Below are 57,671 nucleotides of genomic sequence, written 5' to 3'. Positions count from 1 at the left end.
CCCAGCGGCTGCGCCGCCCCGAACAGGCGCCCCCAAAGCCCCCTGCGGTCCCCGCCGACCTAGTGCGCCCGGCCCCCACCGGCATCGGGAACACTCAGCAGGCTCTCGGCCGCGTCCTGCTGGATCTCACCCGGCGGGCGCCGGAGGCGGCCGCCCGGATCGTCACCGTCAGCCCGGACGTCAGCTCCACCACCAACCTCGGCGGCTGGCTCAACAAGGTCGGTGTGTGGTCGCCGACCGAGCGCACCGACTGGTTCGCCGATGACGCCGAGACCATCCTGCACTGGCGCGAGCAGCCAGCCGGTCAGCACGTGGAGCTGGGCATCGCGGAGACCAACCTGGTCGGTCTCCTCGGCGAGCTGGGCGCCACCTGGAGCCGGTGGGGCCAGCCGCTGCTGCCGATCGGCGTCGTCTACGACCCCTTCGTCAACCGGGCACTGGAGCCTTGGTCGTTCGGCATCTATGCCGGTGGCCAGTCGATCCTGGTCGGCACCCCCTCCGGTGTCACCCTCGCCCCGGAAGGCGGTGCACATCAGTCGATCACCACCCCCTCGCTGGGCATTGAACAGCCCGGCTGCGTCACCTATGAGCCGGCGTTTGCGATCGACACCGAATGGTGCCTGCTCGCCGCACTCGGCAACTTGGCCAGTCCAGGGGGCAGGTCGGCCTATCTGCGGCTGTCGACCCGACCCATCGACCAGTCGACAGCCGCCGTGCCCAGCGACCCGGCCGCTCGCGAACGCCGTCGCCGACATGTGACCGCCGGGGCCTACCGGCTGCGGCAGCACGAGAAGCCCGTGGTGACACTCGCCGCGATGGGCGCTTTGGTCCCGGAGGCCCTGGCCGCCGCCGACCGGCTCGCCGCCCTCGGGCATGGCGCCGACGTTGTGTGCGTGACCAGTCCGGACCTACTCTTCCGCGCGCTCCAGGCCCGTCGCGGCCTGTCGGACGACCCGGCCTGGATCCTCGACCAGGTCTTCCCCCTCGACCGGGCCACCCCGCTGGTCACCGTCCTGGACGGGCATCCCCACACCTTGGCTTTCCTGAGCAGGATCCAGAACGTTCCCGTCAGCACTCTCGGCGTGACCTGGTTCGGCCAGTCCGGGGCGATCGAGGACGTCTACCGCTACCACCGCATCGACACAGACAGCATCGTCACCACCGCCCTCGACCTCATCGATTGAGCGAGAACTCGGCAGCCTCTGCGTGCAGGGGCCGGTACAAAAGAGCAAACCGCACTCACCGTCCGCGACGGCCGCGTCCCACATCATCGACGTCGCCCCTCGACAACACCGTGCTGGGTCGCACCAGGAGTTGACCGCGGCAGCCACCATGCACAACCGGTCCGCCGCACCGTCCCCTCGCCGGGGATTCGCCTCTCATACCCCGTCCGGCGGCACGCCCCTGTCTTGCCGAAAAGACGTACCGCCGGACGGTCCCGGCGCAGCCGACCCGTACCACCACCCCATGGGGCAACAGCTCCCCACCCACTCCGTCCGGCGGCACGGCGCGGCACCCGCCCTGACAAGCCGCGCCGTGCCGCTGGACGGTCGCAACCAACCTGTCCGCCCTTCCCACGGCGAGCCGAGCAGACGCACCACCCAGACGATTGGACATGTGATGAAGGCTCTGAGCGGAATCGAACGAAAGTGGTCCGGGGCTCCGGCCGTTCCCCGACCAGCTGCACCGTCAGCCAGTCGTCCGTATCTGGCCGTGGGTGGCAGGATCGGCGAGGTCGTCTCCAAGCCGTCGACAAGCGCCTCCGCCGCCGATGAGCTCCAGCAGCGCAAGGACGAAGGGTTCCTCCGCTGATGCGCATCGTCCTCGTCGGGCCGCCGGGTGCTGGAAAGGGCACTCAGGCCACACGCCTGGCCGGGAAGCTGTCGATCCCGCACATCTCTACGGGCGATCTGTTCCGGGCCAACATCAGTCGGCAGACCGAGCTCGGGAAACTCGCGAAGGTCTCCATGGACGCCGGCAACCTCGTCCCCGACGAGCTCACCATCGCGATGGCGAAGGACCGCATGCAACAGCCGGATGCCGAGAACGGCTTCCTGCTCGACGGTTTCCCGCGCAACGTCTCGCAGGCCGAGGCGCTCGACGAGCTGCTGAAGACCGAGGCCATCAAGCTGGACGCGGTTCTTGACCTCGAAGTCCCCGAGGGAGAGGTCATCAAGCGCATCGCCGGCCGGCGCATCTGCCGCAGCCGGTCGGCACACGTGTTCCACGTGTCGTACAGCCCGCCGAAGAAGCAGGGCGTGTGCGACGTCTGCGGCGGTGAGCTCTACCAGCGCGACGACGACTCCGAGGAGACCGTCCGCAAGCGGCTCGAGGTCTACCACACGCAGACCGAGCCGATCATCGAGTACTACAAGACGCAGGGCCTTGCGGTCACGATCTCCTCCCTGGGCCCGGTGGACGAGGTCACGCGGCGGGCGCTGGAAGCCCTCGAGCGCGAGGACGACGGCAAGTAGCCGCCAGCACGTCTTCCATCCACCACCACAAATGGCGGCGGGCGTATGACCAGAGCGGAGTGCCCTTTGACGTCCGAGGAGACCTGACCGGCAAGAACGTCGCAAAGCATCCATCGAGGGATGGCTGGGCGCACCAGGCTCCGCCAACGGCATCTGGGCCTGAGACCTCGTACGTCGGGGAGCCCTTGATGCCGAGCTTCTTCTCCGGGGCGCCGAAGGAGACGCCCTCGTCGGACTTCTCTACACGACGAATGCGCTGATGTCCTTGGAGCGCTTGGTGGGGTCGGTGACGGCCATCACCGTGTAGTACTCGGAGACGCCCGCGTAGGTGATCCAGCGCTTGACGCCGTTGAGCACCCAGTGGTCGCCGTCGCGGACCGCCTTGGTTCAGGCCGGCCACGTCGGAGCCGGCGTCCACGATCACCGTGGCGAGCGAGGGCGTCCGCGCACGCCCCGCCGTACTCCTCGGGCACGTGCACCGCGTGCAGGTCATTCGCGACGAGGGCCTTGAGGGCCTCCTCGTCCACTGCGGCGGCGTCTGAGACCCGTCCACCGCACCTGGGGTGATACGGGGGAATCGCTCATCCTGGTCGGCAGAAGCAGCACGCCGATGTGGCAGATCGTCCAACGCATCGAAGATGCCTGGGTGGAAGCACCTACCGATGGTCTCTAGGAGGGAACTGAGTTCCCTGGTATCTGATAATCAGTACCCTCCCAGGACGTGCTTCCTTCGAGTGCCTCGCCATCACGGACTGTCCGCACGGGTGATGATGGCTCGCTAGTACTGCAACGGTGCTTGCTGTGACTGCTGGCCAGTTGGGGGGCTGTCCGCGTCGTTTGTAGTGACTGACTCGGGCCTGGTGCTGGCGTCGGCGGCGCCATGTCGACCAGTGCAAGATGTGGTCGACCGGGGTGGGGTGGCGGTTTGTGAGTCGGGCGATCAGGCGTCGGATCTCGGCGAGGCTGAGGTGGATGAGCTGGGAGGATCCGTTTCTGCTTTGTCGGCGTCGAGTTCGCGGGCGCGCAGGACGGTGAGGCAGGCGTGGGCGGCCATGGCCAGGGTCATGTGGCGGTGCCGGCCGGGGTAGCGGCGGATTTGGTAGTCGTCCAGGCCGCATTCCTGCTTCGCGGTCTGGAAGCATTCCTCCACGGCCCATCGACTGCCCGCGATGCGGATCAACTCGTCCAGGGTGGTCCCGGCCGGGCAGTAGGAGATGTAGTAGGAGATGTCCTCGGGCCTGCTGACGCTGCGGCGGGCGAGGACCCGGTGCCGGCGGTCATCGCGGTGCCAGGGCCGGACCTCGACGCGGGCCCAGTCATAGATCCGCGGGCCATGTGCCCCCTTGCCGCACGAGCGGCGTTTCCACTTCTGTCGTGGGAGACCGGGGAACAAGGTCGTGGACGGGGTGGTCGATGGCCCAGCGGGGGACGACGGTGTCGTGCCGGGTGGTGGCCATGACGTGGAAGACATCGGCCTGTTCCAGCTCGGAACGCCAGCCCTTGCTGAAGCCGTAGGCGGCGTCCGCCGTCACCCATCCGAACGGGATCTTGTCCCTGATCGCTCGCCTGATCATCGCCTTGGCCATGGTCACCTTCGTCTCGAAGACGACGCTGTCGTCGATGCCGGCCCTGAAGGGTGTCAATATTCCATTCAGGCTGCTGAACTGGGCCTTTCCTGTGGGTGGTGAGGCAGCCGGGGTGACGTGGTGTGGTACTCGTTGAGCAGTCCGCCAAGTACCTGGCGACGCCTGACCGCGGCAGCGGGCAAGGGGATGACGTTCGGGTCGTCGTCGGGGGCTCGTAGGCCAAGGCTGCGGTGGGCCCGTCCCGTGTTGTAGTGCTCTGCGTACTGGTTGAGGACCGTACGCAGGTGTCGTTCACCGCTGATCAGGAGTCGGTCGGTGCACTCCGCGCGGGCTGCACGTATCCATCGTTCGGCGAAAGCGTTGGACCGGGGACTTTGCGGCGGCGTCGGGATGACGATTGTGCCGTTGCCGGCGAAGACGGCATCGAACGCGGCGGTGAACCTGCTGTCCCGGTCACGGATGAGGAACCGGAAGCACCCAGCCCTGTCGCCGAGGTCCATGAGCAGATTGCGGGCGAGTTGAGTGACCCATGCGCCGGTCGGGGGCGGTGACGCCCAGGACGTGAGCCCGCATTGAGCACTCTTGCCTCAGCAGTATCAGACCCACTCACCACCCGAAGCTCCACCAAACAGCCTTTCCGGGATACGGGCTGACGGCCGGGCGCGACACCGGCCCCCTGCCGGTGCTGCCCGCGTTCGCTCTTTACACGATCGGGACGAACATCCTATTTCTCGCGGGTGCCTGGACCTTCGGAAACGCTGCGTGGGTACAGACCCGCCAGCGGATGGAGTTGGCCGAACGCAACCGCGAACTACAGGTCGAGCGCGACGAGAACGCGCGCAATGCGGTAATCACCGAGCGGCTCCGCATCGCCCGCGAACTCCATGACGTCGTCGCACACCATGTGAGTGTCATGGGCGTACAGGCGGGCGCCGCCCGGCTGATGCTCACCCGCGATCCCGCCGCCGCTGAAGGCGCGCTCATGTCGATCGAGCTGGCTGGCCGGAACGCGGTCGAAGAGATGCATCGTCTCCTTGGGGTTCTGCGTGACGGTGCGCAACCTGCGCAGGCGGTGCCGGTTGCGGGCGTCGAGCAACTCGACACGCTGGTGGCGGGACTTCGCGGAGCCCTCCGCACCACCTACACGGTGGACGGCGAACCACGCGAGCTGGCCCAGTCGCTGTCCATCTCGCTGTACAGGATCACGCAAGAGGCTTTGACCAACACGGTGCGGCAGGCAGGCGCGTCGAGGGTCGACGTCACGTTGTCCTACCGCGCTACGACGGTCGAGCTGACCGTGGTCGATGATGGACGTGCCTGCTCTCCGGCACGCTGATCCTGCTCGCCGAACACGGCCTTGGCCCATCCACCCGGGCAGCGCGGGAGGCGGCCGCCAGCGAGGCCGATCCCTATTCCGTTGTGCTCGCCGGTAGCCAGCCCCGCTACCCGGGCGCCGACCCGCGCGCCGCGGCGATGATGACGCTACTCGCCGATAGCGGCGGGGACGAGGACCGCCAGCACATCGTCCGCGAGGTCGTCGACCTTGTACGCAGCCGGCGCAACCTCGCCCCGAACGCCGAGTTCGCCCTCGGAGCGATGTGCTTCGTGCACCGGATGCCCCGCGGCGCGGGCGAAGCCGTCTTCGTCATCGCCCGCTCAGCCGGCTGGATCGCCCACGCGATCGAGGAGTACGAGACAGCCCCCGGCATGAAAACCCCGCTCACCCGCGGCTGAACACAGCACATCCCGGGACCTCCCTCATCGGCGGCCCGGCACTCCCCTCAAGAAAACCGGAGCGAAATGCCCAAGATCAAAACCACTGGTACGGTCGTCGAGCTCGACGGCGACGAGATGACGCAGGTGATCTGGCAGTGGATCAAGGACCTGCTCATCCTGCCCAACGTCGACGTCCCGATCGACTACCACGACCTCGGCATCCACTCCCGGGACGCCTCGGACGACCAGGTCACCCTCACCGCCGCCGAGGCGATCCGACGTCACGGCGTCGGCGTCAAGTGCGCCACGATCACCCCCAACGAGCAGCGGGTTCGGGAATTCGGACTCAAGAAGAAGTGGCGATCACCCAACGGAACGATCCGCAACCACCTCGGCGGCGTCATCTTCCGCGAACCCGTGGTGATCCCCGGGATACCCCGCCTCGTCCCCGGATGGACCAAGCCGATCGTGATCGGCCGCCACGCCTACGGCGACCAGTACCGGGCCACCGACGTCCCGATTCCTGGGCCCGGCACCCTCACCCTGACCTTCACACCCGACGACGGAGGGGACCCGATCGAGCACCTGGTCTTCCGAGCACCCGAACCGGGCATCGCCATGGCGATGTACAACCTCGACCAGTCGATCCGGGACTTCGCCCGAGCCTCGTTCAACTATGGACTGGACCGCGGATACCCGGTGTACCTCTCGACCAAGGACACGATCCTCAGCACCTACGACGGGCGCTTCCGCGACCTGTTCGACGAGATCTTCGATACCGAATTCCGGGCACCGTTCCAGGCTGCGGATCTGACCTACGAACACCGGCTGATCGACGACATGGTCGCCGCATCGTTGCGCTGGGCGGGGGGTTACGTCTGGGCTTGCAAGAACTACGACGGCGACGTCCAGTCCGACGTCGTCGCACAGGGATTCGGATCACCGGGCCTGATGACCTCGGTGCTGATGAGCCCGGACGGTCGGACGGTCCAGACGGAGGCGGCACACGGCACCATCACCCGGCATTACCGATGCCATCAACGGGGCGAGGTGACCTCCACCAACCCTATCGCCCTGATCTACGCGTGGTCGCGGGCCCTGGCCCACCGTGGCACGCTCGACGGAGTACCGGAACTGGTCGGTTTCACCGCCCGACTCGAAGACGCGGTGGTACGGACCGTCCGGGCCGGGCGGATGACACAGGACCTCGCCCAGCTCGTCGGCGATGACGTACTTCACCTGGGCACCGAAGAGTTCCTGGTATCAGTCGCCGAAACCCTGTGTACCACTCGGACCGATTGAGCCCCTGCCCCGCCCGGCTCGCTCTTTGCCGCCCCGCCCTCGAACCTGTTCGTTGCCGCGGGCCTGCGCGCACGGGCCTCGTCTCGTATGAACCCGGAGGCGAGGCCCATCGCACCCCGCCGGGTCGTAGGAGCCGCGCACCGCCCTCGACCACCGCCAGCCGTCGCAGTCCCCAATTCGATCGAAGGGACTGTAAGACGTTCGGTGTAACTTCCGATGATGAAAGATGCATCGATGACCAGTGAGAATGTGACAGACCACGAGGCCGTGGAGTCGACAGCGGCCGTGTCGGCGAAGGCCGTGGACGACCGGCTGATCGACGAGCTGGTGAACCGGCCCCGGGCGAGGGCCTGCAACTGACCGGCGAGGGCGGGCTGTTGCAGCGGTTGACCAAGCGGCTGTTCGAGTCAGCCCCCGACGCTGAGATCACCGGCCACCTCGGCTATGACAAGCACGATCCGGCGGGCAAGGACGGCGGTGACTCCGGTAACGGCAAACGCTCCAAGACCGTCCTGACGGATGTGGGATCGCTGGAGATATCCGCACCCCGTGACCGGGACGGCTCGTTCGAGCCGAAGATCGTCAAGAAGCAGCAGAAGCGCCTGCAGCAGCGGCAGCGGCAGCGGCAGCGGCAGCGGCAGCGGCAGCGGCAGCGGCCCAGCAACGAATCATCATGACCGTCACCGTGGCGCGCCCCGCCGCGCCGAACACTCAGTTTCCGGTCGCTGTCACCCTAAAGTGGATGCACGTCACCAGGACTCCAGCTGCCCTCGAGCCCACAGGCGTTCTTGAGAAGTATTTAACTCCGGCCCAGGCATCGCCGACGTCCGTGGGCTTGGCGCCCGCCTTTAAGGAGGGGAGCGCCGACCACACCGGACGACCGCGCACTGGTCAGGACCCGCCTGCAGCCACGACGCCCCTACGCCGACGCGGAAGTAATCGCGGCCGATCACCGCCTCAGCGCCCGCCTTGTCGACCGCATGTGGCACGGCTCCGGCCGGGCTCGGGGCATGATGTTGGGGGCAGCAGCGGGGTGCCGGGGCACCGCGTGGCGTCGTTCGGGTTTCCCGCGCATGCACCGCGCGGTGGTCTGCCGGCCGCCGGCACCGGGGCGGATCGCCTGATCCAGTTGTCTGCGGCCAATGACCTGACTACCGGGTTCAGTAGTGGACCGGTGGTGGACGAGGTGACCGGGCTGGTGATCGGCATGGCCACTGCCATCGCCTCTCCCGATGCCCATCTCAAGGGGCTGGGCATCGCTTACGCCACCCCGGCCGAGGTGTTGCGTGGGGTGTGGCCGGAACCGAGGTGCTTGCGGAGCGAGAAGTCCACATCGGCCTCGGTGACCATGAGATCGCCGCCGCCGGCCTTGTCCTTGTTGCCCGCGCGAGCCCACCCCGTAAGCGGGGTGGGCTCGTCTTCTGAGCGCCGGGCAGGCCTTGCACCTGCATCTCCCCGCAGGAAGCGGGGCGTCTTTCCTTGGACCACCAACGCGCGACCGGCTGCCCGGAGTTCGGGCGACCGCGGCAAGATCGACTATAGCGCACGGCACCTGTCGAGGTGGTCTCCGGACCCGGGCCCGGGACGGCCCGCGCTCGTCGGACTACAAGCGCCGCAGCAGCCGGTGCATCGCCTCCGCGGACTCGGTCATGGCGGCCAACGAGCAGGATTCATCGGTGACATGGGCCTGGTCCGGGTCACCCGGTCCGTACACCACCACCGCCGGATCGCCGAGCCGGCCGGTCAGCACCGAGGCGTCGGTGAAGTAGGTCGCGTACTCGGCCGGGCGGGCCGAGGAGCCGGGGGCCAGGATCTCCCGCGCGGCGGCGGCAGCCGACGGGTCGGTGGCGACGCCGGGCAGGTCCAGCAGCACTTCGAGGCCGATGCCGTCGCCGCACAGCCGGGCGATCTCCGCGATCGCCTCGTCCCGTCCGAAGCCGGGAACGGTGCGCACGTCCAGCCGCATCTCGGCGCGGTCCGGCACCAGGTTGGGCTGCTCGCCCGCGTGGAACGTGCCGATGTTGACCGTGGCCGGGCCGTGGGTCGGGCTCACCGGCCAGTCACGGTGCCCGTGGATCCTGCTCGCCGCGGCGGCGAGCGCGGCGATCGCGTTGCGGCCCAGCTCCGGGCGGGAACCGTGCGCGGAGACCCCACGGGCCGTTGCGGCGAGCCACAGCACGCCCTTGTGGCCGAGGACGGTCCGGTTGCCGGTCGGCTCGGCCACGATGAGCAGGTCGGTGGGGGTGAGCGACGCCGCGTCGATCTCCTCGGCCCCATGGCAGCCGGTCTCCTCGCCGAAGGTGAAGATCAGCTGTACGGCGGTGTCCCGCGGGCTTTCCCGGGCGGCCCGTATCGCCGCCTCGACCTGGCAGGCCACGCCCGCTTTCATATCGCTGCTGCCGCGGCCGAGCAACCGGCCGTCGCGCAGCTCCCCGCTCATCGGGTCGAACGACCAGCCCGACGGGTCGGCGGGCACGGTGTCCAGGTGTCCGGTGAAGGTGACCGGGACCCGTGGCACCGCTGGCCCGAACCGGGCGACGACGTTGGCCCGGCCGGGTATCGGCTCCTCGACCCGGACGTCGAACCCCGCGCCGTCCAGCCGGTCCGCCACCAGTGCGGCGGCCGGTGCCTCCCGGCCGCCCCGGGTGTCGATCCGCACCAGCCGCCGCGCGAGGTCCGTCGCACCGCGCCAGGTGTCCGCGTCGTCCATCGGAGTCCTCCTGGGGTTGTGGTGAGTCGCCGTCATATGCGGTCCGGGGGCGCTTGCTTGGCCCGGGTGCTGTCGCGCACCACCAGGGTCGGCACGAGTGAGATATGTGCGTGCGGGCCGCGCTCGGCGTCCTTGGCCCCCGCCGCGGCCAGCAGCCGTACCGCCTCCGCGGCAATCCGGTCACGCGGCTGATGGACCGTGGTCAGGGCCGGCTCGGTCAGCCGGGAGAACTCGATGTCGTCGTAGCCGGTCACCTGCACCTGCTGGGGCACCGCGAAACCGTGGGCCCGGCAGGCGCGGGTGACCCCGAGCGCGATCAGGTCATCGGCGCATACGAGCGCGTCCGGAAGGCCGCCCTCCGCGATCAGCCGGGCCACGGCGGCCTCGCCCCACTCCACGCTGTAGTCCCCGAGCAGCACCTGGTCCGGCTTCACCTCGATGTTCAGCTCCTCGGCGCGCCGCCGGAACCCGGCGAACCGCTGCTCCGTGGAGGAGTGGGTCATCAGCGAGCCGATGAAGGCCGCCGACCGCGCCCCGCCGTCGTGGAGGTGGTCCACGACCTGCCGCATCGCGGCGACGTCGTCCACGCCCACCCAGTCGGTGGTGGTGCCGTCGACGAATCGGTCGAGCTGGACGAGCGGTAGCCGATCCGCGGTCTGCTGCACGGCGGGCCGGCTGTCGACGCCGTGGCTCGGGCTGACGATGATGCCGTCGACGTTGCGCGCGGCGAGCGAGGCCAGCCGGCGCGCCTCGATCCGCGGGTCGGAGCGCGCGTCGCACAGGAACAGCTCCTTGCCCTCCTTCCCCAGGGCGTGTTCCACGCTCTCCACCAGCGAGGTGAAGAACGGGTTGGTGATGCTGGGCACGACCATCCCCACGGTGTCGGTACGACTGTTGCGCAGTGCCCTGGCGATGACATTGACCTGGTAGCCCAGGTCGTCGGCGGCGCGGCGCACCTTGCGTTCGACCGCGGGCGAGACCTGGCCCCGGCGGGAGAGCACCCGTGACACGGTGGCGGTGGAGACACCGGCCCGCTCGGCGACCTGAGCGATCGTAACCCGTTGCAATCGATTACCTTCCTGCCGGGAAACATGCCGGTCACATGGCTCCAACGCCGATGTGACCTGGCGCGTTGAATCAGCATAGAGCCTTGACACGGCACCTGACCCCTGCCTACGGTCCTCCGCAACTCGGCTGTAATCGATTGCATTGAGGTGGCGTGATGACGACATCCGCGAACACGAGCGACCTCGGGGTGTTCCCACCCCGGCCGAACGCGATCAAGGAGCTGTTCGGCGCCCCGAAGGTCGTCATCGGCGTGGTGCACCTGCCGCCGCTGCCCGGCAGCCCGCATTACGAGGGCACCCCGCTGGACGAGATCTGCGCCTTCGCCGTCGAGGAGGCGCGGGCCTATTTGGAGGGCGGCTGCCACGGGCTGATCGTGGAGAACCACTGGGACATCCCGTTCCTCAAGCCGGGCGAACACGGTTACGAGACATCGGCGGCGATGGCCGTGGTGACCGACCGGGTGCGGCACGCCGTGCTGGAGGGGGCCGGCGGCAGGCTGGGGGTCAGCGTGCTGTCCAACGCCGCCGAGTGCGCCATCGCCTCCGCCTGGTCCGGCGGCGGCGGATTCGTCCGGGTCAACCAGTGGGCCAATGCCTATGTCGCCAACGAGGGCATCATCGAGGGCCAGTCGGCACACGCCAGCCGCTATCGCAGCCGGATCGGTGCCGGTCCGGTCAAGGTCTTCGCCGATGTGCACGTCAAGCACGGTTCGCATGCCATCGTCGCCGACCGCACACTGGCCGAACAGACCGAGGACGCCGAGTTCTTCGGGGCCGATGTGCTGATCGCCACCGGCTCCAGGACCGGGGACGCCGCCTCGCTGGAGGAGGTCGAGGGCATCTCCGCCCACACCACCCTGCCGGTGGTGATCGGCTCCGGTATCACCGCGGGCAACATCGGCGGCCTGCTGCCCGCCTGCGACGGGGTGATCGTCGCGTCCTCGGTGAAGGACAACGGCCGCTGGTGGGGCCGGGTCGACCGGGCCAAGGTCCGCGAGCTGACCGCCGCGGCGGCCAAGGCCGGAGTGGTGCTCCCGTGATCGTCTTCTGCGGGTACGCCAACATCGACCTGACCGTCGGTGTGCCCGCACTGCCCGCTCCCGGTGACCGTGTGCAGGCGACCGCCATCCGCCACGGCCACGGCGGGATGGCCGCCAACGCCTCGGCGGCCGCCGCTAGGACCGGGGCCGACGCGTGGTTCGCCGGTGTGGTCGGACCGGAGCCGCGGAGCACGGCGTTCCTCGCCGCACTCGCCGCCGACGGGGTCCGCACCGACTGGACCGCCCGCACCGGCACCCTCACCACCGCCGTCGTGCTGCTCACTCCGGATGGCGAACGCGCCGTCATCAGCCAGGACGACGAGTTGGACGCCCGGCACATCACCCGTACGGTACGGGCCGCGCGCGAGGCCGGGGCCAACTGGCTCTACCTCGACGGCTACCGCTTTCCCGAGGCCGCCGCCGCGCTGGCCGAGGCCGCCGCCGACGCCCCGCCCGGGACGCCCGGACCGGGCCTGGTGGTGGACCTCGACGGCTGCGACCGGGCGGAGGCGATGCGCACCGCGCTGTCCGCGGCGGATCACGCCGTCGTCGGCCGGCCGCTGGCCGTCGCGCTGCTGGGCGGAGAACCGGCCCTGGCCCGGGCCGCCGCCGACCATGACGTCCATCTGGTCGTGACCGACGGCTCGCGCGGCTGGACCCTGCTGACCCCGGCCGGTGAACGCCACGACGGTCCGGCGATCGAGGTGGACGCGGTCGACGCCACCGGGGCCGGAGACTGCTTCACCGGCGCATACTGTGCCGAACTGGACCGGGGCCGGTCCCCGCTGGAGGCGGCGCGCTTCGCCGCCGTCGCCGCCGGCCTGTCCTGTACCCGCCCCGGCGCCCGTGACGGGCTGCCCGACCGGCGGGCCATCGAATCCTGGCTCGCGGCCCACCCCCCTTCCGAAACCCCGGAGCCGACCCGCACCCCGTAGGACAAGGAGAGCAGATGCGCCAGAAAGTGACGGCCGCGGTCGCGCTGGGCCTGCTGCTGACGACCGTCGGCTGCGACACCCAGGCCCGCCGCGAGATGGCGGCCGAGAAGAAGACCACCGAGCAGGGCCCGCCGCCGCCCGCGGAGGTCGCCCGCTCCTGTACCGTCCGCGGCCACGCTCCGAAGATCGGTATCGTGCCCATCAACCTCCAGGCGCTGTTCTTCAACCAGATCAACACCGGCGCCCGGACCGTGGCCCGCAAGGCCGGGGTCAAAACCCAGATCGTCAACGGCAACGACGACTCCGCCACCCAGGCCAACGCCATCGACGACCTGGTGGCCAACCACTACGACGCCATCATCGTGGACGCGGTCGACACCGAGGGCATCAAGCCGGCCATCCGCCGGGCCAAGGCGGCGGGCGTGCCGGTCGTCGCCGTGGACGCCACCATCGACGACCCCGCGGTCTCCGTCCAGGTCGGCGTCGGCAACGCGGAAGGCGGCCGACGGATCGGCGAGGCCCTGCTGAAGACGGCCGGCAACCGCGGTGGGATCGGCGTCGTCGGCGCGCTCAACAGCACCATCCAGAACGAGCGGCAGAAAGGATTCACCAGCACCGTCACCGCCAAGGGCATGAAGATCCAGAACGTGGTCGACGGCCGGAACATCCAGGAGAACGCCCAGACCGCCGCCGAGAACCTGCTCACCCGCGACCCCGGCCTGAAGTACGCCTACGCCACCGGCGAGCCCGCCCTGATCGGCCTGGCCGCCGCCGTGGTCAGCCAGCACCGCACCAAGGACCTCAAGGTCGTCGGATGGGACCTGTCCAGCCAGGCCGTCGACGGGCTGCGGGCCGGCTGGATCACCGGTGTGCTGCAACAGAACACCTTCCGGTTCGGCTACGAGGCCATGAATTCCGCGATCGACCTGGCCTGCGGCCGCACCACCCGCCGACAAGTGCCCGTTCCCACCCAGCTGGTGACCCCGGACAACGTCAAAAACTACCTCTACTACCTGGAGAAGTGATGGGCGAGAGCGCGCTGGTCTCCCTGCGAGGAATCACCAAATCGTTCGGCGCCGTCCGCTCGCTGCGCGGCGTCGACCTGACCCTGGCCCCGGGCGAGGTACTCGGCCTGGTCGGCGACAACGGCGCCGGGAAGTCGACCCTGATGAAGGTCCTGGCCGGTGCGGTCCAGCACGACGGCGGGCAGATCTCCATCGACGGCCGCGACGTCCGCTTCACCAGCCCCGCCGACGCCCGCCGCGAGCGGGTCGGCATCGTCTACCAGGACCTCGCCCTGTGCGACACCCTCGATGTGGCCAGCAATCTGTTCCTCGGCCGTGAACCGCGCAGAGGCCCCTTCATCGACCGCGCCACGATGCACGCCCGAGCCGCGGAAACCCTCTCCGAACTGCACGTCCGGGTGAAATCCACCTACCAGGAGATCGGCGAGCTCTCCGGAGGGCAGCGGCAGGCCGTGGCGATCGCCCGTGCGGTGTCGTTCCGCCCGCGCGTGCTGATCCTGGACGAACCCACCGCCGCGCTCGCCGTCGCCGAGGTCCGGCAGGTGCTGAAGATGATCCGCGACGTCGCCGCCCAGGGCGTCGGCGTCATCCTGATCACCCACCGGCTGCAGGACCTGTTCGAGGTCTGCGACCGGATCACCGTGATGTACGAGGGACGCAGCGTCGAGGACGCTCCGATCTCCGATCTCGACATCGAACGGCTCGTCGCCATGATCACCCGATCCGGCGCCACGCACGGCGGGCCCGACACCGAAGAGGTGGCCTGATATGAGCGCCGACACCGCGATGCGCACCACCGCCGTACTGGGCCGGCCCCCGGGCCGCTGGCAGCGCGCCAACAAGGCCACCCTGGCCATGCTCGGCGTGGGCGTCGCGCTCTTCCTCGGCTTCGGCATCGCCGCCCCCAACTTCCTGACCTTCACCAACCTGTCCAACCTGGCCACCCAGGTGGCGATCACCCTGGTCGTGGCGGTCGCCATGACCTTCGTGATCAGCACCGGCCAGATCGACCTGTCCGTGGGATCGATCCTCGCGTTCACCGCCACCTGTACCGCCGAGATGCTCCAGGCCGGCTGGGACTCCTCCGTGGTGATCGTCGTGGCGCTGCTCGCCGGGCTCTTCTGGGGCGCCGTCAACGGATGGCTGTCGGCCTATCAGAAGATCCCCCCGTTCATCGTCACCCTCGCCACCATGTCGGTCGTCCGCGGTCTGGCACAGCTGTGGACCAAGGGGTTCTCCGTCCCCATCGACGCCCGGCTGTTCGTCGCCAAGCTCGGCGACGCCTCCTTCCTCGGGCTGTCCGCGCTGGCCTGGATCGCCCTGGCCACGGTCGCCATCGGAGCGGTCCTGCTGTCGAAGCTGCCGTTCGGCTCCTACGTCAACGGCATCGGCGCCCAGGAGGAGTCGGTACGGCGGGCCGGGGTGAACACCGCCCGGGTCAAGATGATCACCCTGATGATGACCGGGGTGGCCGCCGGTATCGCCGGGCTGCTCACCGCGGCCAGGCTGGGGTCAGGCTCCGCCAACTCCGGACAGGGCTTCGAACTCACCGTGATCGCGGCGGTCGTGCTCGGTGGCACCAATCTGTTCGGCGGCCGGGGCACCGTACTCGGCACCGTCATCGGCGCCCTCATCACCGGAGTTATCGCCAACGGCCTCAACCTGCTCGGCGTGAGCCCGTTCCTCACCCCCATCGTCACCGGACTGGTGCTGCTCGCCGCGATCTGGATCAACCTGCGCGGCCGGGCGATGGCCGATCTGTTCGCCCATCTGACGGGCCGCTCATGAGCGGCCCCGCCCCCCGCACCGTGACCACGGTGACCGGGCCGGTGCCCAGCACCGGGCTCGGCCTCACCCTCACCCATGAGCATCTGCGCAACGACGTCCGCAAGGCCGTCACCGCCCCGGCCGACCCCCGGCTCGGTCATCTGCGCGACGCCCGCACCACACCCGAACTGGCCTGGCTGCTGCGCGAGCAGCCCTACGCCTGCCTCGACCACTGTGTGCTCGACGACACCGAAGGAATGCTGGCCGACCTGCGCGCGTTCGCCGCCGCCGGGGGCGGCACGATCGTCGATGTCACCCCGGGCGGACTGGGCCGCGACCCGGCGGCGCTGCGCGCGTTCTCCGAGGACAGCGGCGTACGAGTGGTCATGGGCAGCGGCTGGTACCTGGAGCCCTACCATCCCCGGCCACTGTCACCGGCGGACGAGCGCGGCCTCGCCGCCGCCTTGCTGGCCGAGTTCACCGAGGGCGCCGACGGCACCGGGATCCGGCCGGGCGTCATCGGCGAGATCGGGGTCTCCCCGCGGTTCACCGAGGGCGAGCACACCGCGCTGCGCGCCGCCGCGCGCACCCAGCGCGAGACCGGTGTGCCGCTCTACATCCATCTGCCCGGCTGGCAGCGCCGCGCCCACGAGGTCCTCGACCTGGTACTGGGAGAGTACGGGGTGGCGCCGGCCGCCGTGGTGCTGTGCCATATGGACCCCTCGCACGCCGACCCGGACTATCAGCGGTCGGTGGCCGACCGCGGCGTCTGGCTCGAATTCGACATGATCGGCATGCCGTTCCGCTACCCCGGCGAGGGGCAGTCCCCGGCACCCCACGAAACCGCGCACGCGATCGCCGGGCTCATCGCCCGCGGACACGGCGACCGGCTGCTGCTCAGCCACGACGTGTTCCTCAAGAGCATGCTCACCGCCTACGGCGGCAACGGCTTCCGCTATGTGCCGGAGCTGTTCCTCTCCCGGCTCGTCGAGCACGGCGTGCCCCGGCGGACCGCCGCGGGCCTGCTGCACACCAACCCGGCCCGGCTGTTCGAGCACGCCGCCGCGTCCTGACGCCCTGACCACCGTCCCGGCGTTTCACCCCATCCCCGTTACAAAGGAGCACCCTGTGAGCCGCGTCCTGATAGCCGGTGAGAGCTGGATCTCCCAGTCCACACACATCAAGGGGGTCGACTCGTTCACCACCAGTACCTATGTGACCGGGGTGGAGCCGTTGCGCCGGGCGCTGGAGGGCCGCGGGCACGAGGTCACGCACCTGCCCGCGCATCTGGTACCCGGGCAGTTCCCGGGCGATGCCGAGGCGCTCGCCCGCTACGACGTCGTCGTCCTCTCCGACATCGGGGCGAACTCCCTCCAGCTCTCCCCCGAGGTGTTCGAGCGGGGCACGCCGGGGGCCGACCGGATCGACGCACTGCGCGGATGGGTCGGCGACGGCGGCGGGCTGCTGATGGTCGGCGGCTATCTCTCCTTCACCGGTTTCGAGGGCAAGGCCGCCTACCGCAACACCGCGCTGCACGAGGTGCTGCCGGTCGAGCTGCTGCCCGAGGACGACCGCGTCGAACTCCCCGCGGGCGGCCGTGCGTCATCCGTCGGTACCGGCCATCCCGCCCTCGGCGGGGTGACCGGCGAATGGCCGCCGCTGCTCGGCTACAACCGCGTCCGGCCGCGTCCGGGCGCCGAGATCCTGGCCACCCTGGGCGGCGACCCCCTGGTGGCGGTGGCCGAGTACGGCGCGGGACGGTCGGCGGTCTTCACCTCCGACTGCTCCCCGCACTGGGCGCCCGCGGCGTTCTGCGAGCAGTGGGACGGCTACGCCCGGGTCTTCGGCGGCCTCGTCGAATGGCTCTCCCGATGAGCCGGTCCGAGCGGCTCCTGAAGGCCGCCGCCCCGGTCATGGAACAGGCGCTGCGCATGCGCTTCGTCACCGAGATCACGGCCGGCACGATCAGCGACGCCGACTACGCCGACTACCTGGAGATCGAGGCCGCGTTCGTGGAGACGGCCACCCGGCTGCACGGACTGGCCGTCTGGGGCGCCCCCGACCGGACGGCGCTGGAGCGCAACGCCCGTGCGGTCCATACGCTGACCACCACCCAGGCGGACTACTTCCGCGAAGCCCGCGCCGCCTGGCCGGTCCCCGCCCGGCCGGACGCCGCCCGGCGGGCCGAGGTGCTGTCACGGTACGCAGTCGACGTGGCGCGGGAAGGCGGCTACCCGGCGGTGATGACCATCCTGTTCGCCGCGGAGAGCCTCTACCTCACCTGGTGCACCCGGGCACACGAGCACGGCGCCGTCCCCGACGGCGCGATGAGCGCCTGGGTGGCGCTCCACGCCGACCAGGCGTTCCGGGACGGGGTACGGGCTCTCGCGGCGGAGGTCGACGCCGTGCCGGACGACATCCCCCAGGAGCGGCTGACCCGCTGGTTCACCGGCATGCTGGAGGCGGAAATCGCCTTCCACGACGCGGTGTTCGGATGACCGGGCCCCGGCGGGGGCCGATCCCCCGACCGGACCGCTGAGCCGGGCGACGCGTACCCATCGTTCGGTGCGGGGGGAGGAGGAGGGCGGGGCCCGCTCGTAGGCTCTGCCAGCCAACCCCTAATTGGCGCATATCGCATATATCAACGCTAATGCCGCACCACGCGCGAGACGGAGGGAGCGAGGGGCGTGGGTACAGGCGGCCATCCAGCCGTCGACAGCAAGGCGCATCTGGCCATCTGGCAAGGCCCGGCGGTATGAGCGCAACGGCAGCGGACGGGCGCAGGACCCTGATCCCGCAGCCCAAGACCACGGCGATCGACCTGCGCGCGCCTTTGGCGCAAATTGCGCCGAAACCGGGTGGCCGTGTTCGACGCCGAGCGGACGGCGGCGGTGGAGGCAGCCGACAGCCCGGACAACGCGGCACCCATGCGGCGGTTTCTACGGCAGTGGGCCCTCACGGTGGCAATCGAACGCGTCACAGCTCGCGCCACACGCCTGAGCGAACTGGAAGCCCACGCGGAGCAGGTGGAGAAGCTGGCCGAGGGACGTGCCATCGCCACCGAGGCGGCCGCCATCCACGCACACAGGGCGGCCGAGGCCGGGATCGACGGGCGGACCGCCGGATGACCGAGGACGCCGTACAGGGGCGGCGCTGACAGCACGTGCCCCGCTACGAGCATGTGGCTTGTACCGCTCGACGGCGAGTGAGTGGAATCCGGCCGACGGCATGTACGGCGCCAAGCGCCCTCAGGACCCGGGCACCGCCCCCTTTCCCTGCGGCCCATCGGTCCGGGGCCATACGCGCGGATCCGGATGGCCAGTCCCACGAAGTCGCTCATAGGAGTTCTTGGGGGAACCGCCGTCAGCGATGACCGCGCTCCTCACCTCGTGATCACCACCTCGTGGTTGGAGTAGGCACACGCTAATTAATCTCAGAGTGAGAGGAATTGTGGCAACTACCTCGCTCCCCCGCGCCTCGAACCGCAGCGCCGTCCTCGCCGCCCTGCTCTCCGGCTCGGAGTTGGACCGTCAGCAGCTGATCGCCGACACCGGCCTCAGCCGTGCCGCGGTCTTCCGGATCATCGACGACCTGATGGAGGCCGGGCTCGTACGTGAGGGCCGGCGGCTGACGCGAGAAGGCCCCGGCCGCCAGTCCACCGCCGTCGGCTTCAACCACCGATCCGCGCTGGTCTGCGGCGTCGACCTGGGCGGCACCAACTGCCGCATCGTGGTGTCCGACGCCCTGGGTCACCCCGTCATCCGCAGCCGGGACGCGACTCCGCACGCCGCCTCGGCGGACACAGAGGTTCTAAGCGGATACAGAAAGTGACTGTGGCCCTGTGATGGCAAGCCTGTATGCCGCCCGCACTCATACCTGGCAGGCGTACGTGGGCAGACATAGGGTTGGGTTTAGGGCCCTCCGAGTCAGGGGGTGAACCGTGAACGGCGACATGAGGACAGGGGGGCACCCCGCATCCGGCGCACACGCACAGGTCGAGCGCATCGACGCGGTGCTGTTCGACATCGGCGGCACGATCTACGACGACGAACGCTTCGTGCGGGCGTTGTACCGGGCGATCCGCGAGCTGGCGGGGGATGTGGATGAGGCCGAGTTCTGGTCGCTCTACGACATAGAGCGCGGTAGCGGCGGGACCGCACTGCGCACGGCTTTCGCCCGCCGGTTCGTCCCCGGCGGAGATGCCGCCCTGCTGCACCAGCACATCGTCCGGCACTGGGAGTACCCGGCCGAGGCGCTCTATCCCGATGTCAGGCCGACGTTGGAGGCGCTGGCACGCCAGTACCGGCTGGGCATCCTCGGCAACCATCCGGCTCAGGTACGGGAGGCGCTGCGCCGCGATGGCCTGGACGGGCTGTTCGACGCGGTCGTGCTCGGTGGCGTCGACACCGTCGAGAAGCCCGACCCGCGTGCCTTCCGCACCGTGCTGGACCGGGTGGGCGTGTCCGCCGCACAGGCGCTCTACGTCGGCAACCGCCTCGACACCGACATCCGGGGGTCGGCACGGGTCGGTCTGCGAAAGGTGTGGATGCTGCGCGGCGAGGCTCCGCCGGCGCCGACCGCTGACCAGCTGGCCGAGCCGGATGCGGTGATCACCTCGCTGACTGGGTTGCCGATAGTGTTGGCCCGGCTGTCGAACCGGCCCGTCCCGGCTGCCGCGCGCGTCCGGGGCGTGTCCACTGCGGCGCTCGACATCGCCGGGCAGTATCGCGTCCGACAGCGGTTCGCCATCGTGAACGCGGCCAGCGTCCGCATCGGTACCACCTTGGGCGTCGCCCGGACCGCCGAGGAGTTGGCGGACGTGGCCACCGAGCAGTTCGCCGACTTCGTGACCGTCGACCTGCTCGAGGGCCTCTTCCGGGGCACCGAGTCGGAGCTGACGCCGGTCGGTGGCCACGTCGTCCTCTGTCGCGCTGCCCAGCACTCGGTCCTCGACGGCTGCCCGGAGTCGGTGGTCGAACCGGGGCAGACAGACCGCTATTCCGAGGGCTCACCCATGAGCCGGGCCCTGTCCACGGCAAGTCCGTCGCGCCACTGGATGGAGGACCAGGACATCCAGAGGTGGCTGAGTCGCGACCCCGTGCGCGCCCAGGCCATCCGCCGGTACCGCCTCCACTCGCTCATCGTGGCGCCGCTCCTCGCCCGCGGGACGCTCCTGGGCATCGTCCAGTTCTTCCGACACCAGACGCCTGACACCTTCGACGCGGAAGACCTCCTCCTCGCCGAGGAGATCACCGCCAGAGCAGCTCTGTCCATCGACAACGCTCGCCGCTATACGCGCGAGCGCAACACCGCCCTGGCCCTTCAGCGCAGCATGCTGCTCCAGCAGGCACCTCGGCAGGCAGCTGTGGAAGTCGCGTCCCGCTATCTGCCGACGGGCTCCCGGGCCGGCGTGGGCGGGGACTGGTTCGACGTCATCCCGCTGTCCGGCGCCCGGGTCGCTCTCGTTGTGGGCGATGTTGTCGGCCGCGGCATCCAGGCATCCGCCACCATGGGGCGCCTGCGTACGGCGGTACTCACCCTCGCCGACATCGACATTCCGCCCGATGAGTTGCTCACCCATCTCGACGACCTCGTTCTGCGCCTGGATCGCGGAGAGGAGGAGGAAGCGCCTTCCTGTAAGGAGGCGGACCGAGGAGCGGAGGTCATCGGCGCGACATGCCTGTACGCGGTCTACGACCCGGTCTCCCGCCGTTGCACCCTCGCCCGCGCCGGCCATCCCGGCCCCGTAGTCGTCCAACCGGACGGCGCCACCGACTTCCCCGATCTGCCCCCCGGCCCTCCACTGGGCCTCGGCGGCCTGCCCTTCGAGTCCGCCGAGCTGGAACTTCCCGAAGGCAGCCTGATCGCCCTGTACACCAACGGTCTGATCGGATCCGCAGACCGGGACCTCGGCACCGGAATCGAACGGTTGCGCAGAGCCCTGGCCTGCGCCGCGTCCTCTCTGGAAGAGACATGTAACAACGTGTTGCACGCGCTTCTTCCGGACACTCCCGCCGATGACGTCGCCCTGCTCCTGGCTCGTACTCGTGGGCTCGACGCCTCCCAGGTGGCCACCTGGGACCTGCCGTCGGACCCCGCGGTAGTAGCTCGGGCACGTCAGATGGCCATGGATCGGCTGACGGCCTGGGGGCTCGACGAAGCAGCTTTCGTCACCGAACTCGTGGTCAGCGAACTCGTCACCAACGCCATCCGCCACGCTCGACCGCCCATCCAGCTGCGCCTGATCCACGACTCCTGTCTCACCTGCGAGGTGTCCGACGCCAGCAGCACATCGCCCCACATGCGGCGAGCCCGCACCTTCGACGAGGACGGACGCGGTCTGCTCCTGGTCGCCCAGCTGACACAGCGCTGGGGTACGCGTCACGCCGCGGGTCGCAAGACGATCTGGACCGAGCAGGCCCTTTCCCACGGCCGCCCTTGACGGCCGCGGACCCCAAAGGCGGCCCGACATCACAGCCACGCAGGTTCACGAACAACTGCCCATGAGCAAACCGGCCCCTGCCCCGGAGCGCCAAGCGGACGGCGAGCGAAGTCTCCAGCGCGGGCAGCCGCAGTGCCTTGATGATCGACAGATGGAACTGCAAGTGCTCCTGGTGCGCCGTCGGCCAGTCCTTGGCCCGGACCCCGTCCTCGAACCGCCGCAAGTGAAGGACCACTTGGTGCGTGCGGCATTCTGCCGCATCTCCAAGCCCGAGGTGGCTACGCCGCCGACGTTCGCCGGGGCCGAAGGCGATTCTCGCTTCCTGGAACACCTTGATCGCGTCCGGTCTGCAGGGCATGTTGGCGCCTTCAGCGAGTGCGATGAGGTTGTTCTTGGCCAGGGACACGGCATCGGCCTCACCCAGTTCGTTCTGCGTCGCGGAGGGCAGAGCGACATCGCAGGGAATGTCCCACGGCCTCCTGTCCGGTGCGAAACGCGCGACCAGGGCGTACTGAGCGACGTTGCCGGAGTCGGAGACGACCGCGGTCTTGTTTTCCAGCGTGTGGCCGCGCTCGGCGAGCATGGCTTGGAGGCAGTAGACGGCGCCGTAGCCGGTGGCTTCAGGGCGTGCGTGGCTGCCGCCGATCTTCAGGTCCTTGCCCGTGAGCGTGCCGGCAGAAGACGACCTGGCGTTCGGGCTCGCACAGCCGCTGGAGGAAGGCATTGTCGCCCAGTTCCGGACGCTGCTGAAGGACGGGTTGGTGGAGTGCAGAACCTCCGCGACGGCCTGGTGGAATTCGGTGTTTGGCGGGATTGAGGTGAACGATGTCGTTGTAGAGCGCGGCGGTGGCGGTATCGAGGGGCATCGACGTGGTTCCTTCCCAGGCTCGGGGAGCTGTGCCAGCGCGCTAGGGCTGGACAGGCGGGTGGTAGGGCAGCGTGGTGGACAGCAGGGTGAGCAGGCCAAGCACAATCGGCAGCAGTGCGACGAGGTAGAGGAAGGTGTAGCCGACGATGTCGCGGGCCTTGAGGCCGAGGACACCCAGCAGCGGGAGCATCCAGAACGGGTTGATGAGGTTGGGAAGTGCTTCGGCCGCGTTGTAGACCTGGACGGTCCAGCCGAGGTTGACGTTGAGGTCATTGGCGGCCTGCATGACATAGGGCGCCTCGATGATCCACTTCCCGCCGCCGGAGGGGATGAGGAAACCCAGGATGACGGAGTAGGCGCCCATCATCAGCGGGAAGAGGGTCGGGGATCCGACGCCGGTGAAGCCTGACGCCAGGTAGTGGGACAGGCTGTCGCCCGCGCCGTTGGTGGCCTGGGTCATCATGGCGGCGACGCCGGCGTAGAAGGGGAACTGAATGAGCACGCCGGCCGTGGCCGGAACCGCCTTGGTCACCGCCGCGAGAAACCGGCGCGGGCGCCAGTGCAGCAGCATGCCGAGCGTCAGGAAGAGCAGGTTGTAGGTGTTGAGCGCGGAGATCGCGACGATGGGGTCCTTGTCGGCGAACTCCTGCACGGCCCATCCGGCGACGAGGGCGACGACGACGAAGGTGAGCAGCGGGCTGTACTCCAGCCACTCCCCCGGCCGGGTGCGGGGCTGGTCGTCTTCGACGGGGTCGCTGGGGTCAATGCCGAGGTCGACTGCGGTGCGCACGCTGTCGCCACGTGGAGCGGTGAGGTAGGCGATGGACACGCAGACGACGATCACGACAGCCGCGAGGGTGAGGGACTGCCAGGTGAAGATGGTTTCCCGGAAGGGGATGACGCCGGTGATCGACAGCAGGGAGGGCGACAGGCTCTCCGCGTTGGCCTGGAGCTGAGCGGCTGAGGAGCTGAGACCAAGGGCCCAGCTACCGCCCAGGCCGAGGTATGCGGCTGCCGAGGCGGCCCGGTAGTCGACGCGCAGATTGCCGCGTTCGGCCAGGCGCCTGACCAGCAGGGCGCTGAAGATGAGGCTGAATCCCCAGTTCAGCAGGGCGGAGGTGAGGCTGATGGCCGCGACCATGGCGACGGCACCCCGCTCTGTGGCGGGGACCTGGGCCAGGCGGGTGATGACTCGCTGGATGGGGCGGGCGGTGGCCACGACATAACCGCCGATGGCGACCATGGCCATCTGCATGGTGAAGGGGATCAGGTCCCAGAAGCCGTTGCCGAAGACAGAGGCGACCTTTGCGGGGCCTGATCCGATGCTCATTGCCGCGATGGCCACGACGGCCACAGTCAGGAGTGCGAAGACGAGGGTGTTGGGGAACCACCGTTCGGCCACGGCCGCGCTTCGGGTAGCGGCGCGGGCGAGGAATCCATCGCGTGGCGGTTGCTGAGGTGCGGAGTCGTCGCCCCCTTTGGGCCTCTGCTCGATCATCGGGAACCTCCGAGGAAACCCCCGCCTTCAGGCGGGGGAGGAAGCGGGCTCCTGCGGAGCAGGGCAGGGAGAGCCGAGTCGCCTGTGCTGGTTTGTGGGCTATGACCGCTTACGTAAGGCGGGCGTTCGAGTGCCGCTTCTATCCGACCGATGCGCAGGCAGCGGAGCTGTCGCGCACGTTCGGATGCGTGCGGAAGGTCTACAACATGGCGCTCGCGGCCCGTACTGAGGCGTGGACGTTGCGTCAGGAGCGGGTCAACTACGACGCGACGTCGGCGATGCCGACGGTGTGGAAGGAGACCGAGGAATTGGCCTTCCTCAACGAGGTGTCCTCGGCTCCGTTCCAGCAGGCCCGGCGGCACCTCCAGGCGGCGTTCACCGCGTTCTTCGCCAGGCGGTCGAAGTACCCGCGGTTCAAGTCGCGTAAGAACTCCGGCAAGTCCGCCGAGTACACCTCCAGTGCGTGACGGTTTCGGGAGGGGAAGCTGACGCCGGCGAAGATGGCAGAGCCGCTGGGCACCGTCTGGTCGCGTCCCCTGCCGGAAGGCGCGGTCCCGTCCACGGTGACCGTCTCCCAGGACGCGGCCGGGCGCTGGTTCGTCTCCCTCCTCGTCGAGGACCCAGCCGTCCAGCCGCTTCCCGCCGGCGGCCTGGCGGTCGGTGTCGACGCCGGGCTCGGCCACCTGCTCACCCTGTCCACGGGTGAGAAGATCGCCAACCCCAGGCACGAGCGGCGCGACCGCGCCCGCCTCGCCCGAGCTCAGCGCGACCTCGCCCGCAAGGCCAGGGGCGACGGCGTCAACCGGGCCAAAGCGCGCCGCAAGGTCGCCAAGGTCTGCGCCCGCATCGCCGACCGTCGCCGTGACCATCTGCACAAGCTCACCACTCGACTCGTGCGTGACAACCAAACGCTCGTGATCGAGGACCTCACCGTCCGGAACATGCTCAGCAACGGCAAGCTGTCCCGGGCGACCTCCGACGCGGCGTGGTCGGAGTTCCGGAGCATGCTGGAGTACAAGGCCGCCTGGTACGGCCGCGAGGTGATCGGGGTCGACCGCTGGTTCCCCTCCTCCAAGCTGTGCTCCGTATGCGGCACCCTGCAAGAGAAGATGCCGCTCAGCGTCCGCACCTGGACGTGCGACTGCGGCACGGCCCACGACCGGGACGTGAACGCAGCGAAGAACCTTCTGGCCGCCGGACTGGCGGTGTCGGCCTGTGGAGCCGGTGTAAGACCTCAACGGGAGTCCTCCCGGGCGGGGCAGTCGGTGATGAAGCAGGAAGCCCCACGGCGCGAGCCGTAGGAACCCCCCTCGTTCACGAGAGGGAGGAAGTCAAGATGGCTCCTGGCAGGTGTGGGCCCGGGGGGACGGGCCGTGTGAGCGGTAGACCGCCGAGGCGGCGGTGAGGTCGGCGAGTGCGCTGCCGACCGCCTTGAAGACGGTGATCTCTTCCTGGGTGCGGCGGCCGGGGATGGTGCCGGCGCACAGGTCGGGCAGGGTGCCGACGATATCGTCCGGGGTGAGAAGGCCGGCGTCGATGGGCTGAGTCAGATCACCGGATTCGTGCAGGGCCTGTGGCGTGTCGATGAAGATGGTGCCGCGGCGTATGCACTGGTCGTCAGCCTCTCGCATGGTGGGGCGGAAGCTGCCGATGAGGTCGAGGTGGGTGCCGGGTTCCAGCCAGTCGCCCTTGATGATGGGCTCGGTGGCGAGGGTGGCACAGCTGATGATGTCGGCTTCGGCCGCCGCGGGGGCCAAGTCGGCGACGGCACGGGCATCAAGCCCCTGTTGCTTCAGGGTGTCGGCCAGGCGATGGGCGTGGCCGGCGGACCGGTCGTAGACGAGCACTGTCCGGATGTCGAAAACGCTGCGGTATGCCTCGGCGGCGAGGCTGCCCACATGCCCTGCTCCGACCACCAGGTGGGTGGTGCTCTCGGGTCGTGCGAGGTAGGAGGCGGCCAGAGCGGAGGTCGCCACGGTGCGGCGTCGGGTCAGTTCATTGCCGTCGATGATGGCCAGGTGCTCCCCGGTGGCGGCGCTCGCCAGGACGAATGCGGAGGACAGGGCCGGCCTGCCGTGGAGGGCGTTGGCGGGGAAGACGTTGACGAGTTTGACACCCAGGAACTCGCGATGGGACCAGGCGGGCATGAGCAGGATGGTGGCGTCGGTGTCGGCGTCGACGGTGTGGTGGTGGCGGGCAGGAGTGTTGGCGCCGTGAACGAAGCCTTGCCGGAGCGCGGGGACGAGGTCGTGGAACGGCAGTGCTTTGATGGTCTGTTGGGCGTCGATATTCAGCATCGTCGTCTTTCGATCAGGCGGTCAAGCGGTCAGGCGTCGAGAGTGACGTCGGTCATGGGCATGGCCTGGCAGGTCAGGCACTGGTCGCCGGCCAGGTCCTCCGGGCGGCTGACCAGATGCGCTACGTGCCCGTCCAGGACGGTGATGGCGCAGCTTTCGCACTGTCCCAAGCGGCAGCCGCTGGGCAGGCGGATCCCTTCCTTCTCCGCCAGTTGCAGCAGAGTGCCGTCTTCTTTGCGCCAGGTGACCTGGCGGTTGGCGCGGGTGAAGCGGACGGTGGCCTGTGCGCTGTCGGGGATGTCGACGCGCTGGGGGGCGGCGTGGAACTTTTCGGCGAAGATGTCGAAGCGCGGCACGCCTCGGTCGACAAGGCCGATGGTGATGTCGGAGAGCATGTCCTCCGGTCCGCATAGGTAGAACCGGGCGCGGCGCTCGATGAGTCGGGCATCGACGTCGGCGGCGCTGACGCGTCCGAAGTGGTCGTAATCGCGGCCGAGGAGGTCATGGGATTCCGGTCGGCTGTAGTGGGTGTGGACGCGTAGCTGGGGGATGACGTCCCGTAGTTCGCTCGTGCGGTCCAGGAAGGCGTGTGAGGTGGAATTTCGGCTGCCGTAGTGCAGTACGACCTCGGGGACGCTGCCGCCGCTGCGGGCCAGTGTCTCAAGGTAGCCGATGAACGGCGTGATCCCGATTCCGGAGGCGAGGAGCACGACTGGCCGGCTGATGTCGGGCGGGATGGCGAAGAGTCCTGCCGGCGCCGTCAGCTGCACGCGCTTCCCCTCACGTGCGGTTGCGTGCACCTGGCCGGAGACCTGTCCGTCCGGCACGCGGCGTACGCCGATGCTGTACGCCGTGCGGTCCTTGTCCTGCGCGGGGCCGGTCAGGGAGTAGCAACGTGCCGATGACCGTTCCGCGCCTGCGGGGTCGGTGGCGGAGAAGCTGAGGGTGATGTGCTGGCCCGGCCTGAAATCGGGCAGCTCCGAACCGTCGGCAGGTTCCATGCTCAAGGCCAGGACACCGGCTCCTTCCGGTACGGCGGAGACGATGACGAACTCCTTGATTCCTTCCCACTGAGACGTCGCGATGGGCTGGACGTCGCAACTGCTGGACCGCATCGGCACCGACCCACTGATCGGGTCGCGTACGTCGTCTCCGATCAGGAGGTTGTAGTTGCTGCCGGCTTCGTCATAGGGATCGAAACTCGGTAGTGCCAGGTCCGGAGCCTGCTGCCACCAGCCGTATTCGGCGCATACGACGTCCTCGTGCAGATCGTGGTCGATACGTGCGCGCATGCGGATCGTCCCCATGCGCGTGGACAGCGCCACCCACTGGCCATCGCGGATGTTGCGCCGCTGTGCCAGTGCCCCGCTGATGTCGACAGTGGGTTCCGGGCTGCGCTTGCGCAGAGAGGACAACCCGCGGTGCTGGCTGTGGCAGAAGTAGCCGTTCTTCGCGCATGTCAGCAACAACGGGTAGCGGGAGTCGGGTCCAGTACCGGGCGCGGAATGGATGGGGACAGCGGAGTAGCCGTGCAGCGCGAGCCGTTCCGAGTACAGCTCGACACGTCGGGTCGGGGTGGCGAACCCGGTGACCTGGCCGTCTTCCGTGCTCTGGGCGTATTTGCGATAGACGGTTTCGAGGGGGACCCGGAAGCCGCGAGGATGGCGGCGGAGCTCGTCGACGGTCAACCCCAGGGGCTTGAGCTGATGATTCCAGCCGACCGTGACGTCGCCGTTGAAGAAGTCGGCGCCCATACCCAGACGCTGCGCAAGGTCGAACACGACTTCGGTGTCGGAGCGGGACTGGCCCACCGGCTCCACCATGCGCGGCCGGAGCTGGACGTGTTCCTGAGCCCGCTGGCTGATCTCGAATCCCGCCCTGATCGCCTCGTGTTCCCAGGGGCTGTTGACCGGAAGCACAATGTCGGCGAACTGGGAGGTGGGGTTGGGGAAGAGGTCGAGGTGTACGTAGAAGTCGAGGTGGCGAAGAGCGGCGGCTGTGCGTCGCGGATCCGGTTGTGAGAGCACCAGGTTGCTGCCGAACCCGACCAAGGCTCGTACTGGGTAGGGATCCTGCGACAGGATCGCGCGGCACAGATCCCGGCCGCTGATCCAGCCCTGGGCAGGAGGGCCGAGCGGGTGTTCCGCCATGCCGAGGGCCTTGGCCCGCTGGTCATGTGGGAGCTGGGTCAGGTCGGTGGCCGGATTCAGGGCGTGCCGCGGCCATATGACGTTGCCTCCGGGCGCGTCGTAGCTGCCGGTCAGCGCGTACAGCGTGGCGATGGCTCGCTCGGTCTGGGTGGCATTGGCGTGTTGCCCGACGCCGGTCCACGCGTGATAGGACACGGACCGTGCCTGGATGAGTGCGTCGGCGAAGGCGGTCAGCTCCGCTGGTTCGATACCGGTGGTGCGGGCGGTTTCCTCCACATTCCATGGCCGGCAGGCGTCGCGGTACCGCTCGAAGGCGGGCTCGCAGTCGACCGTGCCGGTGCGTATGCGCACCCGATGGGTGCCGTGCAGGGCGAAGCGGCCGGGGTTCCGCGCGGCGCGGAGAGTGTCGTATGACCGCCAGGTGTCGTCGACGGTGTCCCAGACGACGTAACCGTCGAGGTCCGGATCAATCTCCTGGGCACGCAGAAAGCGTCCTGTGTCACGGCGAACGAGCAGGGGAGCATTTGTCCAGGCCCGAACGAAACTGTCGTCGTAGCCGCGACGTTCCAGCACGAGCCGGGCGACGCCCAGGGCGAGGGCCGCGTCCGCACCAGGGCGGACACGCAGCCAGTGGTCCGCTTCCAGCGCACTGGTCGAGCGGCGGGGGTCGATGACCGCCAGACGGGCTCCGTCGGCTCGGGCTTGTGCAAGGGCCGCCGACTGAGTCAGCCACGTCTTGGCAGGGTTGTGACCCCAGAGCACGGCGAGGTCAGTTGCGGCAAAGTCCGCGGTCGGCAGCGAACTTCCGAATGTGAAGGCGTGGGCCCAGTCCTTGTGCCAGTTGCAGACTTCAGTGGAGTAACAGGTGTTGGGGCTGCCGAAGAGGCGGATGAAACGCTCGATCCAGTCGATGGAGTCCGACAGTGGGGTACCGCTGGGCGAAGTCACGGCGAAGGCCACAGCTTCCGCGCCGTCCTGAGCCTTGATCCGTCCCAGCTTTTCGGCGGTCTCACTCAGTGCTTCCTCCCAGCCGATGCGCTCCCACTTGGGGTCCGGATCGGACTTGGGAGTGGTCCGCCGAAGCGGCTGGGTGAGGCGGTCCGGGCTGTGCACGATTTCTGGTGCCGCCCGTCCTTTCGGGCACATCGCCGCACCCGTCGGATGCTCGGGGTCGGGCCGCACTCCCCGCAGAGCGCCTGCCTCAATGGTGTAGACGGCACCACATCGAGAGCGGCACATTGTGCAGTACCCGTGCTTCTCAGTCATCATTACTCCTGAGTAACCGGTTACCGGCCACCGGTCGCCGGTAAGACGTTAAGATGCATCCAGGTGGGAGCGAAGTCAAGAAGAGATGAAGAGATGAACGGAGAACCGATGGCACCCGACGCGCTGGCCGGTCCGCTTCAGCGCACGAACCTGCGCGAACAGGTCCTTGCCCTGGTCCGGCAGGCATTGGTATCCGGGGAGATCCGACCGGGAGACATCTATTCGGCCGCAGCCCTGGCGACCAGGCTGGGCGTCTCCAGCAGTCCGGTCCGGGAAGCCATGCTGACACTGGTGAACGAGGGCCTTATGGAGCCCGTCCGCAACCGCGGCTACCGAGTGATCCCCATGAGCGAGCACGACCTCGACGAGGTCTACACCATGCGGTTGCTATTGGAGGTGCCCGGCACGCTGCAAGCAGCTGCGAACGCTCAGCCTGAGGACCTCACGCGCCTGACGGTTATCGCAGACGAGATCGAGAAAACGGCTCGAGAAGGTGATGTCGTCGGCTTCCTCGAAGCGGACCGACGCTTCCACCTCGACCTGCTCCAACTGTGTGGCAACCGGCGCCTGGTGACCACTGTCGCCGCAATGCGGGACCAGACCCGGCTGTACGGCCTCGAAGCACTTGCGGAACGGGGGGTTCTCGACAACTCCGCCCACGAGCACCATCACCTGCTCGAAGCCATCGCCCGCAACGACGCGAACGGCCTGGAGAATCTGATCCGCCACCACCTGCTGCATGTCCGCTCCGACTGGGCGCGACCTGACAGCGTCTCCCCCGCTCGCGATCGCCGGCCGCAAGAGGGCGGGAAGCATGACGTACAGGGGACTTCAGCGATGGAGAGCTGAAGCCGCCGGCAGCGTGACTGCTGCCCGATGCCGCACCAGTGCCCCGGCTGGACTTCCGTATGCGCCCCGTTCAACGGCGCCATCGACAGCGGAAGCGGGTGGTGGCAGCCCGTTCCGTACCCTGGCGGCATGCGCATGCGCCCCACTGTGAGCGGCTGCCCTTCACGGATGACGTCGCTCTCGATCGCCACGATCGAGCAGTCCATGGAGCTGAAGTCGATCCAGGCGTTGCGGATCGAGGAGCTGATCGGGACGGTGCCCTCGTGGACGTTGGTGATCTTCACGACCAGGACCTCTCACATCTTATAAGATGTGACGGCTGTTACGGATGAGACGGTCCAGCGCGCCGTGTCAAGGGCTGGGGAATCTCCGGAAAGGAACGGTCAGGGGCTATGGCGGGCCAGAACCTGTTGGCTAGCGTGTAGCGGACCCGGCGTGGTCAAGAACCCTTCAATGGCTTCCTGGCTGGAGACGACGTGCCGCAACAACCGCCGAAGTGGCTGGTGTCGTGAGTACTTCAGTGGCGTCCAGGGCCGGATGAGTGAGGTAGAAGAGGCGGAGCTCATCCACTTCGCCATCGAAACGAGGCGGCCAATGGGGCGATGGGGTGAAGTCGTCCAGGATGAGAAGGCCACCGGGGGCAAGCAACTCGATGACCCCCTCGGGGTCGTCACGCTTGCCACCGCCGTCGCAGAAGAAGACATCGAAGGGCGCATGCTGCTCGAACAGGCGCCAGTCCCCAATCAGGACGCTGACGCGGTCGTCGTCCGCAAAGACACCAGCCGCTCGGCGGGCCAGCTCCTCGTCACGCTCTACGGTGACCAGGCGCGCACCGGCGCCAAGCCCACTGTGCAGCCAGGCGGTACCCACGCCCGAACCAGTGCCGCTCTCCGCCATGACCCCGTGGGGTTTCGCAGCAGCGGCCAGCCTGAGCAACCTGCCCACTTCAGGGACACAACTCTTCTTGAAACCCACTCAGAGGCGACACGCTCCGCAGCCGCCACACGAGGCGGAACCGTACGCTCTGCCATGATCGCGAACCCCCTTTCCGTCGTGAACGCTATCCGCTAGCGGAGGCGTCCGCACGGAGTTCAGCCTGGCCGGGCCCAGCAGACCTTGCCGGTCAAAACACTCACTCAAGGCCAGTTGCTGCGGTGAAGCGGCGTCGGGAGTGAGTGTTGGCGAGGGCCTGGTGTATGGCGGTGGTTTGTCCGATGAATACCACGCCACGGCTGGCGCGAGTGACGGCGGTGCAGGGCAGGTTGCGTTGGAGGAGTTGGCCTGCGGAGGTGGTCATGGGGATGACGACGTAGCGCGGCAGGGAGGGGCAGGTTCACCGGCCGATGCGCTGAGTGGGCGGTTGCGGAACGAACTGCGGCATCAGGCGTTCGGCGTTGCGAGTGGTCAAGGCGCGCCAGGTGTCCGGCGAGGGCTGTTCGGCCGTCTGGAGAGAGGCGATCTGCGTGCCGACACCGGCAGTTGGGGTCCAGCAGTAGTCGCTGCCGTACAGGATGCGGTCGGTGCCGAAGCTCGCGGCCAGGGCCGGGATCTGGTGCGGGAAGGGGGTGCCGGCCATGTCGAACCACGAGCGGCCGATCTGTTCCTGGACGCTGGGGTGGGTGTCGTCGGCCGGGTCGATGCCGGCGATGAGGGTGCGGAAGAGTTCCATGCGGTCGGCGAGCAGGGGGAGCGCGCCGCCGCCGTGGGTGAAGACCCATTGGATGGCGGGATGGCGCTGGAAGACGCCGGCGAAGACCAGGTCGCTGACGGTGCGTGCGGAGTCGAAGACGAACTCCAGCATGGGCCGGGGCCGTGCCAGGTCCACGGCCCCGGCGCGCGGGGGCGAGGTGGGGTGGACGAAGACGACGGCCCGGCGGCGGTCGAGTTCGCTCCACAGCGGTTCGTAGCGCGGGTCGCCCAGGTACACGCCGTGGGTGTTGGTCATCACGGCCACTCCGTCGCTGCCCAGAACGTCCAGGCAGTGGGCGAGTTCGTCCATGGCTCCTGCCACGTCGGGCAGGGGCAGGCAGGCGAAGTGGCCGAAGCGTCCGGGGTGGCGCCGTCCGATCCCGGCGCCGTATTCGTTGACCTCCCGGCTGAGCCGACGGGCGGCTTCGTCGTCACCGAAGTGCACGCCCGGCGAGGAGAGCGACAGCACGGCTGTGCGGATGCCGTGGCGGTCCATCAGAAGGAGGTGTTCGGCGGCATCCCAGCGGGGCCAGGTCGTCATGCCGTCGGGGTGGTGGTGGCCCGCTGACCTGGCGGCCTCGATGTAGCGGTCGGTGACGAAGTGCGCGTGGATGTCGATGAGAGGGTCCACGGGCGTGGTCATGTGGCTGCTCCCTTCGAGTTCCGGTTCAGCGGCCGAGGAGCTGGGGGGTGTCCACCGCAGCGGCGCAGCGCTCGGCGAAGCCGAGGACCTGAAGGCAGTACTCGCGGCCGGCGATGCTGTCGGCGACGCCGTGCGCGGAGCCGGGGAAGAGGGCGGCGTCGACGTAGGGCGAACGGGTGCGCAGCGCGTCGGCGAACTCGTCGACGAGGTTGGGGCGGGCGGTCCACAGCGTGTCGAACTCGCCCAGGCGGTAGTGGACGGGCACGGTGATCTGCGAGGCGATGCGCCGCCATTCCCGCAGCCAGCCGCCGACGACCTCCATCCCCTCGGCGCGCACGACGGGTTCCAGGATACCGGGCAGGCTGTGCAGGCCGAACTGGTACGGGGCCAGGGCCCACAGGGGCGGTACGGCCAGCTTGCCCTGGAGCGTCGACATGTCGATGCGCTCCTCGGCTGGGGTGGACTGCCAGGCGTCGACCGCGTTCTTCGGCGGAAGCTGGCCGATGTCCGCGATGGCCAGGCCGAGCAGGGGCCAGCCGGGCTGGTCCTGCGCGCTCCACTGGGAAGCGAGGTGCGTACTGATGGCGCCGCCGATGGAACAGCCGACCACGATGACGCCGGGCGCGGTCTCGCTGTGACGCTCCCACAGCTCGGCGATGGCCTGGTCGAGGCGCTCCGCGTTGGCCCGCATCACGCCCGTGTCGGAGTCGGCCGGGAAGCCGAGCGTCTCGCTGCCGCCGTAGCCGGGGCGGTCGAGCGCGTAGGCGGGAAACCCGTTCCGCGCGGCCCTCACCATCTGCGAGTGGCCCGGGATGTCGAACGATCTCGCGGTGGCGCCGCCACCGTGCACGAACACCACTACGGGCTTGTCCGTCACCTCCTCGGGCAGCGCGGCGATACCGGTCGTCTTGCCGCCGAGCAGCGTGATGTCGCTGGGCAGAACCTTCATGGATCACTCCTGGTGGGGGTCGGGGTGCCGACCGGGCGCTGCCCGTCGGTACAGAACCACCGTAGGAGCCTGTGCCGTACATTGGCATCATGAATGCCATTCAATGGAACATGAAGGTCCGGACATGACCCAAGCAGCCTCGCCCGGCGGACCAGCCCCGCCGCGCGGCCGCAGACCTGCGCAGGGTGACGCGGTCATCGACCGGGCCTTCGCGCTTCTGGGCGCCTTCGAGCCCACCCGCCAGGTTCTGTCCCTGGCCGACCTGACGCACCTGACCGGCATGCCACGCAGCACCACGCTGCGCCTGGCGAGGAAGCTGGTCGGGGCCGGTGCGCTGGAACGCCGGGAGGACGGCCGGTACGCCATCGGCCTGCGGCTCCTGGAGATCGCCTCGCTGGCACCGCGCGGCCACGGCCTGCGGGCCGTCGCCATGCCGTTCATGGAGGACCTCTTCCACATCACCCGCCGGCACGTCCTGCTGGCCGTCCGCGACGGCGACGAGGCGCTGCTGGTCGAACGGCTGTCCGCCCACGACGCCGATCCCGTGCTGTACCGCGTCGGCGGGCGTATGCCGCTGCACTCCACGGGGGTCGGGCTGGTTCTGCTCGCCGGCGCACCGCCTGCCGTGCAGGAGCGGATCCTGGGCAGCCTCCCCACCGACCCGGCCGGCCGGGAGGTGCCGGACACCGCGGAACTGCGCCGGGTTCTGTCCGACGTGCGCCGTGGCGGGTTCGCCACCGTCACGCTGAGCGTGCCATGGCCGCGGACCTCGGTGGCCGCGCCGATTCTGGGTCCTGACCGGACGGTCTGCGCCGCCCTGTCCGTGGTCCTGCCGCTTGAGGCCGCCGACCACAAGACGATGACGCCCGCCGTCCGCACCTGCGCGCGGGCGATCTCCCGCGAGTTGCGCAGCTTACCCTGCCAGGACAAGCCCGCCCTCGGGGACCGATGAAACCAGGGGTCGAGGAACATCGGAACGAAAACCGGCGCTAAGCCCTTGGAAGGGCTGTGAGTGTTGTGACCTGGGGTGTGGCGGGGGCGGAGTCCTCGGCGGTCTGTTGTACCTACTCTCCGGAGGTCCGGGGTGCCGACGGAGGGCCGCGTCTTGCGGGAAGGGCTGTCAGCCGGCGGCCAGTTGGGATCGGGCGGCCTCGGTGACCGCTTCGGGGGTGATGCCGAATTCGGCGAGCAGAACGTCCATCGGAGCGGATTCCCCGAAGGAACGGAGCCCGACAACGGCGCCGTCCCGGCCGACGTAGCGCTCCCAGCCGAAGGGGGACCCCAGTTCCACGGCGACGCGTGCGGTGACCGGCGGAGGCAGCACCTCGTCCCGGTACGCGGCTGACTGGCGTTCGAACAGCTCCCAGCACGGCAGGCTCACCACGCGGGCGCGGACGCCGTCGGCGGCCAGCTTGTGGAACGCCTCCAGGGCGAGGTGCACCTCGCTTCCGGTGGCGATCAGCAGCACCTCCGGGGGCTTGCCGTCGGCTGGGTCGGCGAGCACGTAGCCGCCCCGGGCCAGGCCGGACGCCGGGCCGTACGTCGTGCGGTCAAGGGTGGGCAGCGATTGGCGGGTGAGGGCCAGAGCGGCCGGGCGTGCGCCCTGCGCCACGACGCGCCAGGTCTCGGCCGCCTCGTTGGCGTCGCAGGGGCGGAAGACGTCCAGGCCCGGCATCGCGCGCAGCGAGGCGAGGTGCTCGATCGGCTGGTGGGTGGGCCCGTCTTCACCTACCGCGATGGAATCGTGGGTGAAGACGTGCACGACCGGTAGCTTCATGAGGGCGGAGAGCCGCAGCGCCCCGCGGGCGAAGTCGGAGAAGACGAGGAATGTCGACCAGTAGGCGCGCAGCCCCGACAGGGCGAGCCCGCTCGTGACCGCGGCGGCGGCGAACTCCCGGACGCCGAAGTGGAGGTTGCGTCCCTGCGGATGGTCCGCCGCGAAGTCCCCGGCACCATCGAAGGTCAGCCTCGTCCTGGTCGAGGGCGCGAGGTCCGCCGAACCGCCCAGCAGCCATGGCACGTTGCGGGCCAGCGCGTTGAGCACCTGACCGGAGGAGTCGCGGGTGGCCAGGCCCTTGGGGTCGGTGGGAAAGGTGGGAATGTCGCGCTCCCAGTCGACTGGAAGCTCCCCGCGCCGCATCAGGCGCAGTTCCTCCGCGAGTTCCGGGTACTGCTCCGCGTACTCCTCCAGTTGCCCGTCCCAGGCGCGGCGCAGTGCTTGCCCGCGCTCGGCGATGCCCGCCGCCATGTGCGCGTACGCCTCGTCGGGTACCAGGAAGCGGGAGTTCTCTGGCCAGCCGTAGAACCGCTTGGCGCCGACGACTTCGTCCTCGCCGAGCGGCTCACCGTGGGCCGCCGCCGTGCCCGCCTTGGTGGGGGCGCCGTAGCCGATGCTGCTCTCGACGATCACCAGGGTGGGCTGCGTGCGCTCGGTGTGGAAGGCGTTGAGGGCGCTGCCGATCCGCGTGCGGTCGTTGGCGTCGGTGACGCGGGTGACCTTCCAGCCGTAGGCCCGGAAACGGGCGGCGACATCCTCGGTGAAGGCCAGGCTCGTGCTGCCCTCGATGCTGATGCGGTTGCTGTCGTAGATCCAGCAGAGGTTGGCCAGCTCCAAATGCCCGGCGAGCGAGGCGGCTTCGGCAGCGGCCCCTTCCATCAGATCGCCGTCTCCGCACAGCGCGTATGTGTCGTATCCGAACAGCTCGTATCCGCGGCGGTTGTAGCGTGCCGCGAGCCAGCGGGCGGCGATGGCCATACCGACCGTGGAGGCGACGCCGGTGCCCAGCGGGCCGGTGGTCGCCTCGACCCCGGTGGTCAGGCCGTATTCGGGGTGTCCGGCGCACCGCGAGTCCAACTGCCGGAAACGCCGCATGTCTTCGAGCGTGACGGCCGGGCGCTCGGACACCTTTCCGTCGGCGGTTACCTCCGTGACCCGAGCCAGGTGCAGCAGCGCGTACAGCAGCGCTGAGCCGTGGCCGCCGGAGAGGACGAAGCGGTCGCGGTTCGGCCACAGGGGGTCGCCGGGGTCATAGCGCAGGAAGCGGTGCCACAGGGTGTGGGCGGTGGGGGCCAGTGCCATCGGGGCACCCGGGTGGCCGGAGTTCGCGGCCTGCACCGCGTCGATGGCCAGGGTGCGCAGAGTGGTGACGCACAGGTCGTCGAGGGAGTGGCCGTCCGCGTGCAGTTCAGGCATCGGGGTTCCCCTCGGCTCCGAGCGCGGCGCTTATGCCGGCGGTCAGCTGTTGCCAGGAATCCTGGAAGCGGGCGACGCCGTCGGTCTCCAGTTCCTCCGTGATCGTGTCGAGGTCGATGCCTACGGCGCCGAGTTCCTCCAAGGTGCCGCGGGCCTGCTCGTACCGGCCGCGCACGGTGTCGCCGCGCGGCTCGCCGTGGTCGATGACGGCGCTCAGGGTGGCGGCAGGCATGGTATTGACGGTGTCGGGCGCGGCGAGTTCGACGACGTAGCGGGTGTCGTCGTACGCGGGGTCCTTCACCCCCGTCGATGCCCACAGCGGGCGCTGCGGCTGGGCGCCGAGCGCGGCGAGAGCCTGCCAGCGCGGCCCGGAGCGGACCTGCTCGTGGAGTTCGTAGGCGAGCCGTGCGTTGACGATCGCGGCACGGCCGCGCAGTGCGCGGGCCTGCGCGGTGTCCCTCTTGTCGAGGCGGGCGTCGACGGCGGCGTCGACACGAGAGACGAAGAACGAGGCGACGGAGGCGATGCGGGAGACGTCCAGTCCTGCCTGCGCGGCGCGCTCCAGTCCGTCCAGATGCGCCTGCGTCACCTGCCGGTAGCGGGCGAGTCCGAAGATCAGGGTGACGTTGACGCCGATGCCCTCGGCGAGACAGTGGGCCACGACGGGCAGGCCCGCGTCCGTGGCCGGGATCTTGATCAGGACGTTGGGGCGATCGACCAGCCAGTGCAGCAGCCGGGCCTCGGCCAGCGTGCCCGCGGTGTCGTGCGCGAGGCCGGGAGCGACCTCGATGGAGACCATTCCGTCGATCCCTCCGGAGGCGTCGTGGACCGGGCGCAGGATGTCTGCGGCGCGTCGTACGTCGGCGCAGGTGAGCAGGCGCAGCGCGTCGGCAGCGGTGGTGCCGAGCCGGGCCAGGCCGGCCAACTGGCTGTCGTAGGCGCTGCTGTGCGTGATGGCCTGGTGGAAGATCGTGGGGTTGGTGGTGACGCCGGCGATCAGACCTTCGCGTACCTGGCGTGCCAGCTCGCCGGAGTCGAGGCGCTCGCGGCTGAGGTCGTCCAGCCAGACGGCGGTCCCCGCGTCGTTGAGCCGACGCAGTGTGTCGTTCAAGGGTGCTCCAGTGAAAGGGGTGTTGGCATCCTCTGCTGTCATGTCCCGGGCAGAGACCGGGGAGCGGTGAGGGAGACCAGCTCCGGGTCTCCCCCACCGTGCGGCCTATTTCTCGTTGGCCAGGTTGCCGCTTTGCAGGTTGGCGTCGACGAGTGCGGGAAGCCGCTTCAGAAAGTCGTCCTTGCCGGTCACGACGTGCTCGAGGTACGTGGCGACGTTGGCCTGGGTGATCGGCGGCATGATGTACGAGTACCGCTTGTGGACCGGCTTCTTCTCGGTGACGCGTCGGGCCACCGCGAGACCTTCCGCGAGTTCGACCCGGCCGTGCTGGAGCGAGGAACCGATGAGGTCACCGCTTTGGACCGCACGCAGTCCGTCCTCGATCCCGTCGATACCGACCACCGGTATCTTCTTTCCGTTGCCCTCCTTCAGTGCCTGCACGGCGCCGAGGCCCATGTCGTCGTTCTCGGAGACGATCCCGTCCAGCTTTCCGCCGAAGCTGGACATCCAGTTCTTGGCCTTGTCGACGGCCTGGTCGCGCTTCCAGTTGGCTGTGTCCTTGGCGAGCACCTTGATGCCGGGGTACTTCTTGAGCACGTTGCTGATACCGCGTGTGCGGTCCAGCTCGGGAGAGGACCCGAGGGGGCCCTGGAGGATGGCGATGTTGCCCTTGCGGCCGAGCTTGTCGGCCATCATCCGCATCTCCTGCTCGCCGGCCGCGACATCGTCGGGCAGCACGCTGGCGGCCAGCGCCGAGGAGTTGGTGAGTGTCGTGTTCACGGCCACTACGGGGATGTTCTTCGCCTTGGCCTGTGCGAGCTGCGGAGCGAGTGAGTTGGCCTCGACCGGCACGATGACCAGGGCGTCCACGCCGGAGTTGACCATCTGTTCCATCTGAGTGGCCTGGGTGCTGACATCACCGCCGGCCGAATTCCAGACCAGTTCGATGTTGTGGGCCTTGGCGTAGGACTCCATGCCCTCCTTGCCTTGAGTGATGAAGGACGACATGTCATAGACGGTGACGCCGACACGGAGCTTGCCGGCGCTCGTGTCACCGGCCCCGCACGCCGCTGTCGTCACCAGCGCCATGGCGCATGCGGCGGTTCCCGCCAACCGCAGAGTTCTTCTGTTCACGAGAGATACCTTTCTGAAGGAGCAGAAGTGTCAGCGGCGTCGGCTGTTGGCCCACACGTCGACCGTGACAGCGGCGACGACGAGCACGCCCTTGATGACCTTCTGCCAGTAGGCGGGCACGACGAGGATGTCGAGGCCGTTGTTGAGCGTCTGCATGAGGAAGAGACCGAGGACGGTCCCCCAGACCGTGCCACGGCCGCCCATGAGGCTCGCGCCGCCGATGACGACCGCGGCGATCGCGTCCAGCTCGTATCCCGAGCCCAGCGTGGGCGGGCCGGACAGCACCCGTGACGCCAGCATGACGCCGGACATGCCGGCCAGCAGGCCGCTGATGGCGTAGACACTGAACAGCACCCGGTGCGTCTTGATACCGGCGAGTTCGGCCGCGACCCGGTTGCCGCCGACCGCGTAGACCCGCATGCCGTATGCGGTGTAGCGCATGACCACGGCGAGTACGACGATACCGACGATCATCACGACCACGGGCAGCTGAAGCCCGAGGACCCGGGTGCCGGCGATCCGGTTGAAGTTCGCCGGCAGGCCGTTGATCGGTGCCCCGTCGCCGATGACGTAGGCCATGCCCGAGGCCGCGGTCAGCATGCCCAGCGTCGCCACGAACGGCGGTACGTTGAGCCAGGCGACCAGTGCTCCGTTGATCGAGCCGGCCACGAGGCCGGTGACCAGGCCGACCAGCAGGGCCGTCCACAACCGCTCGGGATGTCCCGCGACGGTCGAGGCCGAGGCCATGGCGCTGACGGCGATCACGCTGCCCACCGACAGGTCGATGCCACCGGTGAGGATGACGAGGGTCTGGCCGACCGCGATGAGCGCGAAGGGTGCTGCGGCGATGGTGATCGTCTGGAAGTTGTCGAACGTGCTGAAACGAGCACTTCGATAGCTGAAGTACATGACGACCAGCAGCATCACGATGACCATCGCATGGCTGAGCGCGAACTCCCGCAGCCGCGCCGCGTTGAGCCGACGCAGTGGGGCCGCGGCCGCGGCCGCGCCGGTCGTGTGGGGCGATTCTGCGGGTGGGGACTGTTGCGTGATCATGAGACGTCGTCCTGGGGGTGGGGAAGGGGGATGGAGGTGTCGTCGAGTCCGGCGGCGAGACGGAAGATGCGGCTCTGAGCGTCGTCGGAGGGCAGTTCGGCACGGTCCAGGCTGCCCGCGACGGCGCCGTCGCGGATCACATGTACGCGGTGTGCGAGTCCGAGGATCTCGGCCATGTCCGAAGACGCCATGACCACCGCCATGCCGGAGGCGGCGAGGTCGGTGACGATGCGGTAGATCTCGCTGCGCGCGCCGACGTCGACGCCGCGGGTCGGCTCGTCGAGCAGCAGTACCTTGACGTGTCCGGTCAGCCACCGGGCGAGGACGACCTTTTGCTGGTTACCCCCGGACAGGGTGCCGACCTGCTGGCGCAGGCCCTTGCTCCGCAGGTGCACCGATGTCATCGCCCGGTCCACGGCAGCCGTGCGTGCGCCGCCTCGCAGCCAGCCGCCGAGGCTGAAGTCGGCCAGCCGCGGGAGCGTGGCGTTGTTGAGCACACTCATCCCGAGGACCAGCCCTGCCCCCTTGCGGTCCTCGGGGACGAGGGCCATGCCCGCGCTGATCGAGGATGCGGCGTTGTGACGCCGTACCGCCGTACCGGACACCGTGATCTCACCAGCGGCGCTGGGGCGCGCACCGAACAATGCCTCGAGGAGTTCCGTGCGTCCGGCACCGACCAGACCGGCGAGGCCGACGATCTCGCCGGCCCGGACCTGGAGGTTCACCGGCTCCGGATAGCCCGCCACATGCAGACCGCTGACGTGTAGGGCCACTTCGTCGCCGGGGGCGGACAGCGCCGGGAACAGGTCGTCGAGTTCGCGACCGATCATCGCGTGGACGATCTCGTCGTCCGTGATGTCGATGCAGGGGCGGTCCTCGACGAGCGCGCCGTCCCGCAGGACCACCACGCGGTCGGCGATCGCCCGGATCTCCTCCATCTTGTGGGTGGTGTAGAGCATGGCGACACCGCGCTCACGGAGCTTGTCGACCACGCCGTACAGCCGCTCCACCTCGTGTCCGGAGATGGCCGAGGTCGGCTCGTCCAGCAGCACCACCGACGCGCCCCATGATGTGCTCTTGGTGATCTCGACGATCTGGCGCAGGGCCACGGTGAGCCGTCGCATCGGGACCTGAGGGTCGATGTCGATGCCGAACACCTCGAGCATCTCGCGTGCCTGAGCGACCATCCGACGGCGGTCGAGCAGGCCGCAGCGGCGTTTGAGCTCCCGGCCGGCGAAGAGGTTCTCGTACACCGTCATGTCGAGGATCGGGGCCAGTTCCTGCGGCACGATCCCGACGCCGAGTTCACGGGCGATCCGCGCGTCCGCGAGGCGCAGCGCTTCGCCGCCCACGAGGACGTCCCCGGCGTCGGGCCGGACCTGGCCGGACACGATCTTCATCAGGGTCGATTTGCCGGCACCGTTCTCACCCGCCAGCGCCGTCACGGTGCCGGGCGCCAGGTTCAGGGACACTCCGCGCAGGACGGGTATCCCTCCGAAAGCCTTGGCCAGGCCCCGGCATTCGAGGGCCGTATTTTCCACGGTATCTCCCGCTGTCGGGCTGTCGTGCGTCTCGCGCGGTGCGGCCGTGGCGATCGATCCGGTCATCCGCGTGCCCCCTTTGTTTCCGTCGGCGGCCTGGCTGCCGGCACGGGCGCCGTGGCCCTGAATGCCGGGCATGACCTAACGCTCCGCCGGCGAGCGCGCCGGCAGGGCGGCTCGGGCCAAAGCTCCGGCCAGTTCCTCGGGGCCGGCGTACGGCTTCTGACCACCAATGAGGTCGGCGATCTGCCGTAGCAGAGGAAGATCGGACCAGCTGTCCAGCGCACCGAGCCCGATCATCTGGTCGACGAGGTCACGGGCGAGCAGCGCGGCGGGGACACCCTCGACGGTCTGGCCCGCGGCCTGCATGGCCCGCAGTGCCTCGTCCGGGGCCTCGCCGGCGCCGATGCGGGTGCCGTAGACGCGGTTGCGGCCGGACAGGGCCGTGACCTCGAGGTCACCGACGCCGGCGAGTCCCGTCACGGTTTCGGGACGGCCGCCGAGCAGCCCTGCCAGCCGGACCATCTCGGTGACGGCACGGGCGAACGCCGCGGCCTGGAGATCGTGGTACGGCTCACCGCCGTGCTCGGCCAGTCCCTGGCAGATGCCGAGGGCGATCGCGTAGACGTTCTTCAGCGCGGCGGCGACCTCGACGCCGATCAGATCGTCGCTCTCCTCGACCGCGTAGGCCGCAGTGGCGAACAGGCTACGGGAGCGCTCGGTGACATCGGGCGAGCCGCACGCGTGCACGGATGCGGTGGGCCTGCGAGCCGCGACCTCATTGGCCTTGCACGGGCCGCCGATGACGACCAGCGGCAGGTCCAGACTGCCGTCCGGCGCGGCCTCGTGCAGCACGCTGGTCACCGCGTCGGGGAGCGTGACGATGCGGTCGCCGAGCCGGACGAAGCCCTTGGTGGTGATGGCCAGGATCTGCCCGGGGCGCAGGTGCCCGGCCGCCTTGCGCAACACGTCCACCAGGCCGTCGGAGCTGATCGACAGCACGACGTAGGTGGCCCCGTCCAGGGCTTCTGCCAGCTGATCGCTGCGATAGGTCTTCACTCGCGGGTCGAGCGGGACCCCTGTCCGCGGATGAGCACGGCCCTGCGTGACGGCGTCCAGCAGTTCGTCGTCGAGCCAGGTGCCCCACAGCCGGACTTCAGGACCGTTGTCGGCGGCCGGTGCGGCGAGTGCGCTGCCCATCGCGCCCGCACCGAGGATGGTGATCGTCCCGGCGGACCGGCTCATGCGGACTTCTCCTCGTACGTGGCGAGCCGGCGCTGCTCGACTGCGGTGATCTTGCGGACCTTGGACAGGGAACGACCGCCGGAGAACTCCGAGGCGATCCAGTGGTCGAGGCAGACCTTGGCGTGTTCGATGCCGAGCGTGCGGGCGCCGAAACAGGCGATCTGCGCGTCATTGGACTTGCGGGCCCGCTCGGCGCTGTAGGCGTCGGCGATCTGGGCGGCGCGTACCCCGGGCACCTTGTTGGCGGTGATCGCCATGCCGATGCCCGTGCCGCACACCAGGACGGCGCGCTCGTGCTCGCCGTCGGCGACGGACAGGGCGACGCGCTCGGCGACGTCCGGGTAGTCCTCCTGCTCGCCCGAGCCGAAGTCCTTCACCTCATGTCCCTGCGCGATCAGATGCTCGCGCAAGGCATCCTTCATCGCTGCGCCGGCATCGTCCGAGCCGATGGCGATGGTGCTCATGTCGTTCTCCAGAAGTGGTACGGAAGGTGAGCAAAGTGGCATGTGCAGACCGCCGGTTCACCGAACCGGCCGGGTGGGGGTCGTGGGCGGCCCTGCCGCGGTTCACCGAACCGGCGGGGTGTGAGGGCTCCTAGTCCTTGCCGCCGGCCGCACTGGAGGCGGCGAGCAGCGGCGGGAAGAGGTCCTTCAGCGCCGGGTACAGGCGGCGGTAGACCTGGTACAGGTCCTCGTAGCGGGAACGTGCGACGGGGTCGGGGTCGACGGTGGCCTTGGCCCGCGCCATCCGAGCCGCCGTCTCGTCGATGTCGTCGACACCGCCGAGCCCGACAGCGGCCGCGGCAAGAACCGCCGCACCGAGTGCGGTGGTCTCGGTCTCGGCGCACACGGTGACGGGGCGGCCGGTGACGTCGGCGACGATCTGTGTCCACAGCCGGCTGCGCGAACCGCCGCCCATCGCCAGGTACCGCTCGATGGGGATACCGGTGTCGTCGGCGACGCCGTCGGTGGTGAGCCGCAGCTCGAAGGCGACGGCTTCGAGCAGAGCCCGGTACAGGTGCTGCCTGCCGTGGAAGCCGGACCAGCCGATGATGGCGCCACGCGCGCTGGGGTCCCAGTACGGGGTCTGTGCGGCGTTGAGGTAAGGCAGCGCCATCAGACCGTCCGCGCCGGGCGGGATCTTCGCGGCGGCCGCCTCCATGACCTCCTCGCCGGACAGCCCCAGCTCCAGGCCGGGCGGTGCGCCGAACTTGTCCATGAACCAGCTGATCAGATAGCTGCCGGCCGACAGCAGGGTCTCCAGCGTGTAGGTGCCGGGGACCGGGCCGCCCAGGGTGCGGTAGGCACGGGACCAGAGATAGCTCTGCGACCAGGTGCCGGCGGCGAGGGCGGTGCCCATGTTCGCGTACATCAGTCCCGGGCGAGTGACGCCCGCGCCGAGACCGGCACACTGTCCGTCGCCCGCGCCCGCCACGACCGGGATGTCCGCCGGGAGGCCCAGCTCCTCGGCGATGTCACGGCTCAGTTCGCCCAGTACGGCACCGGGGGGAACGAGTTCGGGCAGCTGATCCTCGGTCAGGCCCACCGTGTCGAGCAGTTGCCGCGACCAGGTGAACGAGGCCATGTCGACCAGGCCGAGCGGGTCGGCCGAGGCCCAGCTGGTGCGCCACTCGCCGGTGAGCTTGTGGGCCAGGTAGCAGGCGACGTCCACCACGCGGGCGCTGTTGCGCAGGGTGTCCGGCTCGTTCTCCCGCAGCCAGATGAGTTTATAGAACGCCGGGGTGACGTCCGGCGGCTTCCCGGACAGCTCGTGCACGGACCTGCTGCCGTGCTCGGCGATCTGCTTGCCGGCCCGGCCGTCGAGCCACAGGATCGCCGGGCGCAGCTCGTTCCCGTGCCGGTCCAGGCAGACGAAGCTCTCACGCTGATGGGTGATGCCGATGGCGGCGATCCGCGTGGCGTCGATCTGCGAGACCGCCTCGCGCAGCGCGCCGTGTGTGGAGTCCCACCAGTCCCGGGCGTTCTGCTCATGCCACCCGGGCTGCGGGCGCTGGAGCTGGAATGTACGGCGCCCCTCGCTGACGGCGTGGCCCGCCTCGTCGAACACGACGGCCTTGGTCGCGGTCGTGGAGCTGTCAATGCCGATGACGTACGTGCTACTGCTGCTGTGCTCCATATGCCCTCCTCTCCTTCTTGGTCGGGGCAGTCGGGGCGCCCTGCCCTGCCGCGTCCGGCTGTCGTCGCCGACGATGTACGGGGGTTGCGTCCGCCCCGCTGGTGGTGTCCATGCCGGTCACGCCATATGGGCAGGCTGCGGGCCGCCGAAGCCGGGTGCGCGCATCCGCGCGGCGTCGGCGCGTCGATCGTCGGGCTGACGGCCCGCCTCCTGCTCGGCCTCGACCCGCTGCCGATACCGGTGGATCTCCTTATCGACCGTGGTCTGGTCCCAGCCGAGCGAGGCGGCCACCAGGGGGGCTGCCTCCTCGGCCGCCGCCAGGCCCCGGTCCTCGGTCTCCATGAAGATGTGGGTACGGCGGGTCAGGACGTCGTCGAGGTGAAGGGCGCCTTCGTGTGTGGCGGCGTATACGATCTCGGCACGGAGGTAACCAGGCGCGCCGCGCAGCGGCTCACCAAGTGTGCTGTCCGCGGCGACCGGCTCGAGCACTTCGGCGACGAGCGTGCCGTAACGCTCCGCAAGCCGGTCGACACGATCGGGGCTCAGCCTGTATCGCTTGGCCAGTACCGCGTTGCGCCGGACCAGGCTTTGGTGGCCATCGGCGCCGGCCAGCGGTACTTCCCTCGTGGAGGAAGCCGGAACGCTGTGGGGCAGTTCACGCACGGCGGCGTCGATGACGTCTTTGGCCATCACGCGGTAGGTGGTGAACTTGCCTCCCGCTATGGCGACCAGGCCCGGCTGAAGGCGCGCCACCACATGCTCCCTGGAGAGCTTGGCCGTCTGCTCCGCCTGGCCGGAGACCAGCGGACGCAGGCCCGCGTAGACGCCCAGGATGTCGTTCCGGGTGAGCGGAGAGGCGAGCACGGTGTTGACGTGGTCCAGCAGATAGTCGATGTCGCCGGAGCTGACCGCGGGGTGTTCCTTGGTGTGCGTCCAGTCGGTGTCCGTCGTACCGACGATCCAGTGCTCGTCGCCCCAGGGGATGACGAACAGCACGCTCTTCTCGGTGCGCAGGATGAGGCCGGAGGACATCGCGATCCGGGAGCGCGGTACCAGCAGGTGCACTCCCTTGGACGCCCGTACCCGCAGCGAGCCGCTCGCGCCCGCCCGCTGCAGCATCTCGTCGGTCCACACGCCGGTCGCATTGACCACCGCACGGGCGCGTACGGTGCGTTCGCGACCGGTCTCCACGTCCTGGACGACGGCACCCACCACGCGGCCCTCCTCACGTATGAACGAGGAGGCCCGGGTCCGACTGGCGCACAGTGCACCGTAGGAAGCGGCGGTGCGGACCAGGGTGAGGGTGAAGCGGGCGTCGTCGACCTGCGCGTCCCAGTAGCGCACCGCCCCGACCAGAGCGGAAGGCTTGAGCCCCGGTGCCTCGGCGAGTGCTGTGCGCTTGGTCATGTGTCGATGAGCCGGCACCCCGCGTGGCAGGACGGAGCTCATGCCCATCGTGTCGTACAGCAGCATCCCGACTCCGGCGTACGGTCGCTCCCAGATCCGGCGGGTCAGCGGGTAGAGGAACGACACGGGCCTGACCAGGTGCGGGGCGAGCCGCTGGAGCAGCAGGGCCCGTTCCCGCAGGGCCTCGGCGACCAGTTTGAAGTCGAGCATCTCCAGATAGCGCAGGCCGCCATGGATGAGCTTGCTCGAACGGCTCGATGTTCCGCCGGCCCAGTCGTTCGCATCGACCAGCGCGACCGACAGCCCGCGCGTCACCGCGTCGAGGGCGGCGCCGGCACCGACCACACCACCTCCGACGACCAGGACATCGACCTCGTCGGCTGCCATCTCATCGAGCGCGTGCTCACGCGCTGAAGGGGAAAGTGCGACCTCGCGCACGACCTCAGCTCCTCTCGATTGCATCGGAACCTGGCGCATGCGGCTCACCGGGACCCGGAGTTCTCGATGTAGTGGTGTGCGGGTCGCAGCCCACACGGCTGTGATGGACGGGGGCATGCACGGACGCAGTCCCGCTTTCAGGAATGTCGGGTGTGCTGTCCGGCAGGAGCGCCATCTCGTTGTTCCCAACGGGTTTCGTGTTCGTTTTCACGATGATCCTGCCGCAACCCACACGTCAAGTGTCTGTTCCAACATTCTTAATGTTAGTTCCTTGAGGTGCGGCGTGCCCGCCCCCAGCGCCCTCCCCCGGCCTCGGCGATGCAGCAGGGCAGGACGCGCACCGTCGACACCAACCGAATGCCGAGGTACGGGCGTTCACCGCGGACGATCACCGGATCTCTCCGGAGAACGGCTGTCAGACCGGGGTCGAGCGGCTTGGAGCGGCGGGTACGGACACGGCACGCAGTCGTGAAGGGTGCTGCTGGAAGCCGTTCATCGCCCCGGCCAATTGGCCTACAGCCAGCGGATTCGGGCTGTGCCGGACTGTGCGGAAGTCCTGTTGATCATGCACGAAACGGCCCGCGGGTGCGGCGGGCGCTTGCGGCGGCGGTCACCCTCACGGGTGACGATGCGCATGGCGACGCCTCCTCGTCCCGCCCACACAAGACTCCGCGAGAAACCACTTAGGCTGATGCCGGCAGAACAGCAGCGTACGCGCCCTGGCAGGAGGCATACCGGTGAGTGAAAGCCACGGCACCGTGGTTCCGGAGGAGTCCGACGACCGGGAGGCGCTGAGGCCGTCGCAGCGCCAGCAGCGGATCCTCGACCAGGTCATCGAGCAAGGCTCAGTGCGCAACGAGGAACTGGCCGAGCAGTTCGGGGTCAGCGTGATGACCATCCTGCGGGACGTCACCGCGATGGACCGGCAAGGGCTGCTGCGCCGGACGCGCGGCGGTGCGAGCGTGGAGCCGTCGGCCCTCTTCGAGAGCAGCGTGACCGTACGGCTTGAGAGCCAGGCCGCGGCCAAGCGCGCCATCGCCCGGGCAGCTCTGCAATACGTGGAGCCCGGACAGGCGATCATGCTCGACGACAGCACCACCGGCATCCACTTCGCCCGCATGCTGCGCGACACCGGCCCAGCTACCGTGATCAGCAACTTCCTGCCCATAATCCGTGAGCTCAAGGGCGCCCCCGGCATCCGCCTCATCGGCCTCGGCGGCACGTACCACGAAGCCGGCGACGCGTTCCTCGGCGGCATGACGGTCGACGCCATCCGCGGCCTCTCCGTCGACCTCACCGTGCTCTCGACGTCCGCCATCACGGCAGGCACCTGCTACCACCAGACCCAGGACACCGTGTCGTTCAAACGCGCGATGATGGATGTCGCGGCCAAGCGGATCCTGTACGTCGACCACACCAAATTCGAACGCCGGGCCCTGCACGCCCTGGCCCCACTCACCGACTTCGACCTCGTCATCGTGGACGAACACACCCCGAAGTCCGTCCTCAAAGACCTCTACGACCGCCAGGTCACCGTCGAGGTCGCCAAGGCCGGGTGACCGCACGACCGCCCCGGACACGCGCCTTCGCGCGGCCGAACGCCCGCCGCGGGGGCGGTCGGCGTACCGCTGCGCCGCTCCGTGACGAACCGCAATCAACGCGGTCATCATCGCGGCGGGCGCCTTCTACCTGCTGTTCATCTCCACCTCGCTCCTCGCCACGTTCCAGTCGTTCCTGTCGCTCATCGCCGTGATGATGGGCACCATGGGCGGCATCCAGCTCGGCATCGTCATCGCCTTGGTGCTCGGCGCCGCGCTCTACGCGATCCTCACGTTCGGACTCCGGCTGGACCCGAAGCCCGGCTACTCGCTCGTGACCGCGGAAGACACCGCTCGCGGGGAGCGCGGGCTGCAGCTACCGACTCCCGACGCGGCCGGCAGGCACGCTGCCGACCGCACGGAACGCTGACCGACCCGTGGCGGCGAGGCCCGCGCGGGTCTCGCCGCCGCTCGAGGAGCTGACACCCTTGTCCGCTTTGTCCGCACATGAGACCGCGCTGCACCGATTCCGGAACCCGGACCCCTGGCATGCGCCCGCCGCCTACTGGTTCTGGCACCGGCTACCCGACAAGGACACGATCCGCGCCCAGGTGCGGCAGATGCACGACGCCGGGATCCGCAGCTTCCAGGTGCAGGCACGGTTGTCGTACCCATCCGCCGGTGCGCCTCGGCGGCCTCGTCGAGGGGCAGCTGATCCTCGACGACCAGCCGCACGGACCCGCTCTCGACCATCGGCCAGACCTTGTCCCGGACTTCGGTGACGATGGCGGCCTTCTCTCCTTGGACTGGGTGCGCAGGGTGGTGCCGTGCACCGAGAGGCGCTTGAAGACCAGGTCGGCAAGGTTGATTTTGCCATCGAGGCCATTTTGCAGACCGATGACGACCAGGCGCCCGTCGACGGCCAAGGAACGGATGTTGCGTTCGAGGTAGTCTCCACCGATGACGTCGAGGATCACGTCGTAGGGGCCGTGCTCGGTGAAATCCTCGGTTCGGTAGTCGACCGCCGTGTCGGCGCCCAGCTCGCGCGCCCTGGCGGCCTTCTCCGGTCCCCCCACAGTGGTGACGACACGGGCCCCGAGCACCTTGGCGACCTTGATCGCCATAGAGCCCACACCTCCTACGTCCCGCCGCGGAACCGTCCCCCGGCGTCGCGCTCGCGATCTCCCATCCGGCCCCGGTGAAGATCTTGTGCGGCATAGCCAGCCCTGGCCCAGAGCCCTGAGGGGTGCACGTCCATCCCTCGGCATCCAGCAGTCGGCCGCGGGCACCACGAAGAGAACCCTGGTCATCTCCGTCTCTCCTTGCCCGCCGAACGACTGCGTCTCGCCGAAACGGCTCCGGCGGCAGCCGGTGGATGGACCCGCCGATTTCGTCGGCGAGCACCCCAGGCCATCGTCCGCCCAGACGAGGGTGATCGCTACGGCGTGCCACCGGCCCGCACCGTCCGGGGAAGGGCGCCTGGAGCGGTTGCGCTTCACAGGCGGGGGCGAGGATGGTGCGGGGGGAGGCAAACCCGGGGGCGAACAGCAGCCATGGCCGGCGAGGCCGCGCGAAAGGGCGCCCGTGTGCCCGCGACATGGAGTCGACATGACCGATCTTCCTCCTCCGATCACGCCCTACCTCGAACCCGCGGCGAAGGAGCTGCGCGAGGCCACGGACCCGCATCCGCGGATCTACGAGGTTCCCCCGGTGAAGGGCCGCGACATCCCGCTCGGCCTGCAGAGCGACCAGAGCGTGCCCCGTCCTGAGGTCGACGAGGAGTGGGGCGACGTGGACGCGGGCAAGTGGGGCACGGTCCGCACCCGGATCATCCGACCCAAGGGAGCCACCGGCCCACTGCCGGTGGTGTTCTACATCCACGGCGCCGGCTGAGTCTTCGGCGACGACAGGACCCACGACCGCCTCTTCCGCGAACTCGCCGTCGGTGCCGGGGCGGCGGGCGTCTTCCCCGTCTACGACCGCGCACCCGAGGCGAAGTACCCCACCCAGGTCCACGTGGCCGTCCACGCGCTCTTCGACGCCTCCCCGGCAATGTCCCCGACTGCCGCACCGTCTGGGCGAGCGGCCAACTAGGGCCTCGCGAGCACCTTCATCTGGCCCGACTGAGCGCCGTAGTTGGTCGACCGGGCCAACTACGGCGCTCAGTCACACCTGTGACTGAGTGCTTCAGCTGGCGGATGAGCGTCCGACTTGGCGGGCCCGAGTCCATCAGATGGCGGACGCGAGGATGACTACGGGTCCCGCCTGCGAGAACTTAGCGATGCGCGGGACTCCGGCGCCCGTCATCCGGCTTAGTTTGCCGCGTTCTCGGTGGCGGCGATCGTCTGGCGCAGAAGGCGGCGCGCGGTCTCCAGGTCGGAGGCCCGCTGATCGAGGACGTTCAGCTGGTCGCGGAGGCTGGTGAGAACGCCGGGGCAGGGGCGCAGCGTCGCCTCGTCGAAGGTGCAGGGCAGGACCTGGCGGATGATGCGGGTGGGCAGGCCGGCGGCCAGCAGGGCGCGGATGCGCCGCACCGTCTCCACCATCTGATCGTCGTACTCGCGATAGCCATTGGCGCGGCGCTCTGAGTGGATCAGCTCCATCCGCTCGTAGTAGCGCAGCAGGCGTTCGCTGACTCCGGTACGACGCGACAGCTCCCCAATCAGCACCGACCCGCTCCCTCCAACTTGACCTTCCCACGGTGTCAGGGAGCAACAGTGCACTGGTCGGCCGCATTCCGGGCCGGTCGTCAAGGAGGGAGTGATCATTGATCATCGATGCACACAGCCACGTCCACGACCCCGTCGAGGCACATGTGGGGCTACTGGACGAGGCCGGGGTGGACCGCGCCGTGCTGTTCGCCACCCGCCCACACCCGGAGCGGGCCGGAGACCTTACCTCGCTGCGCCGGGAGATGGCGATCCTGGACGAGGCCATCGGGGGTCGGGCCAGCACGGCCGAGGGATATCGCGGCGCGTGGCGGGAGTTGGACGCCGCACTCGCCGCACGGCCGGATCGGTTCATCGGCTTCCTGTCCGTACCGCTCGATCTGCAGCCGGATCAGATTGCCGCGACCGTGGAACGCGAGGTCATCGGGCGTGGGCTGCGCGGGATCGGTGAGCTGACGCCGCCGCCGGGTCGGGCACGGATGATCGAACCGGTGCTCCAGGCGGCGGCCGATCATGGTCAGCTGCCCGTGGTCGTGCATGGATTCGCCCCGACCACGGCAGACGATCTTACGACGCTGTCGGCGCTCGCCGGGCGGTATCCGACGGTTCCGCTGGTGGTCAGCCAACTCGGAGGGTTGAACTGGATGGAGGCCATCGAGCTGGTCCGGGACACCCCGAACATGTACCTGGAGCTGTCCACCGCCAACATCATCTTCGCGGTCCGGCTGGCCATCAAGGAGATCCCGGACCGGACCCTGTTCGGCTCGGACGCCCCGTACGGCGACCCGGTCCTCACCCGGGCGATGGTGGAGCGGGTCACCAGACCGGGCGAGGTGCGCGACCGGGTGCTCGGTGGGACCCTCGCCGAATTGGCCGGGCTCGGCTGACGCAGGCCCGACGTCCCCAGGTGCGACCTCGACAGATTGAGCGCTTCAGGTGACGAACCCCGCCATCTGAAGCGCCCAGTCACAAGCCGCCAGCATCCTCGATGGTAAGTGGTACTACATTTGGGCACTGATGGAGGGAGGCCGTACCTTCTAGGACACCGTCCCACTGAAGGTCCCCACGTTTGATTCGCTCTAATGAGTGAGCAGACTGACCAATGGGTCTCAAATCTGTGGCCGACCGGCCATCGGCTGGCCTGGTCGAACGGGTACGGGAAGGCGCCGACAGGCGCTCGGTGCAGATTCGCCTCACCGAGCGCGGCTACGCCCTCACCGACGAGGTGATCGCAGCCCACCTGCGGGGGTACGAGAACATCCTGTCGGTCCTCAGTCCCGACGAGGTCGAACAGATCACCTCGGCTCTGCGCAAGGTCCTCGAGGCACAGGGCGATACCACACTCAGGTGACCACAGCTACGGGACGCACAAACGGCTGGCCCTGCTCGCCAAGCCGGTCAGCCGGTTCGTCCGCGTGACGGCGCCGACGTCGTTCTCCGCGACGGCTCGATGGCCCGCCGCCTCACCGGCGAGGCGACCGTCTCCTGGCGTACCCCGGCACCCGCAATCGAAAGACACGTCTCGGGATGAAGAACGTGAGGAAATGACCTCTCACTCCAGTGGTGCGAGGTGGTCGCCAAGGCGGCCGTCAGCCCGAGCAGCGTCGAAGTGATCCGTGGTCTCTCACAACTGCTGGTTTCCGCCGGCGGAACGCGTCGCTTCCTCGACCAGGTGCCGGAGCCAGACATGCGCGGGGTCATTGGTGACGGTTCCGTGCCAGATCGAGCTGACGGTGTACTTGGGCATTGGCAGCGGCGGTGGGGTGGCTGTCAGGCCCAGAAGGTCGGCGTAGATGGTGGCGGCGTGGGTGGGAAGGGTGGCCAGGGCAGGCAGCATTGCGAGTTGGAGCGCCGCTCCGGCGAAGTGGGTGGTGGAGGCGATCACCCGGCGATCGAGCCCCCGTGCTTCCAAGAGGTCGTCGACGATGCCGCGTCGGCCGTCGTAGGAGATCAGCAGGTGCGGGTGGGCCAGGTAGGCGTCCAAGGTGAGCGGGGTCTCAAGCTGCAGGAGGTGGGGGTTGAACAGGCAGGTGTAGCCGGAGGCGAAGAGGTCACGGCTGCGGTGTTCGGCGCCGTGTGCGGGGGCGGCGGCCACACCGAGGTCGATCTCGCCGCGGTCGATCATGCCGGCGACGGTGTTGCGGTTGGCCTGCCGTACGGCGAGCCGGACCCCTGGCAGTTCAGCAGTGGCGGTCAGCAGCCGAGGCAGCAGCGCCGCCTCCAGGTCGTCGGACATGCCCAGGGTGAAGGTGCGCTGGGCGGTGGCCGCATCGAAGTGGTCCTGGTCGGTCACGGCGCCGTGAATCAACCCGAGGGCCGGCTCAATGCGGCGGGCCAGCTCGATGGCGCGCGGTGTGGGCTCGATGCCGCCCCGTGTGCGGGTGAACAGCGGGTCATCGAAGAGTCGACGCAGCCGGCCGAGGGCGGCGCTGGCCGCGCCCTGGCTCAGGTGCAGGGCGGTGGCCGCCCGGGTGACGCTGCGCTCGCGCATCAGAGCGGCGAAGACGACCAGCAGGTTGAGGTCCGCCTTCCTGAATTCGGTCTCATAAATGTCGATCATGGCAAGGATTAGTTTGCTGTATGGCTGGTGGAATTTCTAACGTCGATGCATGACGTCCACCTCTCTCGCACTCCGCCGCACCGTGACCGCTGCCGTCGTCCAGGCGGCCGCCCCATTGTTCGACACACCATCTGCGCTGGCCCGGGCCGAAGAACTCATCCGTGAGGCTGCCACCGACCGGGATGCCGAGGTCGTTGTGCTCCCGGAGGCGTTCCTCGGCGGTTACCCCAAGGGACTGGACTTCGACATGACTGTCGGCAGCCGCACCTCGGCTGGCCGCGACCTGTTCCGCCGCTACCACGCAGCGGCCATCGAGATCCCCGGCCCGGAGGTCGAGACTCTGGCCGCAGTCACCCGCGAGCTCGGATGCCACGCTGTGGTCGGAGCGGTCGAACGCCAGGGCGGCACGCTGTACTGCGTCGCGCTCTTCTTCGGCCCCGACGGTTATCTGGGCCTGCACCGCAAGCTGATGCCCACCGCCGCCGAGCGCTACCTGTGGGGCCAGGGAGACGGCTCCACCCTCCCCGTCATCGATACCGGCGCCACCCGCATCGGCGCGGCCATCTGCTGGGAGAACTACATGCCGCTCTTCCGCACCGCGATGTACTCCAAGGGCGTGGACCTGTGGTGCGCACCGACCGTCGACGACCGCGACGCCTGGCAGGCCACCATGCGGCACATCGCCCTGGAAGGCCGCTGTTTCGTCCTCAGCGCCAACCAGTACCTGCGTCGCGACGCCCTGCCGAGCGACCTCCGCCCCGTCCAGGGCGACGAACCGGATACGGTCCTGATCGGCGGCGGCTCCGTCATCGTCTCCCCGCTCGGCGAGATCCTGGCCGGGCCGTTGCGCGATGGCGAGGGCATCCTGATCGCCGAGCTCGATCTCAATGACCTGGCCCGCGCCCGTTTCGATCTCGACACCACAGGCCACTACGCCCGCCCCGATGTCTTCACCCTCCACGTCGACGAATCTGCCCACGCCGCCGTCACCAGGGGCTGACGGGGCGTTGGGAAGGTTCCCGCCGTTCACGAAACCTGATGCGTGCGGTATCCGACCGTCGTCTTGAGGCTTCTCACTGTTGGCGCATTGCGGTGCTCCGGAGCAGGTCCAGCAGTTGTGAGACGACGCCGTCGGGCATGCTGGTGCGCCAGGCCAGCAGGATCGGGGATGAAGCCGGACGGCCGGCCAGGGAAGCGAACCGCACTCCGCGACGCGGAGCCCGTGCAGCCGATGAAGAGACCAGGGCCACTCCGTCCCCGGCGGCGACAAGACCGAGCATGAGCTCGGTGCCGGATGCGTCGTGGCGGATACGGGGCGCGAAGCCGGCCTGTCCGCAGGCGGCGAGAATCGCAGGCAGAAGGCCCAGGCGTGCTCTGCGGTTGTAGACGATGAAGTCTTCGTCGGCGAGGGACTGCAAGAAAATTTCCGGGCCTGCCAGCCAGTGCGATTCCGGGAGCGCGGCGACCAGCTCATCGTCGTAGATCACCGCTGTGCTGATCCCCGGTGCCGTGTGGACCGGTCCGCGGACCGCGACGCAGTCGAATCGATCCGTGTGCAGTCCCTCCAGCAATTCAGCGGTCTGCCCTTCGCGCAGATCCCACTCGACCTCTGGACAACGCTCCCGCAGCAGGCCAATCGCTGTCGGCAAGGCGTCCACGGCCACGGCTTCCACACTACCCAGTCGCAGAGTGTGACTGGCGACGGCTTCTTCGCTACGTACCTGGTCCACCATCCTGTCCCAGCGAGCCAGCATGGCCTCGGCCTCCACCCGCAGAACCTCCCCCGCGGGAGTCAGCGCCATGCGCCTCGTGGAGCGCTCGACCAGGCGCACCCCCAGGCTCGTTTCCAGGGCCTTGAGATGCCGACTCACCGGGGGCTGCGTCATGTGCAGCCTGGCTGCCGCCCGGCCCACATGCAGTTCCTCGGCCACCACCAAAAACACCCTGAGTTGCTGCAGCGTCGGATCCATGCCTAAAAGGGTAACAATGACCTCACTATTGGAACTGGACCAGGGCCGCCCGTGAATGCATGGTGAACGGCATAAAGCAGCAGGTGTGGCAGCGGCAAGAGCGTCGACACCTGTCCTGCTGTCATGGCCCGGTCCCAGGAGGTTTAATGTCTGACCAGGTATCAAGTGCTGTGCCGCAGGCACGCCGTGCACTCTTCGCCGGTGGCGCGGGCAATTTCGTGGAATGGTTCGACTTCGCGCTCTACGGATTCCTCGCCACGGTCATCGCTGACGAGTTCTTCCCCGGCGAGAGCCGCAGCGCGGCCCTGCTGTCGACCTTCGGGATCTTCGCGGTCACCTTCTTCGTGCGTCCCCTGGGCGCGGTGTACTTCGGGCGCATGGGCGACCGTCTGGGACGCCGCCACACCCTCACCATCGTGGTCCTCGTCATGTCCGGGTCGACAGCGCTGATCGGCGTACTGCCCACCTACGACAGCATCGGAGCATTCGCACCGCTGCTGCTGCTCATCCTGCGCCTGGTGCAGGGCTTCTCCGCAGGCGGTGAATACTCCGGCGCCAGCGCGTTCATCCTTGAGTCCGCGCCAGCCGACAAGCGGGGCCGCTACGCCAGCGTCCTTGCCATCTCAACCAACGCGGCGTCTCTCGTGGCCGTGGCCCTGGTCGCCGTGCTCACCACCGCGCTCGGGAACACGGCGATGGGCGACTGGGGATGGCGACTGCCGTTCCTCCTGTCGCTGCCCCTGGGCCTGTGCGGCCTCTACCTGAGGCTGCGGGCAGCGGAAAGCCCGGTGTTCACGGCGCTGGCCAAGGACAACGAGGTCGAATCCGCCCCACTGGGAAAGACCCTGCGCACCCAGCGCGGTCCCATCGCCATCATCTTCGCCATCGTCTCTCTCAGCTCGATCGCCTTCTACGTCCTCAAGACCTACTGGCCGACCTACCTGTCCGAGGAGACCGGCCTCCCGCGCAACGAGGCACTGTGGTCGTCGGCCATCTGCTTCATCGTCACCATCGCGCTGAGCCCCTTCTTCGGCAGCATGTCTGACCGCTTCGGGCGCCGCGCCATCGTGCTCTACTCCGCAACAGCGATGGCGGTCCTCGCCATCCCCTCGTTCCTGCTGTCGGGAGCAGGCGGATTCGGCCCGGCGCTGGCCGGCCAGCTCCTGTTCGTCGCCGCGGTCGGCCCCCTGAGCCCCACCGTCGCGGTTCTCCTAGGGTCTGTTGCGAAAGTGCTGGTCACAGCCACTCGTTGAGGACTGCGACCAGCACGGTGGCTTCGTAGCGGACGGCGAGTTTGTCGTATCTCGTGGCGACCGCGCGGTGTCGCTTGAGTCGGTTGATCCCGCACTCGACCGCGTGCCGATGCTTGTAGTCGGCCTTGTCGAACGTCGGTGGCCGTC

46 protein-coding genes and 7 pseudogenes (1 of these 53 running past the window's edge) are annotated in these 57,671 nt (G+C 68.9%); 28 read left to right on the top strand and 25 right to left on the bottom strand.

The genetic code is table 11. The annotated features are described in order from the left end of the window. Positions 1-1,184: the 3' portion of a pyruvate dehydrogenase gene (locus tag J5X86_RS45270; RefSeq protein ID WP_208522464.1), read on the top strand. 1,159 nt of this gene lie to the left of the window's left edge; the window shows 1,184 of its 2,343 coding nt (coding positions 1,160-2,343); its start codon lies off the left edge, out of view; it ends in the stop codon at positions 1,182-1,184. A gap of 627 nt (positions 1,185-1,811) precedes the next feature. Beyond that, on the top strand, positions 1,812-2,474 hold the full coding sequence (locus J5X86_RS45265; protein ID WP_208522463.1) for an adenylate kinase: 663 nt from the start codon (positions 1,812-1,814) through the stop codon (positions 2,472-2,474). 163 nt (positions 2,475-2,637) lie between these two features. On the opposite strand, the pseudogene J5X86_RS45260 reads toward J5X86_RS45265, so the two are convergent. From J5X86_RS45260 to J5X86_RS45250, 3 genes and pseudogenes are all read right to left on the bottom strand, one after another. Further along, a pseudogene (locus tag J5X86_RS45260) lies at positions 2,638-3,010 on the bottom strand (acyl-CoA dehydrogenase family protein); the annotation flags it as partial. A gap of 404 nt (positions 3,011-3,414) precedes the next feature. Further along, positions 3,415-4,105, bottom strand: a pseudogene (locus J5X86_RS45255) (IS701 family transposase); the annotation flags it as partial. A gap of 20 nt (positions 4,106-4,125) precedes the next feature. Further along, a complete protein-coding gene (locus tag J5X86_RS45250) occupies positions 4,126-4,560 on the bottom strand; it encodes an integrase core domain-containing protein (RefSeq protein WP_208522462.1) in 435 nt (144 codons plus the stop codon). A gap of 182 nt (positions 4,561-4,742) precedes the next feature. Here J5X86_RS45250 and J5X86_RS45245 point away from each other — a divergent pair, with 182 nt between their 5' ends. From J5X86_RS45245 to J5X86_RS45225, 4 genes and pseudogenes are all read left to right on the top strand, one after another. After that, the gene (locus tag J5X86_RS45245) at positions 4,743-5,396 is read left to right on the top strand and encodes a histidine kinase (RefSeq protein ID WP_208522461.1); all 654 of its coding nucleotides are present in this window, start codon (positions 4,743-4,745) and stop codon (positions 5,394-5,396) included. An 83-nt stretch (positions 5,397-5,479) separates the two neighbouring features. Next, positions 5,480-5,794 (top strand): citrate/2-methylcitrate synthase, encoded by a 315-nt coding sequence (locus tag J5X86_RS45235; protein ID WP_208522460.1) that lies wholly within the window; start codon positions 5,480-5,482, stop codon positions 5,792-5,794. 66 nt (positions 5,795-5,860) lie between these two features. Beyond that, entirely contained in the window at positions 5,861-7,078 is a 1,218-nt protein-coding gene (locus J5X86_RS45230; RefSeq protein ID WP_208522459.1) for an NADP-dependent isocitrate dehydrogenase, read from the top strand. 234 nt (positions 7,079-7,312) lie between these two features. Next, a pseudogene (locus J5X86_RS45225) lies at positions 7,313-7,683 on the top strand (transposase); the annotation flags it as partial. Between the two features lie 998 nt (positions 7,684-8,681). On the opposite strand, the gene J5X86_RS45220 reads toward J5X86_RS45225, so the two are convergent. Beyond that, positions 8,682-9,788: a M20 family metallopeptidase gene (locus J5X86_RS45220; protein ID WP_208522458.1), complete on the bottom strand. Its 1,107-nt coding sequence runs from the start codon at positions 9,786-9,788 to the stop codon at positions 8,682-8,684. Between the two features lie 32 nt (positions 9,789-9,820). Further along, on the bottom strand, positions 9,821-10,855 hold the full coding sequence (locus tag J5X86_RS45215) for a LacI family DNA-binding transcriptional regulator (RefSeq protein WP_208522457.1): 1,035 nt from the start codon (positions 10,853-10,855) through the stop codon (positions 9,821-9,823). A gap of 155 nt (positions 10,856-11,010) precedes the next feature. Here J5X86_RS45215 and J5X86_RS45210 point away from each other — a divergent pair, with 155 nt between their 5' ends. The 11 genes from J5X86_RS45210 to J5X86_RS45160 all read left to right on the top strand — a co-directional run bounded on the left by J5X86_RS45210 (position 11,011) and on the right by J5X86_RS45160 (position 22,064). After that, positions 11,011-11,895 carry a BtpA/SgcQ family protein gene (locus J5X86_RS45210; protein ID WP_208522456.1) on the top strand — a complete coding sequence of 295 codons (885 nt, stop codon included), beginning with the start codon at positions 11,011-11,013 and terminating at the stop codon, positions 11,893-11,895. Then, positions 11,892-12,830 carry a carbohydrate kinase family protein gene (locus J5X86_RS45205; RefSeq protein ID WP_208522455.1) on the top strand — a complete coding sequence of 313 codons (939 nt, stop codon included), beginning with the start codon at positions 11,892-11,894 and terminating at the stop codon, positions 12,828-12,830. Before J5X86_RS45210 ends, J5X86_RS45205 begins: the two co-directional genes overlap by 4 nt. A gap of 14 nt (positions 12,831-12,844) precedes the next feature. Then, the gene (locus tag J5X86_RS45200) at positions 12,845-13,855 is read left to right on the top strand and encodes a substrate-binding domain-containing protein (protein ID WP_208522454.1); all 1,011 of its coding nucleotides are present in this window, start codon (positions 12,845-12,847) and stop codon (positions 13,853-13,855) included. Beyond that, complete coding sequence (locus J5X86_RS45195; protein WP_078646615.1) at positions 13,855-14,622, top strand: ATP-binding cassette domain-containing protein; 768 nt, start codon at positions 13,855-13,857, stop codon at positions 14,620-14,622. The genes J5X86_RS45200 and J5X86_RS45195 overlap by 1 nt, the downstream gene beginning before the upstream one ends. Before the next feature lies 1 nt (position 14,623). Further along, positions 14,624-15,643: an ABC transporter permease gene (locus tag J5X86_RS45190; protein WP_208522453.1), complete on the top strand. Its 1,020-nt coding sequence runs from the start codon at positions 14,624-14,626 to the stop codon at positions 15,641-15,643. After that, positions 15,640-16,695 (top strand): phosphotriesterase, encoded by a 1,056-nt coding sequence (locus J5X86_RS45185; protein ID WP_208522452.1) that lies wholly within the window; start codon positions 15,640-15,642, stop codon positions 16,693-16,695. Before J5X86_RS45190 ends, J5X86_RS45185 begins: the two co-directional genes overlap by 4 nt. 55 nt (positions 16,696-16,750) lie before the next feature. After that, positions 16,751-17,497: a glutamine amidotransferase gene (locus J5X86_RS45180; protein WP_208522451.1), complete on the top strand. Its 747-nt coding sequence runs from the start codon at positions 16,751-16,753 to the stop codon at positions 17,495-17,497. Then, positions 17,494-18,120, top strand: coding sequence for a TenA family protein (locus J5X86_RS45175; protein ID WP_208522450.1), 627 nt, complete (start codon positions 17,494-17,496; stop codon positions 18,118-18,120). The genes J5X86_RS45180 and J5X86_RS45175 overlap by 4 nt, the downstream gene beginning before the upstream one ends. A 360-nt stretch (positions 18,121-18,480) precedes the next feature. After that, positions 18,481-18,750 carry a hypothetical protein gene (locus tag J5X86_RS45170; protein WP_243983116.1) on the top strand — a complete coding sequence of 90 codons (270 nt, stop codon included), beginning with the start codon at positions 18,481-18,483 and terminating at the stop codon, positions 18,748-18,750. A gap of 322 nt (positions 18,751-19,072) precedes the next feature. After that, complete coding sequence (locus J5X86_RS45165) at positions 19,073-19,453, top strand: helix-turn-helix domain-containing protein (RefSeq protein WP_208522449.1); 381 nt, start codon at positions 19,073-19,075, stop codon at positions 19,451-19,453. 109 nt (positions 19,454-19,562) lie between these two features. Then, positions 19,563-22,064: a SpoIIE family protein phosphatase gene (locus J5X86_RS45160; protein WP_208522448.1), complete on the top strand. Its 2,502-nt coding sequence runs from the start codon at positions 19,563-19,565 to the stop codon at positions 22,062-22,064. Between the two features lie 225 nt (positions 22,065-22,289). Here J5X86_RS45160 and J5X86_RS45155 read toward each other — a convergent pair. Both J5X86_RS45155 and J5X86_RS45150 read right to left on the bottom strand, forming a co-directional pair. Beyond that, positions 22,290-22,740, bottom strand: a pseudogene (locus J5X86_RS45155) (glutamate dehydrogenase); the annotation flags it as partial. Positions 22,741-22,972: 232 nt separating this feature from the next. Further along, on the bottom strand, positions 22,973-24,430 hold the full coding sequence (locus J5X86_RS45150; protein WP_208522447.1) for a short-chain fatty acid transporter: 1,458 nt from the start codon (positions 24,428-24,430) through the stop codon (positions 22,973-22,975). Between the two features lie 101 nt (positions 24,431-24,531). Between J5X86_RS45150 and J5X86_RS45145 the strand changes: the two are divergent. Further along, positions 24,532-25,731: pseudogene (locus J5X86_RS45145) on the top strand (RNA-guided endonuclease InsQ/TnpB family protein). A 30-nt stretch (positions 25,732-25,761) separates the two neighbouring features. On the opposite strand, the gene J5X86_RS45140 reads toward J5X86_RS45145, so the two are convergent. Both J5X86_RS45140 and J5X86_RS45135 read right to left on the bottom strand, forming a co-directional pair. Then, positions 25,762-26,727: an ornithine cyclodeaminase family protein gene (locus tag J5X86_RS45140; RefSeq protein ID WP_208522446.1), complete on the bottom strand. Its 966-nt coding sequence runs from the start codon at positions 26,725-26,727 to the stop codon at positions 25,762-25,764. A 29-nt stretch (positions 26,728-26,756) separates the two neighbouring features. Next, entirely contained in the window at positions 26,757-30,116 is a 3,360-nt protein-coding gene (locus tag J5X86_RS45135; protein WP_243983119.1) for a molybdopterin-dependent oxidoreductase, read from the bottom strand. Positions 30,117-30,251: 135 nt separating this feature from the next. Between J5X86_RS45135 and J5X86_RS45130 the strand changes: the two genes are divergently transcribed. Next, positions 30,252-30,992, top strand: a complete 741-nt coding sequence (locus J5X86_RS45130; RefSeq protein ID WP_208522444.1) for a GntR family transcriptional regulator — start codon at positions 30,252-30,254, stop codon at positions 30,990-30,992. A gap of 168 nt (positions 30,993-31,160) precedes the next feature. Continuing rightward, complete coding sequence (locus tag J5X86_RS45125) at positions 31,161-31,301, top strand: hypothetical protein (RefSeq protein WP_208522443.1); 141 nt, start codon at positions 31,161-31,163, stop codon at positions 31,299-31,301. A 141-nt stretch (positions 31,302-31,442) separates the two neighbouring features. Here J5X86_RS45125 and J5X86_RS45120 read toward each other — a convergent pair. From J5X86_RS45120 to J5X86_RS45110, 3 genes and pseudogenes are all read right to left on the bottom strand, one after another. After that, positions 31,443-32,023: pseudogene (locus tag J5X86_RS45120) on the bottom strand (O-methyltransferase). A gap of 302 nt (positions 32,024-32,325) precedes the next feature. Continuing rightward, on the bottom strand, positions 32,326-33,324 hold the full coding sequence (locus J5X86_RS45115; protein WP_208522442.1) for an amidohydrolase family protein: 999 nt from the start codon (positions 33,322-33,324) through the stop codon (positions 32,326-32,328). Between the two features lie 25 nt (positions 33,325-33,349). Continuing rightward, entirely contained in the window at positions 33,350-34,273 is a 924-nt protein-coding gene (locus J5X86_RS45110; RefSeq protein WP_208522441.1) for an alpha/beta fold hydrolase, read from the bottom strand. A gap of 124 nt (positions 34,274-34,397) precedes the next feature. Here J5X86_RS45110 and J5X86_RS45105 point away from each other — a divergent pair, with 124 nt between their 5' ends. Then, the gene (locus J5X86_RS45105) at positions 34,398-35,225 is read left to right on the top strand and encodes an IclR family transcriptional regulator (protein ID WP_208522440.1); all 828 of its coding nucleotides are present in this window, start codon (positions 34,398-34,400) and stop codon (positions 35,223-35,225) included. Positions 35,226-35,393: 168 nt separating this feature from the next. On the opposite strand, the gene tkt is transcribed toward J5X86_RS45105, so the two are convergent. The 9 genes from tkt to glpD all read right to left on the bottom strand — a co-directional run bounded on the left by tkt (position 35,394) and on the right by glpD (position 47,534). Continuing rightward, complete coding sequence (gene tkt, locus J5X86_RS45100; protein ID WP_208522439.1) at positions 35,394-37,466, bottom strand: transketolase; 2,073 nt, start codon at positions 37,464-37,466, stop codon at positions 35,394-35,396. Then, on the bottom strand, positions 37,459-38,619 hold the full coding sequence (gene tal, locus J5X86_RS45095) for a transaldolase (RefSeq protein ID WP_208522438.1): 1,161 nt from the start codon (positions 38,617-38,619) through the stop codon (positions 37,459-37,461). The genes tkt and tal overlap by 8 nt, the downstream gene beginning before the upstream one ends. Positions 38,620-38,682: 63 nt before the next feature. Beyond that, the gene (locus J5X86_RS45090) at positions 38,683-39,711 is read right to left on the bottom strand and encodes a substrate-binding domain-containing protein (RefSeq protein ID WP_308124927.1); all 1,029 of its coding nucleotides are present in this window, start codon (positions 39,709-39,711) and stop codon (positions 38,683-38,685) included. Positions 39,712-39,741: 30 nt separating this feature from the next. Then, positions 39,742-40,767: an ABC transporter permease gene (locus tag J5X86_RS45085; protein WP_208522437.1), complete on the bottom strand. Its 1,026-nt coding sequence runs from the start codon at positions 40,765-40,767 to the stop codon at positions 39,742-39,744. Further along, positions 40,764-42,374 (bottom strand): sugar ABC transporter ATP-binding protein, encoded by a 1,611-nt coding sequence (locus J5X86_RS45080; RefSeq protein ID WP_208522436.1) that lies wholly within the window; start codon positions 42,372-42,374, stop codon positions 40,764-40,766. The genes J5X86_RS45085 and J5X86_RS45080 overlap by 4 nt, the downstream gene beginning before the upstream one ends. A gap of 75 nt (positions 42,375-42,449) precedes the next feature. After that, a complete protein-coding gene (locus tag J5X86_RS45075; RefSeq protein ID WP_208522435.1) occupies positions 42,450-43,553 on the bottom strand; it encodes a hypothetical protein in 1,104 nt (367 codons plus the stop codon). Further along, a complete protein-coding gene (rpiB, locus tag J5X86_RS45070) occupies positions 43,550-44,017 on the bottom strand; it encodes a ribose 5-phosphate isomerase B (RefSeq protein ID WP_208522434.1) in 468 nt (155 codons plus the stop codon). The genes J5X86_RS45075 and rpiB overlap by 4 nt, the downstream gene beginning before the upstream one ends. A gap of 130 nt (positions 44,018-44,147) precedes the next feature. Then, positions 44,148-45,689: an FGGY-family carbohydrate kinase gene (locus J5X86_RS45065; RefSeq protein WP_208522433.1), complete on the bottom strand. Its 1,542-nt coding sequence runs from the start codon at positions 45,687-45,689 to the stop codon at positions 44,148-44,150. 117 nt (positions 45,690-45,806) lie between these two features. Then, on the bottom strand, positions 45,807-47,534 hold the full coding sequence (gene glpD, locus J5X86_RS45060) for a glycerol-3-phosphate dehydrogenase (protein WP_374229456.1): 1,728 nt from the start codon (positions 47,532-47,534) through the stop codon (positions 45,807-45,809). 737 nt (positions 47,535-48,271) lie between these two features. On the opposite strand from glpD, the gene J5X86_RS45055 reads away from it, so the two are divergent. Together J5X86_RS45055 and J5X86_RS51470 are read left to right on the top strand one after the other, a co-directional pair. Next, positions 48,272-49,093 (top strand): DeoR/GlpR family DNA-binding transcription regulator, encoded by an 822-nt coding sequence (locus J5X86_RS45055; protein ID WP_208522432.1) that lies wholly within the window; start codon positions 48,272-48,274, stop codon positions 49,091-49,093. Positions 49,094-49,298: 205 nt separating this feature from the next. Beyond that, entirely contained in the window at positions 49,299-49,502 is a 204-nt protein-coding gene (locus J5X86_RS51470; RefSeq protein ID WP_243983114.1) for a hypothetical protein, read from the top strand. Between the two features lie 151 nt (positions 49,503-49,653). Here J5X86_RS51470 and J5X86_RS45045 read toward each other — a convergent pair whose 3' ends face one another. Beyond that, positions 49,654-50,196: a zinc-binding dehydrogenase gene (locus J5X86_RS45045; protein ID WP_243983113.1), complete on the bottom strand. Its 543-nt coding sequence runs from the start codon at positions 50,194-50,196 to the stop codon at positions 49,654-49,656. A 484-nt stretch (positions 50,197-50,680) separates the two neighbouring features. Here J5X86_RS45045 and J5X86_RS45040 point away from each other — a divergent pair. Continuing rightward, positions 50,681-51,166 (top strand): annotated as a pseudogene (locus J5X86_RS45040) (alpha/beta hydrolase). A gap of 218 nt (positions 51,167-51,384) precedes the next feature. Here the strand turns inward: J5X86_RS45040 and J5X86_RS45035 are convergent. Continuing rightward, positions 51,385-51,741, bottom strand: a complete 357-nt coding sequence (locus J5X86_RS45035) for a MerR family transcriptional regulator (RefSeq protein ID WP_208522431.1) — start codon at positions 51,739-51,741, stop codon at positions 51,385-51,387. A gap of 98 nt (positions 51,742-51,839) precedes the next feature. On the opposite strand from J5X86_RS45035, the gene J5X86_RS45030 reads away from it, so the two are divergent. Then, positions 51,840-52,628: an amidohydrolase family protein gene (locus J5X86_RS45030; protein WP_208522430.1), complete on the top strand. Its 789-nt coding sequence runs from the start codon at positions 51,840-51,842 to the stop codon at positions 52,626-52,628. 215 nt (positions 52,629-52,843) lie between these two features. After that, positions 52,844-53,092 carry a MarR family winged helix-turn-helix transcriptional regulator gene (locus tag J5X86_RS45025; protein ID WP_208522429.1) on the top strand — a complete coding sequence of 83 codons (249 nt, stop codon included), beginning with the start codon at positions 52,844-52,846 and terminating at the stop codon, positions 53,090-53,092. A gap of 273 nt (positions 53,093-53,365) precedes the next feature. Here the strand turns inward: J5X86_RS45025 and J5X86_RS45020 are convergent, their stop codons facing one another. After that, positions 53,366-54,301, bottom strand: a complete 936-nt coding sequence (locus tag J5X86_RS45020; protein WP_208522428.1) for a LysR family transcriptional regulator — start codon at positions 54,299-54,301, stop codon at positions 53,366-53,368. A 49-nt stretch (positions 54,302-54,350) separates the two neighbouring features. Between J5X86_RS45020 and J5X86_RS45015 the strand changes: the two genes are divergently transcribed. Beyond that, positions 54,351-55,301 (top strand): nitrilase-related carbon-nitrogen hydrolase, encoded by a 951-nt coding sequence (locus tag J5X86_RS45015; protein ID WP_208522427.1) that lies wholly within the window; start codon positions 54,351-54,353, stop codon positions 55,299-55,301. Positions 55,302-55,374: 73 nt separating this feature from the next. Here J5X86_RS45015 and J5X86_RS45010 read toward each other — a convergent pair whose 3' ends face one another. Continuing rightward, positions 55,375-56,271 carry a LysR family transcriptional regulator gene (locus tag J5X86_RS45010; RefSeq protein ID WP_208522426.1) on the bottom strand — a complete coding sequence of 299 codons (897 nt, stop codon included), beginning with the start codon at positions 56,269-56,271 and terminating at the stop codon, positions 55,375-55,377. Between the two features lie 146 nt (positions 56,272-56,417). Here J5X86_RS45010 and J5X86_RS45005 point away from each other — a divergent pair, with 146 nt between their 5' ends. Continuing rightward, a complete protein-coding gene (locus J5X86_RS45005) occupies positions 56,418-57,524 on the top strand; it encodes an MFS transporter (RefSeq protein WP_208522425.1) in 1,107 nt (368 codons plus the stop codon). Positions 57,525-57,671: the final 147 nt, after the last annotated feature.

It is taken from the genome of Streptomyces sp. NEAU-YJ-81, assembly GCF_017592595.1.
Taxonomy (GTDB): domain Bacteria; phylum Actinomycetota; class Actinomycetes; order Streptomycetales; family Streptomycetaceae; genus Streptomyces; species Streptomyces hygroscopicus_B.
Note: the sequence above shows the minus strand (reverse complement) of the source record. Positions and strands in the feature narration are given on the sequence as shown.

Coding starts and splice junctions, on each gene's coding strand:
- rpiB (WP_208522434.1), bottom strand. CDS start 44,017: ATGAGCACCATCGCCATCGGCTCGGACGATGCCGGCGCAGCGATGAAG.
- J5X86_RS45105 (WP_208522440.1), top strand. CDS start 34,398: ATGACCCAAGCAGCCTCGCCCGGCGGACCAGCCCCGCCGCGCGGCCGC.
- J5X86_RS45075 (WP_208522435.1), bottom strand. CDS start 43,553: ATGAGCCGGTCCGCCGGGACGATCACCATCCTCGGTGCGGGCGCGATG.
- J5X86_RS45190 (WP_208522453.1), top strand. CDS start 14,624: ATGAGCGCCGACACCGCGATGCGCACCACCGCCGTACTGGGCCGGCCC.
- J5X86_RS45020 (WP_208522428.1), bottom strand. CDS start 54,301: ATGATCGACATTTATGAGACCGAATTCAGGAAGGCGGACCTCAACCTG.
- tkt (WP_208522439.1), bottom strand. CDS start 37,466: ATGCCTGAACTGCACGCGGACGGCCACTCCCTCGACGACCTGTGCGTC.
- J5X86_RS45220 (WP_208522458.1), bottom strand. CDS start 9,788: ATGGACGACGCGGACACCTGGCGCGGTGCGACGGACCTCGCGCGGCGG.
- J5X86_RS45200 (WP_208522454.1), top strand. CDS start 12,845: ATGCGCCAGAAAGTGACGGCCGCGGTCGCGCTGGGCCTGCTGCTGACG.
- J5X86_RS45150 (WP_208522447.1), bottom strand. CDS start 24,430: ATGATCGAGCAGAGGCCCAAAGGGGGCGACGACTCCGCACCTCAGCAA.
- J5X86_RS45025 (WP_208522429.1), top strand. CDS start 52,844: ATGGGTCTCAAATCTGTGGCCGACCGGCCATCGGCTGGCCTGGTCGAA.
- J5X86_RS45085 (WP_208522437.1), bottom strand. CDS start 40,767: ATGATCACGCAACAGTCCCCACCCGCAGAATCGCCCCACACGACCGGC.
- J5X86_RS45015 (WP_208522427.1), top strand. CDS start 54,351: ATGACGTCCACCTCTCTCGCACTCCGCCGCACCGTGACCGCTGCCGTC.
- J5X86_RS45230 (WP_208522459.1), top strand. CDS start 5,861: ATGCCCAAGATCAAAACCACTGGTACGGTCGTCGAGCTCGACGGCGAC.
- J5X86_RS45110 (WP_208522441.1), bottom strand. CDS start 34,273: ATGAAGGTTCTGCCCAGCGACATCACGCTGCTCGGCGGCAAGACGACC.
- J5X86_RS51470 (WP_243983114.1), top strand. CDS start 49,299: ATGGGCGGCATCCAGCTCGGCATCGTCATCGCCTTGGTGCTCGGCGCC.
- J5X86_RS45010 (WP_208522426.1), bottom strand. CDS start 56,271: ATGGATCCGACGCTGCAGCAACTCAGGGTGTTTTTGGTGGTGGCCGAG.
- J5X86_RS45175 (WP_208522450.1), top strand. CDS start 17,494: ATGAGCCGGTCCGAGCGGCTCCTGAAGGCCGCCGCCCCGGTCATGGAA.
- J5X86_RS45210 (WP_208522456.1), top strand. CDS start 11,011: ATGACGACATCCGCGAACACGAGCGACCTCGGGGTGTTCCCACCCCGG.
- J5X86_RS45140 (WP_208522446.1), bottom strand. CDS start 26,727: ATGCTGAATATCGACGCCCAACAGACCATCAAAGCACTGCCGTTCCAC.
- J5X86_RS45045 (WP_243983113.1), bottom strand. CDS start 50,196: ATGGCGATCAAGGTCGCCAAGGTGCTCGGGGCCCGTGTCGTCACCACT.
- J5X86_RS45265 (WP_208522463.1), top strand. CDS start 1,812: ATGCGCATCGTCCTCGTCGGGCCGCCGGGTGCTGGAAAGGGCACTCAG.
- J5X86_RS45250 (WP_208522462.1), bottom strand. CDS start 4,560: ATGGACCTCGGCGACAGGGCTGGGTGCTTCCGGTTCCTCATCCGTGAC.
- J5X86_RS45130 (WP_208522444.1), top strand. CDS start 30,252: ATGGCACCCGACGCGCTGGCCGGTCCGCTTCAGCGCACGAACCTGCGC.
- J5X86_RS45185 (WP_208522452.1), top strand. CDS start 15,640: ATGAGCGGCCCCGCCCCCCGCACCGTGACCACGGTGACCGGGCCGGTG.
- J5X86_RS45005 (WP_208522425.1), top strand. CDS start 56,418: ATGTCTGACCAGGTATCAAGTGCTGTGCCGCAGGCACGCCGTGCACTC.
- J5X86_RS45125 (WP_208522443.1), top strand. CDS start 31,161: ATGACGTCGCTCTCGATCGCCACGATCGAGCAGTCCATGGAGCTGAAG.
- J5X86_RS45115 (WP_208522442.1), bottom strand. CDS start 33,324: ATGACCACGCCCGTGGACCCTCTCATCGACATCCACGCGCACTTCGTC.
- tal (WP_208522438.1), bottom strand. CDS start 38,619: ATGACAGCAGAGGATGCCAACACCCCTTTCACTGGAGCACCCTTGAAC.
- J5X86_RS45065 (WP_208522433.1), bottom strand. CDS start 45,689: ATGGAGCACAGCAGCAGTAGCACGTACGTCATCGGCATTGACAGCTCC.
- J5X86_RS45195 (WP_078646615.1), top strand. CDS start 13,855: ATGGGCGAGAGCGCGCTGGTCTCCCTGCGAGGAATCACCAAATCGTTC.
- J5X86_RS45135 (WP_243983119.1), bottom strand. CDS start 30,116: ATGTGCCGCTCTCGATGTGGTGCCGTCTACACCATTGAGGCAGGCGCT.
- J5X86_RS45080 (WP_208522436.1), bottom strand. CDS start 42,374: ATGACCGGATCGATCGCCACGGCCGCACCGCGCGAGACGCACGACAGC.